Origin of the sequence: Bordetella genomosp. 1, assembly GCF_002261335.1 — a bacterium.
Taxonomy (GTDB): domain Bacteria; phylum Pseudomonadota; class Gammaproteobacteria; order Burkholderiales; family Burkholderiaceae_B; genus Bordetella.
Map to the genome: position 1 here is coordinate 1 of NZ_NEVL01000001.1, position 57,264 is coordinate 57,264.

A 57,264-nucleotide genomic window follows, 5' to 3' on the forward strand; every position below is an offset into this window, starting at 1 on the left:
TCTTGAACAGCACCGCCTTGCCTTCCATCACCGGCTTGGAGGCCAGCGCGCCGATGTTGCCCAGGCCCAGCACCGCGGTGCCGTTGGAGATCACGCCCACCAGGTTGCCGCGCGCGGTGTAGCGGAAGGCATTGAGCGGGTTGTCGACGATTTCTTCGCAGGCGGCGGCCACGCCGGGGGTGTAGGCCAGGCCCAGGTCACGCTGGGTGACGAGCGGCTTGGAGGCCGTGATGGCGATCTTCCCCGGGGTGGGGAACTCGTGATAGTCGAGTGCGGCTTGACGATCGTTTTGTTGGTTTGCCATGTCGGTCCTCCTTGATGAGCCGAAAGCGATGCGTTTGCGACAGTTTAAGGAGCTGTTATAAGGAAACTATTTTGCTTCTTTATCTATCCATAAGTTGATTGATATGAAGGCACACGCTTTCTTTATAGGGACGTTTCCAAGTGGCTGAGACCCGGTTCGATCCGGACGAGGTGATGCGCCGGCTCACCGCCCGGCTGAAGCTGCGGCACCTGAACCTGCTGCTGATGATCCGCAAGCACGGTTCGCTCACCCGGGTGGCCGAGCACATGGCCACCAGCCAGCCGGCCGTGACCAGTGCACTGGCCGAGCTCGAAGGGTTGTTCGGTGCGCCGCTGTTCGTGCGTTCGGTGCGCGGCATGACGCCCACCCCGCTGGGCGAGGTGGCACTGGCGCGCGCCACCGCCATGCTGCAGGACCTGGATCACCTGGTGCGCGACATGGCCGCCACCGCCTCCGGCATGGCCGCGCACCTGCACATCGGGGTGATTCCGTTCGTCTCGGGTCAGCTCATCTCGGGGGCGATCTCCGCCACGCTGCCGCTGGATCGCCGCATCAGCGTCACCCTGGCGGAAGGCACCAGCGGACAGTTGCTGGCGCAACTGCGTGACCACACGCTCGACGCGGTGATCGGCCGGGCCCAGGCCACCACCGGCATGCAGGACCTGCAGTTCGTGCCCTTGTACCGGCAGCGCCCCCGCCTGGTGGCCAGCCGGCGCCTGGCTGCGCGGCTCACGCGCAGCGCCGTGCAATGGCACGACCTGAGCGATCTCGACTGGGTGCTGGGCACGCCGGCCACGCCGATGCGCGAACAGATCGCGGAGTTGTTTCTTCGCGCCGGGCTGACCCCGCCCCAGCCGCTGGTGGAAACCAATTCGGCCAAGCTGACCGGCGAAATCGTGGCGGCGAGCGAGCGCGCGGTGTCCATCGTGCCCGCCGACATCGCGGACGAGCTGGTGCGCATCGCGGGGGTCACCATCGTGCCCTTCAGCTTCGAATGGACCCTGGCGCCCATTGCCCTCTTCACCCGCGCCGACGGCGAGCCCCGGCCGGTGGATCGCCTGTTCGGCGATGCGCTGGCGCGCCTGTGCGCGCAGGTCCACGGGCCGCTGCGCTGACGCGTGCCTGACCGTGATCGCGCCGGCCCGGGACTAGAATCCCGGCATGGCGCGTTTCTTTCGTCTTCGACACTTTCCCTGGGCGGTGGCGCTGCGCACCCGCCTGCTTGCCGACCACCTGCCGGTGACGCTGGTGCTGGCCGCCGTGATGGGCGTGCTCGGCGCGTTGGCCACGGTGGCGTTTCGCGAGGTGCTGGCGCTGCTGCAACGCTGGCTGTCGGGCGATGCCGAGGCGCACGGGCTGGTGTCGCTGGCGCGGGGGCTGGACGCCTGGGAGCGGCTGCTGCTGCCGGCCGCCGGCGGCATCGTGGCCGGCCTGATCCTGCAGTGGGCGCGGCGCCTGCCGGCGCGCGGCGCGGGCGACTACATGGAGGCGATCGCCATCGGCCGCGGCGTGATCGGCCTGCGCCAGACGCTGGCGCGCAGCCTGTCGTCGGTGTTCTCGATCAGCACCGGCGCGTCGATCGGGCGCGAGGGGCCGATGGTGCAGCTCGCGGCCATGCTGGCGTCGCTCTGCGGCCGCCTGCTGGTGCTGCCGCCACGCCATCTGCGGCTGCTGGTGGCGTGCGGTGCCACCGCCGGCATCACGGCGGCCTACAACGCCCCCATTGCGGGTGCGCTCTTCATCTCCGAGATCGTCTACGGCGCGATTGCCTCCGCCACGCTGGTGCCGCTCGTGGTGTCTTCGGTGGTGGCCAACATCGTGACGCGCCAGATCCTGCACTACGACGCGGTGTTCCACATGCCCGCGTTCGACTTCGTGTCGGGATGGGAGGTGATCTACTACCTGGTGCTGGGTGTGCTGGCGGGCCTGCTCGCGCCGCAGTTCCTTCGCATCCTGGACCTGTCGCGTGCCCTCTTCGCCCGCCTGCCCGTGCCGCTGTGGGGCCGCCTGGCGCTCGGCGGCCTGGTCGTCGGCGCCCTGTCGGTGTTCATGCCCGAGGTGTGGGGCAATGGCTACAGCGTGGTCAACGGCCTGCTGCACCAGCCCGTGGCGTGGCAACTGGTGGCGGCGATCCTGGTGATGAAGATTCTCGCCACCGCGGCCAGCGCGGGCTCGGGGGCGGTGGGCGGCGTGTTCACGCCCACGCTCTTCGTCGGCGCGGCGCTGGGCTATCTGTATGGGTCGCTGTTGCAGGCGCTGTTGCCCGCGGGCGACGTCGCGACGGTGACGAGTTATGCGGTGGTCGGCATGGGCGCGATGCTCGCGGCCACCACGTATGCGCCGCTGATGTCGATCCTGATGATCTTCGAAATGACGCTCAGCTACGAGGTCATGCTGCCGTTGATGCTGGCCTGCATCACCGGCTTCGTGATCGCGCAGCAACTGCGGCCGGCCTCGGTGTATGCGCGCTCGCTGGCGAGCAATGCGCGCATGCGCGAGATGCTGGGCGACCGGCGCGCACCGCGTGCAACCCGCAGTGTCACGGCGGGGAAAACGCTGCGCTGAAGCCACTGCGCGGGTGCGATAAGTTGCGCGTGCAACCAGATTGGCAAATCGCCCGCGCGGCCAAGCACAAAAAAATGGCGCCCCCGAGGGGGCGCCATCTTCATGCGGGTTGCGCTGCCTTACGCGATCGCGTCGACGATCTTGTTCAGCGTGGCGCTCGGGCGCATGGCCTGGGCAGCCTTGGCTTCGTTCGGCTGGTAGTAGCCGCCGATGTCCACGGGCTTGCCCTGGGCGGCCTTGAGCTCTTCCAGGATCTTGGCTTCGTTCTCGGCGAACGCCGCGGCGGCCGCCTTGAAGTGGCCTGCCAGTTCGGCGTCTTCGGTCTGCTCGGCCACGGCCTGGGCCCAGTACATGGCCAGGTAGTAGTGGCTGCCGCGGTTGTCGAGGCCGCCGACCTTGCGTTCCGGCGACTTGTTTTCGTCGAGGAACTTGCCGGTGGCCGCGTCCAGCGCCTTGGCCAGCACTTGCGCGCGGGCGTTGTTGTTGGACTTGCCGAAGAAGTCGAGCGACTCGGCCAGGGCCATGAATTCACCCAGCGAGTCCCAGCGCAGGAAACCCTCTTCGACGAACTGCTGCACGTGCTTCGGGGCCGAACCGCCGGCACCGGTTTCGAGCAGTGCGCCGCCCGCCATCAGCGGCACGATCGACAGCATCTTGGCGCTGGTGCCGAGTTCCATGATGGGGAACAGGTCGGTCAGGTAGTCGCGCAGCACGTTGCCGGTGACCGAAATCGTGTCCTTGCCGGCGCGGATGCGCTCGAGCGAGAAGCGGGTGGCTTCGACCGGCGACAGGATGCGCAGGTCCAGGCCGCTGGTGTCGTGGGCCTTGAGGTATTCCTTGACCTTGGCGATCACCTGGGCGTCGTGGGCGCGCTTTTCGTCGAGCCAGAACACCGCCGGGGTGTTGGTGGCGCGGGCGCGGGTGACGGCCAGCTTGACCCAATCCTGGATCGCGGCGTCCTTGGTCTGGCACATGCGCCACAGGTCGCCCTGTTGCACGGCCTGCTCGAGCAGCACGGCGCCCGAGGCGTCGGTCACGCGGACGGTGCCGGCGGCCGGGATGACGAAGGTCTTGTTGTGCGAACCGTATTCTTCGGCAGCCTGGGCCATCAGGCCGACGTTGGGCACGCTGCCCATCGTGACCGGATCGAAGGCGCCGTTTTTCTTGCAGTCTTCGATGACGGCCTGGTAGACGCCGGCGTAGCAGCGATCGGGGATCACGGCCTTGGTGTCTTCGAGCTTGCCGGCGGCGTTCCACATCTTGCCCGAGTCGCGGATCATGGCGGGCATCGAGGCGTCGACGATCACGTCGCTGGGCACGTGCAGGTTGGTGATGCCCTTGTCGGAGTTCACCATGGCCAGGGCCGGACGCTCTTGGTAGAGGGCGTCGATGTCGGCGGTGATGGCGGCCTGCTGGTCGGCCGACAGGCCCTTGATCTTGGCGTAGAGGTCGCCGATGCCGTTGTTGGGATCGAAGCCGACCTGCTTGAGGGCGTCGGCGTGCTTGGCCAGCACGGGGGCGTAGAACACCGACACGACCTGGCCGAAGATGACCGGGTCGGAGACCTTCATCATCGTGGCCTTCAGGTGCACCGAGAACAGCACGCCCTGCTTCTTGGCGTCTTCGATCTGGGTCTGCAGGAAGCCGCGCAGCTTCTCTTGCGACAGCACCGAGGCGTCGATGATCTCGCCGGCCTTGACCGGGGTCTTTTCCTTCAGGACCTTCTTGGTGCCGTCGGGGGTGGTCAGTTCGATCTTGACGTCGCCGGCCTGGGCGATCAGGGCCGACTTCTCGCTGCCGTAGAAATCGCCGTCAGCCATGCTGGAGACGTGCGACTTCGAGTCGGCGGCCCAGGCGCCCATCTTGTGGGGGTGCTTGCGGGCGTAGTTCTTCACCGACAGGGGCGCGCGGCGGTCGGAGTTGCCTTCGCGCAGGACCGGGTTCACGGCGCTGCCCTTGACCTTGTCGTAGCGCGCCTTGACGTCGCGTTCGGCGTCGGTCTTGGGATCGTCGGGGTACTCGGGCAGCTTGTAGCCCTGCTCCTGCAGTTCCTTGATCGCGGCCTTGAGCTGCGGCATCGAGGCGCTGATGTTGGGCAGCTTGATGATGTTGGCTTCCGGCTTGACTGCCAGGGCGCCGAGCTCGGCCAGGGCGTCGCCGATCTTCTGGTCGTCGCTCAGGTAATCGGGGAACACGGCGATGATGCGGCCCGCCAGCGAGATGTCGCGGGTCTCTACCGTGATACCGGCCGGCTTCGCGAAGGCCTGGACGATGGGCAGCAGCGAACGGGTTGCCAGCGCCGGGGCTTCATCGGTAAGGGTGTAGATAATCTTCGGAGTTTGAGACATGGATCTTTGAACCTTGTTCGGGCGCACAACACCGAGCCGCACGAGCTATGCAGGCCAGCGCCGTAGTGTTTCCGTGAGTGGGTTTTGAGTCGACGCGCCGTGGCCAGCGGCCATGCGCAAGAAAGCGGGCGCCGGGTCGTTCGGGCGGGGCCGCGAACGAATGGGCGTACGTCCCCTTGCGGGGGGATTGGAGCGTCTTCCCACCATGCTCGGACGCCCTCCTTTTTATGGTCTAGCCAGGGGAGGTTCGGCCGGCACAGACTTCCGATTGTAATCCCCCGCCCCGCCGGCGTCAGGTTGGCGCCGTCCACAGGGTGATCCAGAGGGGCTTTGGCAGCTTTTCCCCAGCTTTTCCCGGGGTTTTCCACAAGGAAGTTCACAGGGTTGTCCCGCGCCGTGGACCGCCGGCTTCGGGGGACGCGGACACGGCTTTGGCCGCCGCCGGGCCGTCGTGCTAGCCTCGCAGGCGGTGCCGGCCAGCGGGCCGGCGTGACCTCTCAGGCAGGTGCTGCATGGTTGAAGAGCTGTGGATAAACACGGCGTCGGGCCGCTTGTACGCCAAGCGCTGGCGCGGCGACGGGGCGCAGGCCGCGCCCATCGTGCTGTTTCATGATTCGCTGGGGGCGGTGGACCTCTGGCGCGACTTCCCCGAAAGCCTGGCGCGCGCCACCGGGCGCGACGTGGTCGCCTACGACCGGCTGGGCTTCGGCAGATCCGACCCCAACCCGGCGCGGCTGGCGCTGGACTTCATCGAGACCGAGGCCACCGACGGCTTCGCGGCGCTGCGCGAGCAGCTCGGACTGGCGCGCTTCGTGGTGTTCGGCCACAGCGTGGGCGGCGGCATGGCCAGCAATGTCGCGGCCACTTATCCACAGCAGTGCGTGGCCATGGTGACCGAGTCGGCCCAGGCCTTCGTCGAAGACCGCACCCTCAACGGCATCGCCGCCGCCGACATTTCCTTTGCCGAGCCGGGCCAGCTCGAGCGCCTGGCGCGCTACCACGGCGACAAGGCCGAGTGGGTGTTGCGCGCCTGGGTCGACACCTGGCACGACCCCGCCTTCCTGGACTGGAGCCTGACCAAGGTGTTGCCGCGGGTGCAGTGCCCGGTGCTGGCGATCCACGGCGATGACGACGAGTATGGCTCCCTGGATCACCCGCGCCGCTTCGAGAAGCTGGCGCCGCAGGCCGTGCCGGCCGCGATCCTGGACGGCTGCGGCCATGTGCCGCACCGCGAGAAGCCGCAGGTGGTGCTGGACGTGGTGGAGGCGTTCCTGCGCGGCAAGTAGGCGGGTGCCTATTTGCCGATGCAGAAGCTCGAGAAGATTTCGCCCAGCAGGTCGTCGCTGGTGAATTTGCCGGTGATGGCGGTGAGGCTGTCGTGTGCCAGGCGCAGCTCTTCGGCGAGGAGGTCGAGCACGCGGTCGTCCTGCTTGGCATGCGCGCTGGCGAGCTCCAGGTGCGTGGCGGCGTCTTGCAGCGCGTGCAGGTGGCGCTCGCGCGCCAGCCAGGGCGATTCGGCGCCGGGGTTCCAGCCGGCCAGCGCCAGCAGGCGTTCGCGCAACGCGTCCAGGCCCAGGCCGGTCTTGGCCGAGATGCCGATGGCGTCCGCCGGAATGGTTGCGCCTGCAACCAACAGATCTGTCTTGTTGAAAACTTCCAGCACCGGCGTGCGTGCCGGCAGGCGCGCGGTGATCTGCGCGTCGAGCATGTCGTTGGGCGCGGTGGCATCCTGCAGGTGCAGGATCACATCGGCCCGTTCGATTTCTTTCCAGGTGCGGGCGATGCCGATGCTCTCGACGGTGTCTTCGGTGTCGCGCAGGCCGGCGGTATCGACGATGTGCAGCGGCACGCCATCGATATGGATCTCCTGCACCACTTTGTCGCGCGTGGTGCCGGCGATCGGCGTGACGATGGCGATCTCGTCGCCGGCCAGCGCGTTGAGCAGGCTCGACTTGCCGACGTTGGGCTGGCCCGCCAGCACGACGTGCAGGCCCTCGCGCAGGATCATGCCCTGGCGTGCCTGACGGATCAGCGCGTCGAGCTCGGAGGCGATGGCCTCGAGCTGCGGGCGCGCCTGGTATTTCTCGAGGAAGTCGATTTCCTCTTCCGGGAAATCGAGCGTGGCCTCGACCAGCATGCGCAGATGGATGATGCGATCCGACAGCCCCGTGACCTTGTGCGAGAACTCGCCCGACAGCGACGCCATGGCGCCGCGCGCGGCGGCCTCCGACGAGGCGTCGATCAGGTCGGCCACGGCCTCGGCCTGCGCCAGGTCCATGCGGTCGTTCAGGAAGGCGCGCTGCGTGAACTCGCCGGGCTCTGCCGGGCGGATGCCAAGCGGCTGGCCGGCCTCCAGGCAGCGCGCCAGGATACGGCGCAGCACCGCGGGGCCGCCGTGTCCCTGCAGCTCGAGCACGTCTTCGCCGGTGTAGGAATGCGGCGCCGGGAAATGGAGTGCGATGCCTTCGTCGATCAGCTCGCCATCGGCGCTCTTGAAGGGCAGGTAGTGCGCGTGGCGCGGCGTGAGCGCGCGGCCGAAGAGCGCGCGCACCAGGTCGCCGAGCGCGGGGCCGGACACGCGCACGACCCCGATGCCGCCGCGTCCGGGGGCGGTGGCGATGGCAACGATGGGGGCGGCAAGACTCATGACGATGCAGACGGACAGGTGATCAACAAGTAGGGAATATAACTGTTGCGCGCCCCATTGTTTGCTGGTTATGTTCGACTCGCAGCATGAAGACCCCAGCAGTACGACAGACCAAACACTCTTCCGGGGAGAGCGAAATGGCATTTCGTTTTGCGCGTGGGCTGACCTGTGCGTCGGCCGCAGTACTGATGGCGTTCGGCGCCTTGTCGCAGGCTTCGGCGCGCGACCTGGTGGTGGCGCTCAAGACCGAGCCCAGCTCGATGGATCCGCAGTATCACGCGCTCACGCCGAATACGCAGATTTCGCAGACGCTGTTCGAGTCGCTGGTGGGCGTGGATGCCAAGCTGCAACCGGTGCCCGGCCTGGCCGAATCGTGGACGGTCGACGGCAAGGTCTGGACCTTCAAGCTGCGGCCCAACGTCAAGTTCTCCGATGGCTCGCCCTTCTCGGCCGAAGACGTGGTGTTCACCTACGACCGCGTGCCCAAGGTGCCGAACAGCCCCTCCCCCTTCACGCTCTATCTCGGCTCGGTGGCCAAGACCGAGGCGGTCGATGCCCACACCCTGCGCATCACCACCAAAGAGGTCGCGCCCAACCTGCTGATCAATCTCGCGCAGCTGCCGATCCTGTCGAAGAAGGCCGCGTCGGGCCCCGCGGCCGAAGGCAAGACCACCACCGAGCTCAACAGCGGCGACGGCCTGGTCGGCACCGGGCCCTACAAGTTCGTGTCCTGGAAGCGCGGCGCCGAACTCGTGTTCGCGCGCAACGAACACTACTGGGGCAAGCAGCCCGCCTGGGAGAAGGTCACCTATCGTCCCATGACCAATGCCGCGGCGCGCGTGGCCGCGCTGCTGGCCGGCGACGTGGACATGATCGAGGATCCTCCCACCGACGACCTGCCCAAGCTGAAGGAAAACAAGAAGCTGCACGTCGAGGAAACGCCCTCGGTGCGTGTGGTGTACGTGGCGCTCGACCAGCATGCCGAGCCCAGCCCCGGCGTGCAGGGCACCGACAAGAATCCCATGAAGGACAAGCGCGTGCGCGAGGCCCTGTCGCTTGCCATCAATCGCGACGCCATCGTCGAGCGCGTGATGGGCGGCGTGGCCAAGCCCGCGGGCAACCTGCTGCCCTACCCCATGTTCGGCGCGTCCAAGGAGCATTCGCAGGCGCCCAAGCCGGATGTGGAGAAGGCCAAGTCGCTGCTGAAAGACGCCGGCTATCCCGACGGCTTCTCGATCACGCTGGGCTCGCCCTCGGGCCGCTATGTGAACGATGCCAAGGTGGCGCAGGCGATCGCCGCGATGTGGACGCGCATCGGCGTGAAGACCAGCGTCGACGCCATGGCGCCGCCGGTGTTCTTCAAGAACCGCGACAGCTATCAGTTCTCGGCCTATCTGGCGGGCTGGTCGGTGACCAGCGGCGAGATGGCCAACGCGCTGACCTCGCTGCTCATGACGCGCAACCCCGATGCCGGCCAGGGCACGACCAACCGCAGCCGCTATTCCAATCCCAAGATGGATGAGCTGGTGAAGGAAGCGTCGGCGACCATGGACGACACCAAGCGGGCGGCCCTGCTGCAGCAGGCCAGCAACATCGCGATGGACGACTACGCCATGCTGCCGGTGCACTTCGAGCTGTCGGTGTGGGCCATGAAGAACGACATCCGCTATCAGGGCCGTCCGGACCAGACCACGCTGGTGCAGAACGCGACGCTTGCGAAGTAACGGTAGCTGCTTGTGCTGCAGACCATCATTCGCAGGTTGTTGCAATCGGTCGTGGTGATGCTGGTGATGTCGGCGCTCGTGTTTGCCGGCATCTACATGGTGGGCGATCCGGTCTCGATGCTGGCGAGCCCGGAAGCCACCGACGCGCAGCGCGCGGCCATCCGCGCCTCGCTCGGCCTGGACCTGCCTCTCTGGCGGCAGTACCTCATCTTCATGGGCCAGGCTGTGCAGGGCGACTTCGGCAACAGCTTCCTGACCGGCGAGCCGGCCATGCGTTTGATCCTCGAGCGCATGCCGGCCACGCTGGAGCTCGCCACCGTGGCCATGCTGCTGTCCGTGCTGATCGGCGTGCCGCTCGGCATCCGCGCCGGCCTCAAGCCGCGGGCGCCCGCCTCGCGCGCCATCATGACCGGCTCGGTGCTGGGCTTTTCCCTGCCCAATTTCTGGGTCGGGCTGATGCTCATCATGATCTTCGCCGTGACCCTGCAGTGGCTGCCGGCCAGCGGCCGCGGCGCCACGGCCAGCATCGGCGGACTGTCGCTCAGCATCTTCACGCTCAGCGGCTGGGCCGCGCTGATCCTGCCCGCCAGCACCATCGCGCTGGCCAAGTGCGCCATGATCATCCGCGTGACGCGCGCCGCCACGCGCGAGGCGCTGCCGCAGGACTACATCAAGTTTGCGCGTGCCAAGGGCCTGCGCGAGCGGCGCGTGCTGGGCGTGCACCTGCTCAAGAACATCCTGATCCCGATCGTGACCGTGGCGGGGCTGGAGTTCGGCCAGGTGGTGGCCTTCGCCGTGGTCACCGAGACCGTGTTCTCGTGGCCCGGCATGGGCAAGCTGCTGATCGACTCCATCATCAACCTGGACCGGCCGGTCGTGGTGGCCTATCTGCTGTTGATCGTGTTCTTCCTCGTGATGCTCAATCTGGTGGTCGACATCGTGTACACGGTGCTCGATCCTCGCGTTCGACTGGAGGCGCGCCGATGACCATGCCCGCCCCGCTCGACGCCGCGCCGGTGCGCGCTGCGCCCGCGCGTTCGCCGTGGCGCCAGTTCGCCGCCGATTTCTGCGCCAGCAAGCTGGCGCTGTTCGGCCTGCTGCTGTTGCTGGTGACGGTCGGCGCCGCGCTGCTGGCGCCCTGGATCGCGCCGCAGAATCCCTACGATCTCGGCGGGCTCGACATCATGGACGCCAAGCTGCCGCCGGGCGAGCAGAGCGTCGACGGCAGCATGACCTACTGGCTCGGCACCGACGGGCAGGCGCGCGACGTGTTGTCGGCCATTCTGTATGGCATGCGCACCAGCCTGATGGTGGGGGCGGTGTCGGTGCTGGCGGCGTTCGCGATCGGCGCCAGCGTGGGCCTGATCGCCGCGTATTTCGGCGGCCGCATCGATGCGCTGCTGATGCGCATCGTCGACATCCAGCTGTCGTTTCCCGCGATCCTCGTGGCACTCGTATTGCTCGCCATCCTGGGCAAGGGCGTCGACAAGGTCATCATCGCGTTGGTGGTGGTGCAGTGGGCCTACTTCGCCCGCGCCGCGCGCGGTGCGGCGCTGGTGGAACGCGGCAAGGAATACGTGGAGGCGGCCCGCTGCATGTCGCTATCGTGGGGCCGGGTGCTGTTTCGTCACGTGCTGCCCAACTGCATGGCGCCGCTGATCGTGATCGCCACCATCGACCTGGCCCACGCCATCGCGCTCGAAGCCACGCTGTCGTTTCTCGGCGTGGGGGTGCCGGTCACCGAGCCCTCGCTCGGCATGCTGATCGCCAACGGCTTCGAGTACCTGCTGTCGGGCACCTACTGGATTTCGTTTTTCCCCGGCATCGCGCTGGCGCTGCTCATCATCGCCATCAACCTGGTGGGCGACCACCTGCGCGACGTGCTCAACCCGCGCAACAATGCCTGAGGAGGCCCGGATGCAAGCCGTCACGCCCGCCGCGGCCCGCCCGACGCCCCTGCTGGACGTCCGCACGCTCAAGACGCATTTCTACACGCGCGCCGGCGTGGTCAAGGCCGTCGACGGTGTCGACCTGCATCTGGATCGCGGCGAGATACTGGGCCTGGTGGGCGAGTCGGGGTCGGGGAAAAGCATCACCGGCTTTTCGCTGATCGGCCTGCTCGACGAGCCCGGCCGCATCGTGGAGGGCTCGATATTCCTGGGCGGCGAAGACCTGCGCAGCGCCAGCCCGGCGCGCTGGCGCGCGCTGCGCGGCAACGAGATCGCCATGATCTTCCAGGATCCGATGATGACGCTCAACCCGGTGCTGCGCGTCGATACCCAGATGGTGGAAACGGTGCGCGCGCACCAGAACGTGTCGCGCGAGGCTGCCCTGGCGCGTGCGCTGGAAGTGTTGACGATGGTCGGCATTCCCGCCCCGCGCGAACGCCTGCGGGCCTATCCGCATCAGCTGTCGGGCGGTATGCGCCAGCGCGTGGCGATTGCGATCGCGCTGCTCAACAAGCCGCGCATCATCATCGCCGACGAGCCCACCACCGCGCTCGACGTGACCATCCAGGGGCAGATCCTGTATGAAATGCAGAAGCTGTGCCAGGAGACCGGCACGGCCCTGATCTGGATCACGCACGATCTGGCGGTCGTGGCCGGCCTGGCCGATCGCGTGGCGGTGATGTATGCCGGCCGCGTGGTCGAGACCGGCAGCACGCGCGACGTGATCGGCCACGCGCTGCATCCCTATACGCACGGGCTGATCGCGTCGATCCCGTCGCCCGAGACGCGCGGGCACGCGCTGGCGCAGATCCCCGGCATGACGCCGTCGCTGCTGAACCTGCCGCAAGGGTGTGCCTTTCGCACGCGCTGTCCGCGCGCCAGCGAGGCCTGTACGGTCGCGCCCGAGCCGGTCGAGCTGCGGCCGGCGCACTGGGTGCGCTGCTGGCATGCGGGAGAAGCGCAATGAGCGCCCTCCCGCCGAAACCGCCGCTGCTGTCGCTGCGCGACGTGGAAATGCGCTTCGCGCAGCCGGTCGACCTGGCCGGGCGCATCGCCAACCTGTTCGGCGCCGGCCTGAAGGACCAGGTGGTGCACGCGGTCGCGGGCGTCGACTTGGACGTGGCGGCCGGCGAGGTGATCGGCATCGTGGGCGAGTCGGGCTGCGGCAAGTCGACGCTGGGCCGCATGGTGGCCGGCATCCTGAATCCCACGGCGGGCGCGATCCACTATGAAGGCCAGGATGTGGCGCGGCTGCCGGGCGCGCAGCGCCGCGCCTACGAGCTGGGCGTGCAGATGATCTTCCAGGATCCGTATGCTTCGCTCAATCCACGCATGCGCGTGGCCGACATCATCGGCGAGGCGCCCGTGGCGCATGGCCTGGTGCGGCGCGCCGAGCGGCAGGCGTATGTGGCGCAGCTGATGGGCCAGGTCGGCCTCGACCCGGCCTATGCGCAGCGCTATCCGCATCAGTTCTCGGGCGGCCAGCGCCAGCGCATCGGCATTGCACGCGCGCTCGCGCTCAAGCCGCGCGCCATCGTCTGCGACGAGGCCGTGGCGGCGCTGGACGTGTCGATCCAGGCGCAGGTGATCAACCTGTTCGGCCAGTTGCGGCGCGAGCTCGATCTCACCTATCTGTTCATCAGCCACAACCTCGCGGTGGTGAGCCACATCTCCGATCGCGTGGCCATCATGTACCTGGGCCGCGTGGTGGAGCTGGCCTCGACCGAGGCGATTTTCGGGCGGCCGAATCATCCCTACACGCAGGCCCTGCTCAAGGAGCTGCCCACGCTCACGCCGGAGCGGCGCACCTACCGGCCGATCAAGGGCGAGCTGCCTTCGCCGCTGGCGCCGCCCAGCGGTTGCGCGTTCCACCCGCGTTGCCCGCATGCCATGCCGCGTTGCAGCCAGGAGCGGCCGCTGCTGCGCGAGGTGGCGCCGGGACACGTCAGCGCCTGCCATCTCAACGACACCGCCTGAGACCCCCGCTGCGCGCGGCCGGGGCGGATTACCGCCCGGCACGGCGCGGCGTTATGCTATTGAATTCGCTCTCACGATCGACGCCGGACCACCATGAAAACCATCGACGAAATCGAACGCGCCCACGCCGACCTCACGGCGCTGCGACGCGACATCCACGCCCATCCCGAACTCGCGTTCGAAGAGACCCGCACCTCCGCCCTGGTGGCGCAACGGCTGCGTGACTTCGGCCTCGAGGTGCACACGGGCCTCGGCAAGACCGGCGTGGTTGGCGTGCTGCGCGCCGGCAGCGGCGGCAAGACCATCGGCCTGCGCGCCGACATGGACGCGCTGCCGATGCCCGAGCACAACCGCTTCGCGCACGCCTCCACGATCGCCGGGCGCATGCACGGCTGTGGCCATGACGGCCACACCACGATCCTGCTGGGCGCGGCCGAATACCTGGCGAAGCACCGCAACTTCGACGGCACCATCAACTTCATCTTCCAGCCCGCGGAAGAAGGCGGCAACGCCGGCGCGCGCGCGATGATGGAAGACGGACTGTTCGAGCGCTTCCCTTGCGACGCGATCTTCGGCCTGCACAACATGCCCGGCATGCCGGTCAACCAGTTCGGCTTTCGCGCGGGCCCCATGATGGCGTCCAGCAATCGCTGGGACATCGTGATCAAGGGCGTGGGCGGCCATGCGGCGCAGCCGCACGGCGCGGTCGATCCGATCATCGTGGCGGCCGACATGGTGCACGCGCTGCAGACCGTGATCTCGCGCAGCCGCGATCCGCTCGACGCCGCCGTGCTGTCGATCACGCAGATCCATGCCGGCGACGCCTACAACGTGATCCCGGGCGAGGCCGTGCTGCGCGGCACGGTGCGCACCTACACCACCGCCGCGCTCGACAAGATCGAAGCCGACATGCGCCGCATCGCGACCACGCTGCCGCAGGTCTATGGCGGCACCGGCGAGCTGCAGTTCGTGCGCGCCTATCCGCCCCTGGTCAACTGGCCGGAGCAGACCGCGTTCGCCGCCGAGGTGGCGCGCTCGGTGTTCGGCGAGGAACACGTCAACACCAAGATCCCGCAGTTCATGGGCGCCGAAGACTTCTCCTTCTATCTCGAGAAGGTGCCGGGCTGCTATCTGTTCCTGGGCAACGGCGACGGCGACCACCGCGAGCAGAGCTATCACGGCATGGGTCCGTGCCAGCTGCACAATCCCAACTACGACTTCAACGACGCGCTGCTGCCGGTGGCGGCCACCTACTGGGTGAAGCTGGTCGAAGCATATATGCCCAAGGCATAAGCGCGCGCCCCGCACGGCGTGCGTGCGTGGGGCTGGACCGGCGGCAGGCGCCGTGGTCGGAGCCCCGCAGCACGCGGCTCGTGGCGCTAGTGTTCACTTACAGGGCGGCTTCGGCCGCCCTGTCGCATATGACGCCAGGCTTTGTGCAAACGCCGATTAATTCGTTTGCGGCATGCCGGCGCGTTTTCATAATGACTCGCTCCTGAAATCCATTCGGCCCCGTGTCCACACGCGGGCGACGACGGAGCGATACATGCCCCACCGCAATGCCCCGCACCCGGTCCAGACGCGCGAATCCCTGCGCGACCGCCTGACGCGCTATGCCACCTGCGCCGGCCTGGCCGTGCTGATCGGCACGTTGGCGCTGGCCGCGCCCACGCCCGCGCGTGCCGAAGGCCAGATCCGCATCGTCGAGCAGTACGGCATCGTCTACCTGCTGCTGAACGTGACGCGCGAACAGCAGCTGATCGAGAAGCACGGCAAGGCCGCGGGCCAGAACATCAAGGTTGAATGGAAGAAGCTCTCGGGCGGCGCCGCGGTGAACGACGCGCTGCTGTCGGGCGCGGTCGACATCGCCGGCGCCGGCGTGGGCCCGCTCCTGACCATCTGGGATCGCACGCACGGCAAGCAGAACGTGAAGGGCGTGGCCTCGCTGGGCAATTTCCCCTACTACCTCGTCACCAACAATCCCAAGGTCAAGAGCATCGCCGACTTCAGCGATCGCGACCGCATCGCGGTACCCGCGGTCGGCGTGTCGGTGCAGTCGCGCGTGCTGCAACTGGCCTCGTCCAAGGTCTGGGGCAAGGACCAATACAACAAGCTCGACGCGATCTCGGTGGCGGTGCCGCACCCGGACGCGGCGGCCGCCATCATCTCGGGCGGCACCGAGATCACCGGCCACTTCGGCAACCCGCCGTTCCAGGAGCAGGAGCTCGCCGGCAACCCGAACGCGCGCATCGTGCTCAACTCGTACGACGTGCTGGGCGGCCCGAGTTCGTCGACGGTGCTGTTCGCCACGGAGAAATTCCGCAAGGACAATCCCAAGACCTACGCGGCATTCCAGGCCGCGCTGAAGGAGGCGGCCGAATTCGTGCGCGCCAACCCCGAGGCCGCCGCCGACATCTATCTCAAGACCACCGGCGCCAACACCGACCGCAAGCTGCTGCTGGACATCATCAAGAACCCGCAGGTGGAGTTCAAGCTACAGCCGCAGAACACCTACACGCTGGCCGAGTTCATGCACGGGGTGGGCGCGATCAAGAACAAGCCCGCCACCTGGCGCGATTACTTCTTCGACGACGCGCTGACCGCGCAGGGCAGCTGAGATGGGATGGCGTGACGGCGCGAGCCCCGTGGCCGCCGGCCCGGCAGCGCACGGCCCGCTGCTGCGGGTCGACCGCGCCACGCTGGAATACAAGGCGGGCCAACGCCGCATCCGCGCCACGCACGAGGTGAGCTTCGACGTGTGGCCGCAGGATCGCTTCATCCTGCTCGGCCCGTCGGGCTGCGGCAAGTCGACGCTGCTCAAGGCGGCCGCGGGCTTCGTGGCACCCGTCTCGGGCGCGCTGCTGCTCGACGGCGTGCCCGTGCGTGCGCCGGGTCCGGACCGCGTGGTGGTGTTCCAGGAGTTCGACCAGCTGCCGCCCTGGAAAACCGTGAAGCAGAACGTCGCCTTCCCGCTGCGCACGGCACACAGGCTGCCGCGCCGCGAGGCCGAGGAACGCGCCCTGCACTATCTCGACAAGGTGGGCCTTTCGGCCTTCGCCGATGCCTATCCGCACACGCTGTCGGGCGGCATGAAGCAGCGCGTGGCGATCGCGCGTGCGCTCGCGATGCAGCCGCGCATCCTGCTGATGGACGAACCCTTTGCGGCGCTCGACGCGCTCACGCGCCGCCGCATGCAGGAAGAGCTGCTGCGGCTGTGGGAGGACAGCCCCTTCACGTTGCTGTTCGTCACGCACTTCATCGAAGAGGCACTCATCATCGGCAACCGCATCCTGCTGCTGTCGCCGCATCCCGGCCGCGTGCGCGCCGAACTCAACGCCCATCAATACGGGCTGCACAGCCCCGGCTCGAGCGCCTTCCAGGCAGCCGCGCAGCGCATCCACACCCTGTTGTTCGGCGAAGCCGGGACGGCCGACGCGGCCGCGCGGCGCGCCGCCTGAAAGGATCGTCCCGCATGTCGCTATCCGGAACCCTGCCCGACGGCCGTCCCGAGTATGAACGCGAGCTCGAACCCGTGCCGCCGCTCACGCTGGCGGCGCCCCTGCCGTGGCACGAGCGCCTGTGGGGCCACGCCGCGTTGCGCAAGACCCTGATCCTGGTGCTGCTCGCCCTCTTCTGGGAAGGGGCGGCGCGCTGGGCCGACAACGATCTGCTGCTGCCCGGCGCCTGGGCCACGGCGCAGGCGTTCGCGCAGGAACTGGCCAACGGCCAGTTGCCCGCGCGCGCGGCGCTTTCGCTCGCCGTGCTGCTCAAGGGTTATGTGGCCGGCGTGCTGCTCGCGTTCGTGCTCACCACGGCAGCCGTGTCCACGCGCTTCGGCCGCGATCTGCTGTCCACGCTCACCGCCATGTTCAACCCGCTGCCCGCCATCGCGCTGCTGCCGCTGGCGATGCTGTGGTTCGGCCTGGGCGAAGGCAGCCTGGTGTTCGTGCTGATCCACTCGGTGCTGTGGGCCCTGGCCGTGAACATGTACTCCGGCTTCCTGACGGTGTCGGAGACGCTGCGCATGGCGGGCCGCAACTACGGCCTGACCGGGCTGCGCTACGTGCTGGCGATCCTGGTGCCGGCGGCCCTGCCCGCGATCCTGTCCGGCCTGCGCATCGCGTGGGCCTTCGCGTGGCGCACGCTGATCGCGGCCGAGCTGGTGTTCGGCGCGTCCAGCGGCAAGGGCGGACTGGGCTGGTATATCTTCCAGAACCGCAACGAGCTCTACACCGACAAGGTGTTCGCCGGCCTCGCTGCCGTGGTGCTGATCGGCCTGCTTGTGGAAAACCTGGTGTTCGATACGCTGGAGCGATTCACGGTGCGCCGCTGGGGCATGCAGCGATGAAACCCGGCCCGGGTCGCGATCGAGGGAAGGCTGCGGCCTTCCCTTTTTGTTGGATTCTATGAGACTCGCGTGTCGCTATAGCGCACTGCTATTGGACGTATTGCAGCAATCAAATATCTGGTGTCGCGGTCCTCGCGTATAGTCGGTCGCACCGGTAGGGTCCGGCGCCGCGACGATGCTGGCGCAACATGCCGGTCACGACACGAAGGCCTCGCGCGCCGCGCTTCAATCGCCGCGCGTGCCTCGTGATATTGCGCCGAATCAGGCCGATCGATTGCCCACGGACCACCTTCATGCGCCACCTGCGCGCCGGTTCGTCCCGCGGCTGCGTTTTCAGGAGAGAGAGCATGTCTAACGAGGCAAAGTGCCCTTTCAACCATTCCGCCGGTGGCGGGACGACCAACCGTGACTGGTGGCCCAAGCAACTGCGCTTGGACCTGCTCAGTCAGCATTCCAGCAAGTCCGATCCGATGGAAAAGGACTTCGACTACGCCAAGGCCTTCAACAGCCTGGACCTGGCGGCGGTGAAGAAGGATCTCGCCGCGCTCATGACCGATTCGCAGGACTGGTGGCCCGCCGACTTCGGCCACTACGGTCCGCTGTTCGTGCGCATGGCCTGGCACAGCGCCGGCACCTATCGCATCGGTGACGGCCGTGGCGGTGCGGGCCGCGGGCAGCAGCGTTTCGCGCCGCTCAACAGCTGGCCCGACAACGTCAGCCTCGACAAGGCGCGCCGCCTGTTGTGGCCGATCAAGCAGAAATACGGTCGCAAGATTTCCTGGGCCGACCTGCTGATCCTCACCGGCAACGTCGCGCTCGAGACCATGGGCTTCAAGACCTACGGTTTCGCCGGCGGCCGCGCCGACACCTGGGAACCCGACCAGGACGTGTACTGGGGCACCGAAAAGACCTGGCTGGGCGGCGATCACCGCTACGGCAAGGGTGCGGCGGGCCAGAAGGACGGCGAAGGCGTGATCGTGGCCGACGAGGAACTGCACGGTGCCGAGGAAAGCCGCAACGAGCATGGCCGCAACCTCGAGAACCCGCTGGCCGCGGTGCAGATGGGTCTGATCTACGTCAACCCGGAAGGCCCGGAGGGCAACCCGGACCCGCAGGCGTCGGCCCACGACATCCGCGACACCTTCGCCCGCATGGCGATGAACGACGAGGAAACCGTCGCGCTGATCGCCGGCGGCCACACCTTCGGCAAGACCCACGGCGCCGGGCCGGCCGACCACGTCGGCGATGAACCCGAAGCCGCCGGCCTGGAACACCAGGGCCTGGGCTGGAGCAATTCGTTCGGCAGCGGCAAGGGTGCCGACACCATCACCAGCGGCCTCGAAGTCACGTGGACCACCACGCCCACGAAATGGGGCAACGGCTTCTTCGAGAACCTGTTCGGCTACGAATGGGAGCTCACCAAGAGCCCGGCCGGCGCGCATCAATGGGTGGCGAAGAACGCCACGCCCACCATCCCGCACGCGCACGATCCGTCGAAGAAGATCCTGCCGACCATGCTCACGAGCGACCTGGCGTTGCGCGTGGATCCCGCCTACGAAAAGATCTCGCGCCGATTCCTCGAGCATCCCGAGGAGCTGGCCGACGCCTTCGCGCGCGCCTGGTTCAAGCTCACGCACCGAGACATGGGCCCGCGTGCGCGCTACCTCGGTCCGGAAGTGCCGGCGGAAGCGCTCATCTGGCAGGATCCGATTCCCGCGGTCGATCATCCGCTCGTCGACGACAGCGACGTGGCGGCGCTCAAGGAAAAGGTGCTCGCCTCGGGCCTGTCCGTGGCCGAACTCGTGTCGACCGCCTGGGCCTCCGCGTCGACCTTCCGTGGTTCCGACAAGCGCGGTGGCGCCAACGGCGCGCGCATCCGTCTCGCCCCGCAAAAGGACTGGGCGGTGAACCAGCCGGCGCAACTGGCCAAGGTGCTGAAGACGCTGGAGGGCATCCAGGCCGACTTCAACAAGGCGCAGTCGGGCGGCAAGCAGATCTCGCTGGCCGACCTGATCGTGCTGGCGGGCTGTGCCGGCGTGGAGCAGGCCGCGGCCAAGGCCGGCACCAAGGTCGTGGTGCCCTTCTCGCCGGGCCGGGGCGATGCGTCGCAGGAACAGACGGACGTCGAATCGTTCGAGCCGCTCGAGCCCGTGGCCGATGGCTTTCGCAACTATCTCAAGGGCCGCTTCAGCGTGCCGGCCGAGGCGTTGCTGATCGATCGCGCCCAGCTGCTGACCCTGACCGTGCCGGAACTGACGGTACTGATCGGCGGCCTGCGCGTGCTGCAGGTGCAGGACCCGAAGGACGCGAGCGGCGTGCTGACCGATCGGCCGGGCACGCTGAGCGCCGACTTCTTCCGCAACCTGCTCGACATGGGCACGGCGTGGAAGCCCACCAACGACGCGCGTGAATCCTTCGAGGGCCGGGACCGCAAGACGGGCAAGACCAAGTGGCGCGCCAGCCGCATCGACCTGGTGTTCGGCGCGAATTCGCAGCTGCGCGCGCTGAGCGAGGTCTACGCCAGCGACGACGCCCAGGAGAAGTTCGTGCGTGACTTCGTGGCCGCGTGGACCAAGGTGATGAACCTCGACCGCTTCGACCTGAAGTAAGGCGCCGCGCCGGCATCCGCCGGCAGGGTGCGGGCCCCGGACCGCTGGCGCGCAGCCAGCCTCCGGGGCCTTTTCATTGCCGGCCGGGCGCGAGCCGTCATTGCCGTTGCGGGAAGCTGCGCTCGAACACGCCCTCGGCGATGCGGTTCTTCAGGATCTCGATCGAGCCGCCCGCGATCATCCAGCCGCGGCAACGCCGCACGCAGTACTCCACCAGCGATTCGCGGCTGTAGCCCATGCCGCCCATCACCTGCAGCGCGTCGTTGGCCACCTCGAAGCCGATCTGGTTGCAGTAGGCCTTGGCGATGGCGGTCTCGGTGGCGTCCGGGAAGCCGGTGTCGGCGTGCTGCGCGGCGCGGTAGAGCAGCAGTTGGGCGGCGTCGAGCTTGATGCGCATGTCGGCGAATTTCCATTGCAGCCCCTGGAATTCGCACAGCAGCTTGCCGAACTGCTTGCGTTGCAGCGCCCAGCCGCGCGCCTCCTCGAACGCGTAGCGGCCGAGCGCGAGCGAGCGCGCGGTGTTGCCGATGCGTTCCACGTTGAAGCCGGCGATCTGCTTCTTGAAGCCGCCCTCGCCCAGCACGAGCTGCGCGTCGGGGATATAGACGTTGTCGAAGTGGATCTCGGCCCAGGCCTCATCCGACATGAAGGTGGAGCGCTTGCCGAGCCGCACGCCCTGCGCGCGCGTCTCGATCAGCACCGAGCCGATACCCTGGGTGCCGGGGCCAAAGCGCACGTAGGCCAGGATGAGGTCCGCGTGCGGGCCATGCGTGGTGAAGATCTTGGTGCCGTTGATGCGCCAGCCCTCCCCGTCGCGCGTCGCGCGGGTCGTGAGTTCGGTGACGGCGGAGCCCGCATCGGGTTCGGTCATGCCCACCGCGATCAGCATCTCGCCCGCGAGCAGGCGCTTGAGATACGTTTCCTTCTGCTGCGCGGTGCCGTATTCGGCCAGCACGCGGATCGCGCCGAAGTTGCCGGCCTGCACCACGTCGGCGCTGCGCGGACACACCGAGGCCACCGTCTCGATCGCGATGACGGCGTCCATGAGCGATCCGCCCATGCCGCCATCGGCCTCGTTCATCGTGATGCCGAGCAGGCCCTGCGCCGCCATGCCGCGCGCCACGTCCCGGGGATAGTCGTCGGCATGGGCGCGTGCCAGCGCGTCGGGCTTGAGCGTTTTCTCGGCATAGCGGCGCACGGCCGTCTGGAAGTCGCGTTGTTCGGGAGTGAGGTCGAAGTCCATGGGGAGTTCCTTGTGTCGGATGCGGGGTTCAGGACGCCAGGCGCAGCAGGCCATCGACGGCCACCACGCCATCGGCGCAGACGAAGAGCGGATTGATCTCGGCCTCGGCCACGCGTGCATCGGTGCACGCCGCCAGCTGCGATACCGCGACCAGCGCGCGGGCCAGCGCCGCGCAATCGCCTTCGGGCAGGCCACGGAAGCCGCGCACGAGCCGGGTGTGCCGCACCGCGCGGATCATGTCCCAGGCGCCCGCCTCGTCGATGGGGGCGAGGCGCAACGCGATGTCGGGCGCGAGTTCGGCGTGGATGCCGCCGGCACCGAGCAGCACGGTGGGGCCGGCGAGCGGATCGTCGCGATAGCCCACGATGAACTCGGCCAGGCCGCGCCGGAACTCCTGCACCAGGATGCCGTCGCAGCGTGCGCCCGGGGCGTGGCGCGCGACATTGGCCCGGATCTGCGCAACGGCCGCCTGCAGCGCATCCGCGTCGGCGAGATTCACGCGCACCGCGCCGATCTCGGTCTTGTGGGCGATGTCGGGCGAGCTGATCTTGGCCACCACCGGGTAGCGCAGCGCGTGCTGCAGCGCGTCGGGATCCAGCAGCGCGGCGCGGGCCACGGGCACGCCCAGCGCGGCGAACACCTGGCTGGCCTGGTGCTCGGTCAGCATGCCGCTGCGCGGCAGCGGTGCGGGCCAGGCCCAGGGCCGCGCGTCGGCGGGAGCGCGGCCGGGGTCGCCGAGCAGGGCCGCGAGCGCGTCGGCGCAGGCTTCGGGCGTGCGGAACGCGGCGATGCCGGCGGCCTGCAGGCGCGCCAGCGATTCGGGCGCGTCGGGCGCGAGAAATACCGCGAGCGGCTTGTCCACAGGCTTGTCGGCGGCCTCCAGCGGCGCCACCACCAACTGCGGATGGAACTGCGCCGACGAACCCGCGACGCTCAGCACGGCATCGCACCAGTCGGCGCGCAGCAACGCGTCGAGCAGCGCGCGATACTGCGCGCTGGTGGCGGCCAGCGTGAGGTCGATGATGGGCGTTTCGCGCAGCTTCAGGCCCCGCTCGGCCATGGCCGCGATGAACGCGGGCGGCGGCGCCACCGCGTCCAGGCCGCGCAGGCCCAGGTTGTCCACCACGGTGGCCGCGCCGCCGCCGGTGGTGGTGATCACCGCCACGCGCGGCGCCTGCGTGCGGATGCGCCGGCTCGCGTGATAGCGGCGCGCCAGCGGCGCGAGCTCGAACAGGGCCTCGAGCGTGCGCACCCGCATCACGCCATGCGCGCGCAGAAAGGCATCGACCGCCGCGTCATTGCCGGCGAGCGCGCCGGTATGCGTGCTCGCCAGCGCATCGCCCTGCGCCGATTGCCCGAGCTTGTAGGCGATGACCGGCTTGCCGGCGGCGCGCGCGCGTTGCAGGGCACGCGCCAGCGTGGGCGCGTCGCGCAGGGTTTCGAGAAACAGCAGGATCACGCGGGTTTCCGCGTCGTCCACCAGCGCGTCGACCACCTCGCCCACGCTGATGTCGGCCTCGTTGCCGACCGAGACGGAGCGCGCGAAGCCGAAGCCGCGTGCCGCGGCACGCGACAGCAGCGAGCCCATCATCGAGCCGCTCTGCGACACCAGGCTGAGTTCGCCCGGGATCAGGTCTTCTGCCTCGAACGCGGCGTTGACCGACAGGATCGCGCCGCTGTGCAGGTTGGCGCAGCCGATGCTGTTCGGTCCCAGCACGCGCAGGCCCAGTTCGCGCGCCCGCCGCACCAGCGCCTCCTGGCGCGCACGGCCGGCCTCGTCGGTCTCGGCAAAGCCGTCGGAATAGATGGTGACCACGCGGGCCCCGGCCCGTGCGCAGGGTTCGAGCAGGCTTTCGACCTGCGCGCCCGGCACCATGATGAAGGCGTGCTCGATCGGCTCGGGCAAGGCCTGCAACGACGGCCACGCGGGCTCGCCCAGCACGCTGTCGCGTGCCGGATTGATGGGATAGAGGCGACCGGCGTAGCGGTGCTTGCGCATGAAGCGCAGCGGCCGCGCGGTGTTCTTGGCGGGGTCGGCCGACGCGCCCACCAGCGCGATGCTGGCGGGCGCGAGCAGGGCCTGGGCGCACAGCGCGCGCGGGGAATCTTGAGTCATGGCGTAAGTCCCGAAGCGTCAGGCGTGAGCGGGGGCGTCCTGGGCCAGGCGCAGCGCGGCGACCGGCAGGGTATCGAGGCGCCAGACCGCGTCGCGCAGCTCGGCCGCGCGCGCCCCGCCCAGCACCGGTGCGGCCAGCTCCATGAATTTGTCGTTGAGCTCCGCATCGCTGAGCGGCGCTTCCGGATCGCCCTTGCGATAGGGCGCGTCGTGGCGCAGGCGCCGGCCATCGGCCAGCAGGATCTCGACGCGCGCGGCGCGCTGGCGCGGAAAGCCGCGGGTGAGCGCGGCGTCCTCGTGCAGGTCCAGCCGGCGCATCAACGCGCGCAGGTCCGGGGCCTCGAGGCGGTCGGCCTCGAACGCGGCCAGGCGCACCGAGCCGTGGATCAGCGCGTGGCTCACCACGTAGGGCAGGCTGAACTTGGCCTCGAAGGCCGTGGTGGGCGAGGCATTGCCGGTCACGTCGATCGCGGTGCGATAGGTGTGCACGGTGATGCGTTCGATCTGCTCAGGATCGATCCCCTGCGCGCGCAGCGCGAGCGCGGCGTCGATGGCCGCGAAGGTGTGGCCGCAACAGCCGTGATTCTTCTGCGTGATCTGCGTGATGTTGTAGCGTTCGCCCAGGCCCTGCACTGCGCTGTCCCAGTCGGCCTGGCCGGCCAGGGCCGCGCCGAAGCCCACCTCGCCTTCGAGGATGTCGGGCACGCCGGTGATGCCGTGCGCGGCGCCCAGCGCGGCCCGCACGCCCACGTTGGCGGCGTTGCCGGCATGCAGCGCCTTGCTCATGGCGTCGGAGCGGAAGGCCTGCTGCAGGCCCGCTGCCAGCGTCGCGGCGGTGGCGATGGCGTGGCGCATGACGTCTGCCGATCCCGGCGCCAGCAGCGCCGCGCCGGCCGCCGCGGCGCCCAGGCTGCCGACGGTGCCGGTGGTATGGAAGTAGCGGTAATGCGCGGGCTGGACCGCCGCACCGATGCGTGTGGATATCTCGTAGCCCGCGACCACCGCGCGCAGCAGCGCCAGGCCATGACCCGCGCGCGACTCGGCGAGGGCCAGCGCGGCGGCGATGGTGGGGCAGCCGGGGTGATAGACCGCGTCGCGGAAGATGTCGTCGAACTCGACCGCGTGCGACACGCTGCCGTTGATCCATGCCGCCGTGGCCGGCAGCGCGGTGATGCCGCAGCCCGGCAGGCTGCTGGCGCCCAGCCCCAGCTCGTCGCGATGCGCGGCCAGCAGTTGCGCGCACGGCGCGGTGCGGGTGCCGGGATAGAGGGCCGCGAGCCAGTCCAGCACCGCGCGCTTGGCGTGATGCAGCACCTCGGGGGGCAGGTCGGCGCGCGCTTCGCGTGCGCCATAGTCGGCGAGCGTGTCCAGCAACATGATGTCTCCGTGGGCGGTCGACGGGCCGCCTCTGGACATCAAATCTACGCAAGGGCCGCCGGCCCAGGATTGAAAAAAAGGAAAGCCTGCGTTCGCACCCGCGGCGACGCGGGCGCGGCCCTCACATCGGGTCGGGCGCGGTCAGCGTGTCGAGCAGCTCGGCCGTGGCGGCGTTGAGGCTGGCGACCTCGCGCACGCAGGTGTAGAACTGGCGCTCGGCCCAGGCGTCTTTCAGGCGCAGCAGCACCAGGCCCATGCTGCCGAGGTAGTGGGCGGCGATGCGCTCGGGCACCACGCCCACGCCCAGGCCTTCGCGGATCATGCTGCAGCGGGTCTCGAAATTCGCCACCTGCATGCGCACGTTGGGCGGACGCGACAGGGTCTGGCCCGCATAGGCCAGGAACTGGTCGAGGGAATGGCGCGGGAAATAGCCCAGCAGGTCGTAATCCAGCGCGTCTTCGAGAAACAGCTCGCCCCGGTCCGCCAGCGGATGGCCGACCGGCACCACCAGCCCCACCCGATCGCGCCGGAACGGGAACGACGCCACCCCGGGCACGGGATGGACGGCGTGATAGATGCCGATGTCGACGGTGTTTTCCGCCACCAGGCGGGCGATGTCGAAGCTGTGGGCCTCGATCAGGTCGACGCTGACGCGCGGGCGCGCGGCCAGGAAGCGGCCCATGATGGGCGGCAGGAACTGCAGGCTGGTGGAGGGATTGGCGGCGAGCCGGATGCGCGCCTGGCCTTCGGCCGAGTACTGGTCGATGGCCTGTTCGGCGAGCTGGACGCTTTTGAGGATGGCCTTGGCGCGCTGGTAGAGCAGCATGCCGGCGGGGGTGGGTTCGACGCCACGCCCGTGCCGCACCAGCAGGGTGCGGTCGAGGTGGCGTTCGAGTTCGGCGACCCGTTTGCTGGCCGCAGAGGTGACGAGATTTTCGCGTTGCGCGGCGCGGGAGAGGCTTTTTTCCTCGATCGCCGCGACGAAGATCTCGAGGGCGGGCAGGTCCAGCTTTTTCATGAGCCAGCCCTGCCCTTGCGTGCCATCAGCTGTTGGCGGCCGAGGCGGCCTTGCGCTCGAGGCGGCGGGTGATGGTCCACTGCTGCAGGATCGACAGCGTGTTGTTGACGCACCAGTACAGCACCAGACCGGCCGGGAAGAAGAACATCATCCCGCCGAAGACCAGCGGCATCACCATCATGACCTTGGCCTGGACGGGGTCCGGCGGCGTCGGGTTGAGTTTGATCTGCAGGAACATCGTGGCCATCATGATGGCGGGCAGGATGAAGTACGGATCACGCACCGACAGGTCGTGCACCCACAGGATCCACGGCGCGCCGCGCATTTCGACGCTGGCCAGCAGCACCCAGTAGAGGGCGATGAACACCGGGATCTGCACCACCATCGGCAGGCAGCCGCCGAGCGGGTTGATCTTTTCGGTGCGGTACATCTCCATCATGGCCGCATTGAGCTTCTGGCGGTCGTCGCCGTACTTCTCCTTGAGGGCCTGCAGACGCGGCGCCACCTGCTTCATGCGGGCCATCGAGGCGTAGCTCTTGGAGGCCAGCGGGAAGAACAGCGCCTTGATCAGCACCGTCAGGGCGACGATGGTCCAGCCCCAGTTGCCCAGCAGGCTGTGCAGCCAGGTCATCAGGGCGAACAGCGGCTTGGCGATGATGGTCAGCCAGCCGTAGTCGACCACCAGCTCCAGGCCGGGGGCCACGGCTTCCATGGCCTTCTGGTCTTGCGGACCGACCCACAGCTGCGCGTCGACGGAGGCCGAGGCGCCCGGGGCGATCTGGCCGACCGGCTCGATGGCGTGCGCGGCGTACAGGTTGGGGCCCAGCTGCGTCAGGCCGTTGGTGCGCTGCTTGCCCTGCTGGGGCACCCAGGCGGTGGCGAAGTAGTGCTGCACCAGGCCGACCCAGCCGTTGTCGGCCTGTTTGACGTAGCGCGCCTTGTTCTTTTCGATGTCGCCGAAGGTGATCTTCTGGAACTTCTCCTGCTCGGAGTAGACCGCCACGCCGGTGAAGGTGTGGTAGAAGCTCGACGTGCCGGCGGGATCGCTGCCGTCGCGTTCGAGTTGCAGGTAGACCGAGGGCGAGACGGGGGCCTGGCCCACGTTGGCCAGCGCGTGACGCACTTTGACGTCGTAGCTGCCGCGGTTCAGGGTGAAGGTCTTGGTGACGCGCAGGCCACCCGATTCGCCTTCGAAGGTCACGACCAGCGCATCCTGGCCGTCCTTCAGCTCACGCTCGGTGGAGGTGACGCGGAACGGGGTCAGGTGGGTGGGGAACGCCGCGCCTTCGGGCGCACCGACCACGCCCGTCTGGGCGATGTAGGTCAGGGCCGGCGAGCGGTCGAGCAGCACCATCGGCTTGGGATCGTCGGTGCTGGTGGGGTACTTGAGCAGCTCGGCCCGGACCAGCTGGGCGCCGACCGGATCGAAGGTCAGGCGCAGCACGTCGGACGACACCACGACCTGCTCGCCGCGCACGACGGCCGGCGTGTTGGTGCCGGGCACCGAGGTGGGAGCCGCCGCATTGGCGGGCGACGCGGGCACCGAACCGCCTTGGGCGGCGGGCGCGCCAGGCACCGAGGCCGTCGCGTTGTTGCCGGGGGCGGTTTCCGCCGGCTTGGCCTGCTCGCTGGCCGGCGGCGCGCCAAAGAGCGACGCCTTGCCGTTATGGACTTGCCAGTTGTTCCAGAGGAGCAACAGCGAGAAGGAGAAAATCATCCAGAGGACGGTTCGTCGGATATCCATTGGTGCCTGGGTAGTGAATACGGGCCAGCAAAGCCCGCCAGTTTAGCGTCAATCGCGTCCGGTGCGGGGATGGTGCGTACAGCAGGTCTCGCGCTTTTGACCGGGATCGGGCGGTACCGGATCGTATCCGCCCTCGGTCCAGGGGTGGCAGCGCCCGATGCGGCGCGCGGCCAACCATAGACCGCGCCAGGCGCCATGACGTTCAATCGCTTCGATGGCGTAGGCGGAACAGGTGGGCGTGAAACGGCACTGACGACCGATCCAGGGACTCAGGAAAAACCTGTAGAACCGGATGGGTGCGATCAGCAGAGCCCGCATCATCGCCGGATCCGACCGAAGTGAGCGTCTACTTCGGCGCGCGCGGCCAGTTTCAGCTGGGTCAGCGTCGCGGGCCCGACCTTGCTGTGCAGCCGCACCACGTAATCCTGGGGCGGCAGCGCAAGGCGCTGGTGCCGGAACGACTCGCGGATCACGCGCTTGAGCGCGTTGCGGGTGACGGCCAGGGCGGCGAACCGCTTGGCGATCACCAGCCCCAGCCGGGCACAGGGCGCCGGCGCATCTGCCGTTGCCTCGGGGGCGGCGGCGGGCGTGGGGGGAGCGGCGCTCACAATGAACATCGCCCCTCGGGCCAACCGGCGGCCTTTCAAGGCTGCGGCAAACTCGGAGGGGCGATGCAAGCGCGCCTCCGCGGGAAGCGTGGCGCGCGACATGGCAGACAGCTCGACCTGTTGGTGCCGGATGCCTTGGGTTTCGGATACTGCGGGCCTGGCCTGCGAGGGCCGACCAGGCCTTGGATTCCCGGGCAACTCGGCGTAAGTCCGGAAACCGGACTTAGACGGCCAGACGCTTGCGGCCCTTGGCGCGGCGAGCGTTCAGGATGGCGCGGCCAGCACGGGTCTTCATGCGCAGGCGAAAGCCGTGGGTGCGCTTGCGGCGGGTAACGGAAGGTTGGTAGGTGCGTTTCATGGATGATCCACAAAAAGAACAAAAGTCAGAAGGGGGACCCTGCCTGACGGGTTTTTGGAAGACGCACCCGGGCGGGTATCCGGTGTGTCGGGTGCACGCTGCACCTGACCGGACGGGGCCCGGGCTGGACGACCTCACGAAGCTCCCAATACCAAACGGCAGGCTTGAAACCAAGCTGACTTCGGAGTGTGGGGGTCGTGCGGGTCATCCCGCGAGGCGCCATGAATGGATGGCGCCAGATTCCATTGAGACAGACAGAATTCGGAAAAGCCCACCATTTCAGCAAGTTTTCTCTGCCTTGTCAAACAGTTAGGGGTGCTGTTCCGGCCCTGCGGCGCCCTGGCCTGTGGATAACCTGTGCCCAGAAAGGGTAGAATCGAGGTTTGAACAAGAGCGACATGAAAGAATTCTGGCAGACCTGCGTCAGTCGTCTTGAGCAGGAACTCCCCCCCCAACAAATCAGCGCGTGGATACGACCGCTGGTCCCGCTTGCCTATGACGAAGCGCAAGCGGTGCTGCGCGTGGCTGCCCCCAATCGTTTCAAACTCGATTGGGTTCGCAAGAACTTCTCACATCAGATCGAGGCCCTTGCAACCGAATGGTTCAAGCGGCCCGTCCAGGTGCTGTTCGAATTGCCCAGCCACGGCGCCGCTCCACGCATTCCCATCACGCCTCGCGCGCCGGTCGCGCCGCAGGCGCCTGCCGTTGCGCCTGCGCCCAGCGCGGCACCCGTAGCGCCCGCGCCCGCCGCGGCGCCAAACTCGCCGCTGGCGGCCGTGAATGCGCTCGCCGCCGCGGCAGCCGTGGCCGAGGCCGCGCACCAGGCCGCCGCGCCGGCGCCGGCCTCGCCCGCGATGCACATTCCGGCGCAGCAACCGGCCGCGGCCGATGCCGCCAACATCGTGTACGAGCGCTCGCGCCTGAACACCGACCTCACGTTCGAAAACTTCGTGACCGGTAAGGCCAACCAGCTCGCACGCGCCGCCGCGTTGCAGGTCGCCGAGAACCCCGGCATCTCCTACAACCCGCTGTTCCTGTATGGCGGCGTGGGCCTGGGCAAGACTCACCTGATCCATGCGATCGGCAATGCCATGGTGGCCGCCGGCACCGGGGTGCGCGTGCGCTACGTGCACGCCGACCAGTACGTGTCGGATGTGGTGAAGGCCTACCAGCGCAAGGCGTTCGACGATTTCAAGCGTTACTACCACTCGCTCGATCTGCTGCTGATCGACGATATCCAGTTCTTCTCCGGCAAGAACCGCACGCAGGAAGAGTTCTTCTATGCGTTCGAGGCGATGGTGGCCCAGCGCAAGCAGATCATCATCACCAGCGACACCTATCCGAAGGAGCTGTCGGGCATCGACAGCCGCCTGATCTCGCGCTTCGACTCGGGGCTCACGGTGGCCATCGAGCCGCCCGAGCTCGAGATGCGTGTCGCGATCCTGCTGCGCAAGGCCGAGTCCGAGGGCGTGCCCATGCCCGAGGAAGTGGCGTTCTTCATTGCCAAGCATCTGCGCAGCAATGTGCGCGAGCTCGAAGGCGCGTTGCGCAAGGTGCTGGCCTACGCCCGTTTCCACGGCCGCGACGTGCTCAATGTCGACGTCTGCAAGGAAGCCCTGAAAGACCTGCTGTCGGTGTCCAACGGCCAGATCACGGTCGAGAACATCCAGAAGACGGTCGCGGACTTCTACAAGATCAAGGTGGCCGACATGTACTCGAAACGCCGGCCCGCCAATATCGCCCTGCCGCGTCAGGTTGCCATGTACCTGGCCAAGGAGTTGACGCAGAAAAGCCTGCCCGAGATCGGGGACTTGTTCGGGGGCCGGGATCACACCACGGTGCTGCACGCCGTGCGCAAGATCTCGGACGCCCGCGCCAAGCAAGCCGAGCTTAACCATACCCTGCACGTGTTGGAACAAACTCTAAAAGGATGAACATGCAACTCGTACAAACCACACGCGATGCATTGCTGAAACCGCTGTCGACTGTGGCGGGCATCGTCGAACGACGCCATACCCTGCCCATCCTGGCGAACATCCTGATGCGCAAAGAGGGCAACAAGGTCGCGTTCATTGCCACCGACCTGGAAGTCCAGATCACGACGCACGCCGACTTCGGTGTGGGGCAGGACAACGAATCGACGACCGTCGCGGCGCGCAAGCTGCTCGACATCCTCAAGGCGCTGCCCGACACGGGCGAAGTGAAGCTGGCGCTGGCCAGCAACAAATTGTCGGTGCAGTCGGCAAAGAGCCGCTTCGCGCTCCAGACGCTGGCCGCCAGCGAGTTCCCCACCGTGGCCCAGCCCGAGCAATGGGACGTCTCGCTGACGATGCCGCAGCGCACGCTGCGCCACCTGTTCAACATGGTGCACTTCGCCATGGCCCAGCAGGACATCCGCTACTACCTCAACGGCATGCTGCTGGTGTTCGAACCGGGCCGTGTGCGTGCCGTGGCCACCGACGGCCACCGCCTGGCGCACTGCTCGACCGAGGCCGACGGCATCGCCGAGCGCCATGAAGTGATCGTGCCGCGCAAGACCGTGCTGGAGATGCAGCGTCTGCTCGAAGACTCCGACGAGCCCGTCTCGCTCGACGTCGCGCCCGGCCAGATCCGTTTCCGCTTCGGCCACGTGGAGCTCGTCTCCAAGCTGGTCGAAGGCAAGTTCCCCGACTTCTCGCGTGTGATTCCCACGAACTACACGCGCCACTTCAACGTCAACCGCGAGGCGCTGCAAGGCAGCCTGCAACGCGCCGCCATCCTGACCACCGACAAGTTCAAGGGTGTGCGCCTGCAGCTCGGCGAAAACGTCATGAAGATCTCCTCGTCCAACGCCGAGCAGGAAGAGGCGCAGGAAGAGATCGACATCGACTACGGCCACGAGGCACTCGACGTCGGCTTCAACGTCAGCTACCTGCTCGACGTGCTGGCCAACGTCAAGGTTGAGAATGTGCAGTGGTCGGTGATGCCCGACGCCAACGCGTCGGCGCTCATCACCCTGCCCGACGACGACCAGTTCAAGTACGTCGTCATGCCCATGCGGATCTGATCCGCGCATCGATGGGTGAGTGCCGTCGGCGGGCGTTGCGCCCGCCTTCGGTCTGGCCGCGAGGTCGTACTTTATAGCGTTATCGAACACAGACTATGTCAGATCAAAACACCACTGCCGGCAACAGCGGCTACGGCGCCGACTCGATCAAGATGCTCAAGGGGCTTGAAGCCGTACGCAAGCGCCCCGGCATGTACATCGGCGACACCTCCGATGGCACCGGCCTGCATCACATGGTGTTCGAAGTCGTCGACAACGCCATTGACGAAGCCCTCGCCGGCTACTGCGACGACATCGTCGTCACCATCCACACCGACAACTCGATCTCGGTGAGCGACAACGGCCGCGGCATCCCGACCGACATCCACAAGGATGACGAGTTCGGCCGCAGCGCCGCCGAAATCGTGATGACCGAACTCCACGCCGGCGGCAAGTTCGACCAGAACTCGTACAAGGTGTCCGGCGGCCTGCACGGCGTGGGCGTCTCGTGCGTGAACGCGCTGTCCGAATGGCTGCGCCTGACCATCCGCCGCAACGGCGAAGTGCACCAGATGGAATTCCGCCAGGGCGAGCGCGTGGCGCCCCTGGCCGTGACCGGCACGACCGACAAGCGTGGCACCGAAGTGCGCTTCCTGGCCGACCCGATCATCTTCAACAACATCGAGTACCACTACGAGATCCTCTCGAAGCGCCTGCGCGAGCTGTCGTTCCTCAACAACGGCGTGAAGATCCGCCTGATCGACCAGCGCCAGGGCAAGGAAGAAAACTTCGCCTTCTCGGGCGGCGTGCGCGGCTTCGTCGAGTACATCAATCGAGCCAAGACCGTGCTGCACCCGAACGTGTTCGCGGTGGCCACCGAGTCGTCGGCCGGCGGCGTGGCGGTGGGCGTGGAAGTGGCGATGCAATGGAACGATAGCTACAGCGAAAGCGTGCTGTGCTTCACCAACAACATCCCGCAGCGCGACGGCGGCAGCCACCTGACGGGTCTGCGCGCGGCCATGACGCGCGTGGTCAACAAGTACATCGCCGACAACGAGCTGGCCAAGAAGGCCAAGGTCGAGACGACCGGCGACGACATGCGCGAAGGCCTGGCCTGCGTGCTGTCGGTCAAGGTGCCCGAGCCCAAGTTCAGCAGCCAGACCAAGGACAAGCTGGTGTCGTCCGAAGTGCGTCCGGCCGTCGAAGACGCCGTGGCGCGCTCGCTCGAAACCTGGCTGCTCGAGCATCCCAACGACGCCAAGGCGCTGTGCGGCAAGATCGTCGAGGCCGCCCGCGCCCGCGAGGCCGCGCGCAAGGCGCGCGAGATGACGCGTCGCAAGAGCGTGCTCGAAGGCGCCGGCCTGCCCGGCAAGCTGGCCGACTGCCAGGAGAAGGATCCCGCGCTGTGCGAGCTGTACATCGTGGAGGGTGACTCGGCAGGCGGCTCGGCCAAGCAGGGCCGCGATCGCAAGTTCCAGGCCATCCTGCCGCTGCGCGGCAAGGTGCTGAACGTGGAGAAGGCGCGCTTCGACCGCCTGATCGCCAGCGAGCAGATCGCCACGCTGATCACCGCGCTGGGCACCAGCATCGGCCCCGACTTCAACATCGACAAGCTGCGCTATCACCGCCTCATCATCATGACCGACGCGGACGTCGACGGCGCGCACATCCGTACGCTGCTGCTGACGCTGCTGTATCGCCAGATGCCCGAGCTGGTCTCGCGCGGCCACATTTACATCGCCCAGCCGCCGCTCTACAAGGTCAAGGTCGGCCGTGAAGAGCGCTACCTGAAGGACGACGTCGAAGAGGCGCAGTTCATGATGCAGCTGGCGCTGAAAGACGCCGAGCTCATCCCCTCGCAGGGCGCCACGCCGATCAGCGGCGAGGCCCTCAACGAGCTGGCGCGCCAGTACGTGCTGGCCGACGCGGTGATCTCGCGCCTGGCGCGCGTGTTCGACACGGCGGCCCTGTCGGCCATGGCCGAAGGCGTCGAGATCAATCTCGACAACGCCGAGACCACGCAGCAGTCGGCCGATCGCCTGACCGCCGCCATCAACGACAGCGCCGTGAAGGTGGTGGCCAAGTTCGACGAGGCCGCCGAGAAGCATCGCCTGTCGGTGCAGCGCATGCACCACGGCAACGTGCGTGTCAGCGTGATCGACGGTGATTTCGTGGGCGGCGCGGACTACGCCGTGCTGGCCAAGTCGGCCAAGACCTTCCTGGGCCTGATCGGCGCCGGCGCCATCGTCGCACGCGGCGAAGGCGACAAGCGCAAGGAACAGCCCGTGTCCGACTTCCGCGAAGCCATGCAGTGGCTGCGCAGCGAAGCCGAGCGCGGCCTGTCGAAGCAGCGCTACAAGGGCCTGGGCGAAATGAACCCCGAACAGCTCTGGGAAACCACCATGGATCCCAAGGTGCGCCGCCTGCTGCGCGTCCAGATCGAAGACGCGATCGCCGCCGACGAGGTCTTCACGACCCTCATGGGCGACGACGTCGAACCGCGCCGCGCGTTCATCGAAACGCACGCGCTGTCGGCGGGCAACATCGACGCGTGATGCCGGCACGGCCACGGCCGTGTCGCTGTGCTGCGGATCGCACGAGGACGCCCGGCTTAGGCCGGGCGTTTTTCTTTTTGGCGGCCGCAGGGCTGCGGGGGCGAAGTCCTGCCGTCACAATCCGGCGCGCCCGGACGGATGCGTCATCGCGGCGATCGGGGTGGGCCTGGAATGGGCGATTTTGTTTGACTAGCCCAAAATTGGGCTAGTTGAGGAAAATAGCCCAATAATGGGCTAGTATTAGGCATCGGTCAGTCCGACGTGAGCGTCTCCAGCCCCGTCTACACAGCTCCTGCCGACTGCCTCGGAGCTTCCCCGGTTGCCTATGAATCACTATTCCCACGCCGTCGTCATGGGCGACCTCGTGTCCAGCGAAGGCACGGGGTCGGTGCCGCGCCTGCATCACGCGTTCAACGCTGCGATCGACGCCGCCAACCGTACCCATGGCGCGAGCCTGCCTTCCCCGCTCACCATTACCCTCGGCGATGAATTCCAGGGCGTGAGCCGCAGCCTGAGCGAGGGCCTGGAGATCGTTCGGTCGTTGCGCACGCAATTGCTTGCAGACGCGGTCGATTGCCGCTTCGTGCTGGGCGTGGTGCGCCTCGACGTGCCGGTGAATCCCGACCGCGCCTGGAACATGATGGGCCCGGGCTTCGCGGCCAGCCGGGAGCGCCTGGGTGACAAACGCGACCGCAATGCCTACCGCTTCGTCCTGCCGGGTCAGCCGGTGATCGAAACGTTGATGGAGGCCGTTGGCGCGGCGCTCACCGATATCGAAGCCGACTGGACGGACCGACAAAAGGAAGTCGTGCTGGCCTCGCAGCACGAGCGGGGCACGGATGTCGCAGAGCGGCTCGCCATTTCGCCGCCCACGTACTACAAGATTCGACGTGCAGGACGCTTCGACCTGTATGCCCGGGAATGGCAGGCGCTCATGTCGAGCGCACAGGCCCTGGACTCGGCTTATGGACTCGCATGAACATCTCCTGGTGGCTTGACGCAAGATTCGTCGTCTCCGTGGCACTGGCCCTGTTCATGTTGAGCCGGGTCGGCAACTGGCTGTGCGGGAAGATATTGAGCCGCAGCGGGCTGATAGCGGCGATGCAGGCCAAGGCCGACCATGCGGATGCGGTTGCCGCCACCGCTGCGGCCGCGGCCACGGCTGCGAACGCGCCGCCCGCCCCGCCCCTGCGCAAAGACCATCCCAAGGTCGGCAGCCTGATCGGCACCTTCGAGCGGCTGTTGATCGCCGGGGGCGTCCTGACCGGCTCCTGGGAGATCCTGGCCGCCGTCGTCGCGCTCAAGACGGTGGCCCGTTTCAAGGAGCTCGACGAAAAGCTCGATGCCGAGTATTTCCTCGTGGGTTCGCTCTTCAGCATCGTGTGGGCCGTCGTGATCACCTTTGCGTGGATCGGATTCGACCATTTCTGGGGCTATGACCTGCTGGCGACGCTGCGCACCGCGAAGCACTGAGCCGCCGTCTGAACGTGTGGCGCAAGGCAGCTCGATGACGCGCTGGCGCGCGGCGCCGACGTGCCGTCGCTCGGAAAACAAAGGGCTGCCTGACGGCAGCCCTTCGGCATTGTTGGCCGCGGCTCACTCGCCCGGGAAGTGCTCGTTGCGGATGTCGTCGAGCTGGATGCGCATTTCTTCGTAGAGGCCGGGCACGGTGAACGGGGTGCGTTCCTCGACGCGCTTGAGCAGCATCTGGCTGGGGAAGACCAGCAGCGAGGTCTGCTTGTATTGCACGGCCGGGTCGCGGCCGAATTCGTCTTCGACCATGCACCAGTGATAGGCGGGAAACTGCTTGGTGAAGACGCGGCCGAAGGCCACGCCGAGCGATTCCAGCGTGTACTGCGCCTCGGGCTCGATGGTCTTGGTGTCGAGCAGGCGCTGCAGCGCGACGAGGTCTTCGTGCGAGCCGTCGAGCGGTTTGCGGGTGTGGGACTGCACCAGCTCGTCGGCGTGGGCAAACTGGTCATCGAGCAGTTGCTGTTCGGCGGGCGAGAGGGCTTCGATTTTGGGATCCATGGCCCAAGCATAAGCGAGAACGGGTGCGGCGCGATGACATGCCGCCGTGGGGAATGCCGTGCACACACGCTTCGCATTTCCTATCATGGCGTCTGTTTCTCCAGGAGTCCGTCTTGTCCCCCGCCTCTCCCCTGTTGCGCCAGGCCGTGCCTGGCGATGCCGAACGTTGCCACCAGATCGAGATCTCCGCCTATGACGGCGACGAGGCCGCCACGCTGGAGAAGATCCGGCTGCGCATCGCGCAGTATCCGCAGGGCTTTCTCGTGCTGGAGGACGACGGCGGGATCGTGGGCTTCATCAACAGCGGCTGCGCCCACGAGGTCGTGATGTCGGACGAGGATTTCAAGACGCTGGTCGGCCATGATCCCGCCGCGCCCAACGTGGTCATCATGTCGGTCGTGGTGGATACCGCGCGGCAGGGCCAGGGGCATGCGCGCGTGCTGATGGACGGTTTCGTGGCGCGGATGCGCGAGCGCGGCAAGCGCACCATCCACCTGATGTGCAAGGCGCGCCACGTGCCGCTCTACGAACGCTTCGGCTATCGCTACGTGCGGCCCTCTGCCTCCGACCACGGCGGCGTGGCGTGGCACGAGATGGTGATGGACCTCTGAGGGCGCGCGCGGCGCGGGTTCAGGTGCCGGAGATCGCGTACGCGGTCTTGAGCAGCTGCGGCACGATCTCGCGCACGAGTCGCTCCTGCGGGTACTCGTCGGCCGCGGCGGTGACGTTCAGCGCGGCCACCGGCCGGCGCAGGTCGTCGCGCAGCAGCACGGCCGCGCCCACCTGGTTCAGCAGCACCTGATCGCGGGTCAGGGCATAGCCCTGGCTGCGCGCCTGCCGCACCTCGTCGGCCAGCCGCGCCGGATCGGTGTCGGTGCGGGCGGTGTACGCGCTGATGGCGGTGGTGGCGAAGTAATGGTCCAGCGCGATGTCGTCGAGCTGCGACAGCAGCATGCGGCCGGCGCTGTTGCTCCACGCGGGCATGCGGCGCCCGGCCAGCATCTCGGAGAGCGTGAGCTGGCGGCTCGGCAGGCGCAGCAGATAGATCATCTCCGGGCCGTCGAGCACGCTCATGTTCACCGCCAGGCCGCAGCGCTCGCGCAGCGCCACCAGATGCGGCGCCGCCAGCGACACCAGGCGGTCGCTGCGCAGGAAGAAATAGCCGAGCTCCACCACCTGCGGGCCGAGACCATAGCGGCGCGTCTGCGGGTCTTTCACCAGATATCCCAGCTTTTCCCAGGTGTGCGTGAAGCGCTGCACGGCGCTCTTGCCCATGCCGGTGAGCTGCACCAGCTCGGTCAGGCCGAGCGTCTCGCGCGCGCTGCGAAAGGCCTCCAGCACGCGCATGGCCTTGCCCAGCGAGGCCACATAGAGCGGATTCGCGCCGTCGGGGGTGTCGGCGAGGTCGGGATCGAGGGCGGCGGCAGGGGGGCGGGGCATGGCGGCGGGCAGGCCGGCGCGGCCGTGTTAACCCGGATTGTGGGCCACGCTCGCGCCAGCGTATAAATATCTGAATGCAGTACTAAGTATTGTAATGCAATACTTGAGTAAAACACCCGCTTCAAACCGAGGACAAACCATGAGTTGGGAAACCCTGTGCGGCATGACCGCGTTGCAGATGCGCGCCGAGATGGAGGCCGGGCATTTGAGCGCGCGCGAGCTGGTCGACGCGCACCTGGCGGCGATCGCGCACTGGAACCCGGCGGTCAACGCCATCGTCACCCTCGACGCCGATGCGGCGCGTGCACGCGCCCTCGCCTGCGACGAAGCGCAGGCACGCGGCGAGCCGCGCGGGCTGCTGCACGGCCTGCCGGTGGCGCACAAGGATTGCTTCCTCACGGCCGGCATGCGCACCACCTGGGGCTCGCCGGTGTACGAGGATTTCGTGCCGACGCAGTCGAGCCTCGTGGTCACGCGGCAGCAGGACGCCGGCGCGATCACGCTCGGCAAGACCAACATGCCGGAGTTCGGCGCCGGGTCGCAGACCTTCAATCCGCTGTTCGGCGCCACCCGCAATCCCTACGACACCTCGCGCACCGCCGGCGGCAGCAGCGGCGGCGCGGCGGCCGCGCTGGCCTGCCGCATGCTGCCCCTGGCCGACGGCACCGACATGGGCGGTTCGCTGCGCAATCCGGCGAGCTTCTGCAACGTGGTGGGGCTGCGCCCTTCGCCCGGCCGCGTGCCGCAGCTGCCCAATGGCGCGCCCTACAACACCCTGACCGTGGCCGGACCGATGGCGCGCACGGTGGCCGACGCGGCGCTGATGCTGGCCGCGCTGGCCGGCCCCGACGCGCGCGACCCGCTCTCCATCGAGCAGGATCCGCAGCGCTTCCTGGCCGCGCTCGAACACGACTTCAAGGGCACCCGCATCGCTTTCGCGCCGACCTGGGGCGGCCTGCCGACCGAGCCGCGCGTGGCCGCCGCGTTGCACGCGCAACTATCGGTGTTCGATGCGCTGGGCTGCCACGTCACCGAGGCCTGCCCCGATTTCAGCGGCGCCGATGAGTCGTTCCATGTGCTGCGCGGGCTGGCGTTCGCGATCACGCAGGGCCCGACGCTGGCGCGCGAGCGCGCCCGCATGAAGGACACCGTGATCTGGAACACGGAGCTGGGGCTGAACCAGCCGGGCGCGGCGCTGGCGCAGGCCGAGCGCTCGCGTGCGGCGCTGTTCTCGCGCATGCACGCCTTCATGCAGGACCACGACTTCCTGATCGGCGCGGTGAGCCAGGTCGCGCCCTTCCCGGCCGACGAGGAATACGTGCGCGAGATCGACGGCACGCCGATGAACAACTACATCGACTGGATGCGTTCGGGCTACTACCTCTCGCTCACCGGCCATCCCGCGATCTCGGTGCCCTGTGGCTTCACGCCGGAGGGCTTGCCGGTGGGCCTGCAGATCGTGGGCCGCTACCGCGACGAGCTGGGCGTGCTGCGCCTGGCGCATGCCTTCGAGCAGGCCACGGGCTTCTGGCGGCAGGCGCCGGTGAAGCCGGCCTGAGGCCTGCGCCGAGGGTGCCGGGGCGATTGCCCGCCCCGGCGCATCATTCAACCGATCTTTGCATCGACAACGTGGCGCCTTCGCGCGCCGCACACAGGGGAAGCAGTACATGTTGCGCAAATCTCTACACCGCCTGGCCGGCCTCGGCCTGGCCACCCTCCTGACCCTGCCGGGCCTGGCCGCGGCGCAAGCCGCGCCGGCCGCGGGCAACTGGCCGGCCAAGCCGGTGACGCTGGTGGTGCCGTTCCCGCCGGGCGGCTCCACCGACGTGCTGGCGCGCCTGTTCGCCGCCAAGCTGGGCGAGCGCCTGGGCCAGAGCGTGGTGGTGGAAAACCGTCCCGGCGCCAACACGGGCATCGGCGCCGCAGCGGTTGCGCGCGCAACCGCCGACGGCTACACGCTGATGATCACCGGCGCGCCGACCTTCACCACCAATTCGCTGCTCTACCCCAACCTGGGCTACGACCCGATCAAGAGCTACGAGTACGTGGCGATCGCGGGCAGCGCTCCGTTCGTGATCCTGACCAACACGCAGAGCGGGCTGGCCACGGTCAATGATCTGGTCACCAAGTCCAAGGCCGAGCCGCTGAGCTTCGGCTCGTTCGGCACGGCCTCCACGCCGCACCTCGCAGGCGAGTACCTGGCGCAGCGCACCGGCGCCAAGCTGCTGCACGTGCCCTATCGCGGCAGCGCGCCCGCCATGACCGACCTGATCGGCGGCCAGATCCCGCTGTCGATCGATACCCTCGTGGCGGCCCTGCCGCAGATGCGTGCCGGCAAGGTGCGCGCGGTGGCGCTGACCAGCGCCGCGCGTTCGTCGCTGGTGCCGGATGTGCCCACCGTGAACGAATCGGGCGTGGCCGGCTACGACTTCATCACCTGGTACGGCATCGTCGCGCCCAAGGGCACGCCGCAGCCGGTGGTCGACAAGCTCAGCACGCAGGTGCGCGAGATGCTGGCCGAGCCGCAGACGCTGGAGAAGCTCAAGGAGCTGGGTTTCGATCCGTTCTACGCCGATCCGAAGGCGTTTCGCGGCCGCGTCGAGCAGGAGCTCGAGCGCAACGCCGGCGTGATCAAGGCGGCCGGCATCAAGGTGGAGTGATCCACCGCGGGCGGGCCCGGTGCCCGCCCGGCTCAGTGCTGCGCGAAGTGGCGAAAGCGCTTGTCGGTGTCGTCGCGGCGCGACTCGAGCTCGGTGACCACGGCCTCGGGCGGGCCGCGGCGCAGCCATTCCAGCATCTGGTCGACCTGGTCGGGCGTGCCCTGCACCAGCGCTTCGACGGTGCCGTCGAGCATGTTCTGCACCCAGCCGGTGGCGCCGATCATATGAGCCCGGCGCACGGTGGCGTGGCGGTAGCCGACGCCCTGCACCTTGCCCTTGACGACGACGTGGATGGTCTCGATGGGGGCGTCTTGCATGAGTCTGTTTCCTTGGTGATCCAATGGCGCACATGTTGCGCTGCATCCAAATTTTATCGGTTCATTATGACCCGGGCCAGGCGCCCGGCCCGCGAGCGGGGCGTATACTGGCCCCGCCTCGGCACCTGCCGGCGCGCCACGCGGGGCGCACAGACCGCGATTCCTTTCGACCCATCCCATGAGCCAAGATCTCTCCAAGATCACCTGCATCGAAGACCTGCGGGTGATTGCGCAAAAGCGCGTGCCCCGCATGTTCTACGACTACGCCGACTCCGGCGCCTGGACCGAAGGCACCTATCGCGCCAACCAGGAAGACTTCCAGAAGATCAAGCTGCGCCAGCGCGTGGCCGTCGACATGGAAGGCCGGTCGCTGCGCACCACCCTGGTGGGCAGCGATGCCGTGATGCCGCTGGCGATCGCGCCGACCGGCCTCACCGGCATGCAGCACGCCGACGGCGAGATGCTCGCCGCGCGCGCGGCCGCCGACTTCGGCGTGCCCTTCACGCTGTCGACCATGAGCATCTGCTCGATCGAAGACGTGGCCCAGGCCACCGGCAAGCCGTTCTGGTTCCAGCTCTACGTGATGCGCGACCGCGAGTTCTGCGCCAACCTGATCGACCGCGCCAAGGCGGCCGGCTGCTCGGCGCTGGTGCTCACGCTCGACCTGCAGATCCTCGGCCAGCGCCACAAAGACATCAAGAACGGCCTCTCCACGCCGCCCAAGCCCACGCTGCGCAACCTCATCAACCTGGCCACCAAGCCGCGCTGGTGCATGAGCATGCTCGGCACCAAGCGCCGCACCTTCGGCAACATCGTGGGCCACGCCAAGGGCGTGAGCGACCTGTCGTCGCTGTCGGCCTGGACCGCCGAGCAGTTCGACCCGCGCCTGAGCTGGGACGACGTCAAGTGGATCAAGGACCGCTGGGGCGGCAAGCTCATCATCAAGGGCATCCTCGACGTCGAAGACGCCGAGCTGGCCGCGCAGAGCGGCGCCGACGCGCTGATCGTGAGCAACCACGGCGGGCGCCAGCTCGACGGCGCGCAGTCGTCGATCGAAGTGCTGCCCTCGATCGCGCAGGCCGTGGGCTCGCGCATCGAGGTGCTGATCGACGGCGGCATCCGCGGCGGCCAGGACATCCTCAAGTCGGTGGCCCTGGGGGCCCGCGGCGCCATGATCGGCCGCGCCTTCCTGTATGGCCTGGGCGCCTATGGCCAGGCCGGCGTGACGCGCGCGCTCGAGATCCTCTACAAGGAAATGGACGTGACGATGGCCCTGTGCGGCCGCAAGCACGTCTCGCAGATCGACCGCAGCCTGCTGGTGCCAGGCACCTACCCGACCTGATCGCGGCGCGCCTGCCCGCCCTGCACGCCGCCCGTGCGCCCTGATCGGCGCCGGGCGGTTTTTCTTTGCCTGTCGCGCAGCGCCCGAGCCCACGCCCGGCATGGCCCGAGCGCGGCCCTTCATGCCCGCATCGCAGCTTCTCGCACGCGTTCAGCGGCGCCGCCAGGTGCGCGTCGAAACCGCCCGCTTCGCAATTGGTTGCGCGCGCAAGGGTTATCCCTGAATGGGGATAACCCTTGTTTTATGGGGTTTTGGGCAGTGGCTCCTTCAAATCCAAAAAAACTGGAACTATCAGCGGGTCCAGTTTGGATGCAGTATCCGGACTACTTTGTCATCGCCCCGGAGAACGTGATGAGTGGCCGCATCGAAACACTGGAATTTGAACAGATCGAGGAGGCCGTTTCCGGTCTGCGCGATTACATGATCGAGACGCTGCGCGGCATGGTGCAATGCGACAGCCTGCTGGGTCAGGAAATTTCCGCCGCCGAATTCATGGAGAGCGAGCTCGCCAAGCTGGGCCTGCCCTCCGAGCGCATCTACCTGCGCGACGAGCAGCTCAAGGATCTGCCGCTGTACTCGCCCGCGTGCTGCCCGGACGGCGGCCGCTACAACGTGCTGGCGCGCCACGAGCCGCGCAGCGCCGGCGGCCGCTCGGTGCTGTTCAATGGTCACCTCGACGTGGTGCCGACCGGCCCGCATGACATGTGGACCATCCCGCCCTTCTCGGGCGAGGTGCGCGATGGCTGGCTCTACGGCCGCGGCGCGGGCGACATGAAGGCCGGCATCGTGTGCGCGCTGGCCGCGTTCAAGGCGCTGCAGACGCTCGGCCTGCAGCCCGCGGGCGCCGTGGGCTTCAACGGCGTGCTCGAGGAAGAGAACACCGGCAACGGCACGCTCGCCAGCGTGAGCGCGCTGCAGAGCGCGATCGGCGCGGCCAAGCTCACTGCGTTCGACGCGGTGATCATTCCGGAGCCGCTGCAGGAAAAGCTGATGGCCGCGCAGCTCGGCGTGTTCTGGATGTACGTGGACGTGCTGGGCAAGCCCGCGCACGCCGCCTACATGACCACCGGCGTGAACCCGGTCGAGGCGGGCCTGCGCATCGTCGATGCGGTCAAGGCCCTCGAGGCCGAATGGAACCTGCCCGAGAACCGCCACCCGGCCTATCGCGAACACGCCCACCCGATCAACTTCAATCTCGGCCAGATCCATGCCGGTGACTGGAACTCGTCGGTGCCCAGCGTGTGCACGCTCGGCCTGCGCCTGGCCTGCTATCCCGACATGACCATCGAGGAAGCCAAGCGCATCGTCACCGAGCGCATCGACGCCGTGGTGGCGGGCCTGAACGAATCGGACATCAAGGTCGAGATCCGCTTCGAGGGCTTCCACGCGCCCGGCTGCGAATACGACCTCGACAACGCGCCGATGCAGCTGCTGGCCGACGCGCACAAGCGCGTGACCGGCGCGCTGCCCGGCCGCCAGGCCCTCACCGGCACGACCGACGGCCGCCACTTCCGCATGCTGATGGACGTGCCCGTGACCTGCTACGGCCCGATCGCGCAGAGCGTGCACGGCTTCGACGAGCGCGTCTCGCTCGACAGCATGCTGCGCGTCACCACCGCCATGGCGCTGTTCCTCAATGACTGGTGCGGTGTCGAACCCATCGACGCCTGATCACCCGCTGCCGTGCTCGCGGGCGCCGTGCGCGCCCTTCGTAAGACCCCTGTGAGAGATCCGACATGACCTTCGATTCCGTTCGCCGTGCCCTGCTGCAAGGCGCCGTGGCCGCCGCCGCGCTGACCCTGGCCCCTGCCGTGATGGCCGCCGATGAGACGCCGCAATACGGCGGCGTGCTGACCGCCATCCTGAGCCCCGAGCCGCCCAACCTCAACGTGGCCGTGCAGCAGGTGGCCGTGACGCAGCTGGTGGCGGGCAAGATCTACGAGAGCCTGCTGACCTACTCCAGCAAGCTCGAGCCCATGCCCAGCCTGGCGAAGTCGTGGGACGTGTCGGCCGACAAGCTGACCTACACCTTCCATCTGCAGCCCAACGTGCAGTGGCACGACGGCAAGCCGTTCAGCTCCGACGACGTGGTGTTCTCGTACAAGGAAATCCTGTCGAAGACGCCGCGCACGCGCACGCTGATGGGCTTCATCGAAGACATCACCGCGCCGGACAAGGACACGGTGGTGTTCAAGCTCAAGACGCCCTACTCCGCCTTCCTGTATTCGTTCGACATCGGCGGCGGCGCGATCCTGCCCAAGCATCTCTACGCCGGCACCGACCTGGCGCAGAACCCGCACAACAACGCGCCGGTCGGCACCGGCCCGTTCAAGTTCAAGCAATGGCAGCGCGGCTCCTACATCGAGCTGGTGAAGAACGAGCACTACTGGAAGGAAGGCCGGCCCTACCTCGACGGCATCACCTATCGCGTGATTCCCGACGCCGCGTCGCGCCGCCTGGCCATCGAGCAGGGCACCGTGATGCAGGCCTGGCTCAACGACATCGAGCCGTTCGACCTGCCGCGCCTGGCCAAGCTGCCGCACGTCAACGCCATCCAGCGCGGCTACGAATACTGGTCGACCATGAACTGGATCGAGTTGAACCAGGGCCGCAAGCCCTTCGACGACAAGCGCTTCCGCCAGGCGCTGATGTACGGCATCGACCGCCAGTTCATCGTCGACAAGATCACCTTCGGTTCGTCGACGCTGGCCACCGGCCCGATCCACCACAACACGCGCTTCTACGACGCCAACGTCAAGAAGTATCCCTACGATCCGAAGAAGGCGGCCGCGCTGCTCGACGAGATGGGCCTCAAGCCCGACAGCAAGGGCGTGCGCGCCACGGTCGGCCTGATCCCGCTGCCCTACGGCGAGATGCACCGCCGCATGGCCGAGTACATCAAGCAGAACCTGTCGAAGATCGGCATCGCGGTGAACATCGAGAACACCGACGTCGGCGGCTGGACCACGCGCGTGGGCAACTGGGACTACGACATGGGCATGAACGGCGTGTTCCAGTACGGCGACCCCGCCATCGGCGTGGCGCGCACCTACCTGGGCTCGAACATCAAGAAGGGCCTGATGTTCACCAACACCTCGCAATACAACAACCCCAAGGTCGACGAGCTGTTCAACAAGGCGGCCGTCGCGCCGACCGACGAAGAGCGTCAGAAGCTCTACTCGGAAGTGCAGCAGATCCTGGTGGAAGACGTGCCGGTGGTGTGGATCGCCGACACCAACTACACCACCTTCCTCAACAAGCGCGTGCATGACGCCATCACGACCGGTCTGGGCGCGGTGGACACCTACGCCGACGCCTGGCTGTCCAAGCAATGAAGAAGATCGGCGCATTCCTCGGGAGACGCGCCGTCAAGAGCATCCTGGTGCTCCTGGCGATCGCGCTGTTCAACTTTTTCCTGGTACGGGGCGCGCCCGGCACGCCCGCCGAAATCCTGGCGGGCCAGTCGGGCGCGGCCGACGCGCAGTACATCGAGCAGCTCAACAAGGAGTTCGGGCTCGACAAGCCGGTGATCGTGCAGCTCGGCCTGTACCTGAAGAACATCGCGACGCTGGACCTCGGCTATTCGTACCGCCAGCAGGAGTCGGTGTCGTCGCTGATCATGCAGCACCTGCCCGCGACGCTCGCGCTCACGCTCACCGCCTTCGTGTTCGCGGTGCTCACCGGCGTCAGCCTCGGCACGCAGGCGGCGCTGCGGGTCGGCAAGTGGGGCGACACGGCCATCACGGTGCTCTCGATGCTGGCCTACGCCACGCCGCTGTTCTGGGTCGGGCTGATGCTGGTGCTGATCTTCTCGGTGCAGCTCGAATGGCTGCCGGCGTTCGGCTACGAGACGGTGGGCGCCAACCTCAGCGGCTTCGCCCGCTTCCTCGACATCGGCCAGCATCTGCTGCTGCCTGCGCTCACGCTCGGCATGTTCTACATGGCGGTGTACACGCGCCTGACGCGGGCCTCGATCCTGGAGGTGAGCCAGCTCGACTTCGTGAAGACCGCGCGCGCCAAGGGGCTGTCCGAGCGCACCGTCATCACGCGCCACGTGCTGCGCAACGCGCTGCTGCCGGTGATCACGTATGCCGGCATCCAGGCCGGCGGCCTGATCGGCGGCGCGCTGCTGGTGGAGACCGTGTTCGCGTGGCCCGGCATCGGCCGGCTCGCCTTCGATGCCCTGCTGCAACGCGACTACAGCATCCTGCTGGGCGTGTTCTTCGTGGCCTCGCTGCTGGTGGTGATCGTCAACCTGGTGACCGACATGCTGTATTCGGTGGCCGATCCTCGGATTGAGTTGAAATGACGTCGTTCTTCGCATCCTTTTGCCGCAACAAGGGCGGCATCATCGGCCTGGCGGTGCTGGCGGCGGTCTGCCTGCTGGCGCTGGTGGCCGGCTGGGTGTTCCCGGGCAGCCCCTGGGACATCGCCAACGGCCCCTTCATGCCGCCGCTCACCGAGGGCGCGCCGCTGGGCACCGACATGCTGGGCCGCGACATCGCCAGCGGCATCGCCTATGGCGCCCGCGTGACGCTGCTGCTGGCCGGCGTGTCGACCGCGGTGTCGATCATCTTCGGCATCAGCATGGGCGCGGCCGCCGGCTTCTACGGCGGCAAGGTCGACCAGGCCGTGGTGGGCTTCATCGAGCTGTTCCAGACCATCCCCAGCTTCTTCCTGGCGGTGGTGCTGGTGGCGATCCTCACGCCCAGCATGGGCACGGTGATTCTGGCCATCGCGGTCGTGTCGTGGCCGCCGCTGGCGCGGCTGGTGCGCGCCGAGTTCATGAGCCTGAAGAACCGCGAGTTCGTGCAGGCCGCCGTGCTGAGCGGCCAGTCGAACCTGCGCATCATCCTGACCCAGATCCTGCCCAACAGCCTGTCGCCCGTGATCGTGTCGGGCTCGCTGATGATCGCCAGCGCCATCCTGCTGGAGTCGGCGCTGAGCTTCCTGGGCCTGGGCGATCCCAACTCCATGACGTGGGGCTACATCATCGGCGCGTCGCGCTCGGTGCTGCGCGACGCGTGGTGGATGAGCGTGTTCCCCGGCGTGGCCATCCTGGCGACGGTGCTGGCGCTCAACCTGATCGGCGAGGCGCTCAACGACGCGCTCAATCCGAAGCTGGCCCGCAAGAGGAGCACGTGATGGGCGCCATACTCGAAATCAACGGCCTGTGCGTCTCGGTGGCGCATGCCGGCCCGGATGCGCAGGTGGTGCGCGGCGTGAGCTACACCGTCAACAGCAACGAAGTGCTGTGCGTGGTGGGCGAATCGGGCTCGGGCAAGTCGGTCACGGCGCATGCGGTGATGGGGCTGTTGCCGCCGGATCAGCTGCACGTCACCGGCGGCCACATCCGCTACCGCGAGCGCGACCTGGTCGGCCTGCCGCTGTCGGAGTGGTACAAGCTGCGCGGCAAGTCGTTCGGCATGGTGTTCCAGGAGCCCATGACCGCGCTCAATCCCATCATGCGCGTCGGCCGCCAGGTCGACGAGGTGCTCGAACGCCATACCGACATGAACGCGGCCCAGCGCCGCGCGCGCGTGCTGGAGCTGTTCGGCGGCGTGCTGCTGCCCGATCCCGAGGCCATCTACGAGGCCTACCCGTTCCAGCTCTCGGGCGGCCAGCGCCAGCGCGTGGTGATCGCCATGGCGCTCGCGCTCGAGCCCGACGTGCTGATCGCCGACGAGCCGACCACCGCGCTCGACGTGACCACGCAGGCCCAGATCCTCACGCTCATCAAGGACATCCAGCGCCGCATGGGCATCGGCGTGATCTTCATCACGCACGACTTCGGCGTGGTGGCCGAGATCGCCGACCGCATCGTGGTGATGCGCAAGGGCGAGGTGGTGGAATCGGGCAGCGCCGAAGAGATCCTCAACCGGCCGCAGCATCCCTACACGCGCCAGCTGATCGAGGCCGTGCCGCACAAGCCCGAAGGCAAGGCCGACGTGCCCGCCGGCGTGCCCCTGATGGTGGTGGACCGCCTGCGCAAGACCTTCGGCGACGGCAACCGCCGTGTCGACGCCCTGAAGGACATCAGCCTCACCATCCACCAGGGCGAGACCCTGGGCCTGGTGGGCGAGTCGGGCTCGGGCAAGTCCACGCTCGGCCGCACCCTGATCGGGCTGATCCACCCCGATGGCGGCAGCGTGAAGATGGAAGGCACCGAGCTGGTGGGCCTGTCGACGCAGGGCTTCCGCCCCTTCCGGCGCCAGATCCAGATGGTGTTCCAGGATCCGTATGCGTCGCTGAACCCGCGCCATCGCATCGCCGACGCCATCTCGCAGGGGCCCATCGCCTACGGCGTGGACCGGCGCGAGGCCATGAAGCAGGCGCGCGAGCTGCTCGAGCTGGTCGGGCTGGGCGGCGACGCCGGTGATCGCTTCCCGCACCAGTTTTCGGGCGGCCAGCGCCAGCGTATCGGCATCGCGCGCGCGCTCGCGCTCAAGCCGCGCCTGCTGGTGGCCGACGAGGCGGTGTCGGCGCTCGACGTGTCGATCCAGGCCCAGGTGCTGGACCTGCTCGCGCGCATCAGCGACCAGCTGCATCTGTCGGTGCTGTTCATCACGCACGACCTGCGCGTGGCGGCGCAGATCTGCGACCGCATCGCGGTGATGCGGCAGGGCGAGCTGGTCGAGCTCAATCGTGCGCAGGACATCTTCTACCAGCCGCAACACGAATACACCCGCCGCCTGATCGCATCGATCCCGGGCCAGGACTGGTCCAAGCCGGTGTTCGACGACGCGCCAGGCTCCCCGCAATCTCAGGCCGACGCGGCCAGGAGCACGCAGTATGCATAGCAGTGAATATGAGTCGCTCGACGGGCTGGCGCTGGCGCGCCTGCTGCAACAGGGCGAAGTGACGACGCCGGAGCTGTTGGAGTGCGCCATCGAGCTGGCGCAGACGCGCGGCGCCGAGCTCAACGCGATCTGCTACGAACGCTACGACGAGTCGCGCGCGCTGGCGCGCGACTGGAAGCCGCGCGGCGCGTTCCACGGCGTGCCCTTCCTGCTGAAGGACTCGGGGCTGGCCTCGCGCCGCTTCCCCTCGTCGATCGGCTCGCGCCTGTTCAATGACACGACCTACACGGTGGATGCCACGCTGACCGAGCGTTTCGACGCGGCGGGTTTCCTGTCGTTCGCGCGTTCGACCGTGCCCGAGCTGTGCATGGCGCCCACGACCGAGGCGCTGCGCAACGGCGGCCCCACGCTGAACCCGCGCAACCGCGAGCGTTCGGCCGGCGGCAGCAGCGGCGGCGCGGCCGCGGCGGTCGCGGCCGGCATCGTGCCGGTGGCGCACGGCAGCGACGGCGGCGGCTCGATCCGCATCCCGGCCGCCTGCTGCGGCATCTATGGCCTGAAGCCCTCGCGCGGACGCGTGCCCATGGGCCCGCTGCGCGGCGAGGGCTGGGGCGGCATGGCGAGCGATGGCGTGCTCTCGCGCAGCGTGCGCGACACCGCCGCCGCGATGGACGCCATCAGCGGCTACCAGGCCGGCAATCCCTATGCCGCGCCGCCCAAGGACGGCTCGTACCTGGACGCGCTGGCGCAGCCCTTCGACCGGCCGCTGCGCATCGCGGTGTGGCGCGCGGCATGGAGCGACGACATCGCGATCGATCCGGTCAGCCTCGCCGCGGTGGACCACGCCGCGACCTTGTGCCGCGACCTGGGCCACGAGGTCATCGACGCGACGCCGCCCCGGATCGACTACGAGGGCTTCGTGCGCGCGCACGGCACAATCCTCGCCTCCAACATCGTGCTGGCGACCGACACGCGTCTGGGCGTGCTGGGCCGCGCGCTGCGCGACGACGACCTCGAGCCCGCCATCCGCGACGGCTACGAGCTCGGCAAGACGCTGGGCGCGGCGCAGTACGTGGATTCCATCAATCGCCTGCACGCCATCGGCCGCGCGCTGGAAACGGCGTTCGACCCCGGCTACGACCTGATCCTGACGCCGGCGCTCACGCGCCTGCCGGAACGCATCGGCGAGCTGATGCTGGTGGGTTCGTTGATGGACTACCGCCGCAAGATATCGCGCTACGCGACCTTCCTGGCCGCCATCAATGCGTCGGGCCAGCCGGCGGCCACGCTGCCGCTGTCGTGGACCGAGGACAACGTGCCGGTGGCCACGCAGCTGATCGGGCGCTTCGGCCGCGAGGACCTGGTGCTGCGGCTGTCGGCGCAACTCGAAGCGGCCGCGCCCTGGGCCGGCCGCAAGACCATCTTCGCCTGACGGCGGGGGGATCTTTGCGCGCCTCGCCGTCTTGACGCGGCGAGGCGCGTTTTTTTATGTGCGCGCGCTGACCGGCATGTGTTCGGCGATCAGCTGACGCAGCCAGGCGTGGGCCGCGTCGTCCTGGTAGCGCTCGTGCCAGTAGAGCGAGATCGCGATCGTGGGCAGGGCCAGCGGCAGCGGCAGGATCACGGTGCGCGTGGACGACGCGAAGGTGCGCGCGATGCTCTCGGGCACGCTGGCGATCAGGTCGGAGGCGCCGACCAGCGACGGACAGGCCAGGTAGCTCGACAGCGTGGCGACGATGCGGCGGTGCTGGCCGTGGGCCTGCAGCGCGCGGTCGATCGCGCCGCCGAAGTGGCGCGTGTGCGCGGCCAGGTCCACGTGTTCGTGGCGCAGATAGGCCTGCAGGTGCCATGGCGAGGCCAGGCAGGGATGACCCTCGCGCACCAGGCAGACGGCGGGCTCCTCGAACAGCAGGCGCGTGCGCAGGTCCGGCGGCGGATCGGGGAAGTATCCCGCGATCAATTCCACATGATTGGTGTCGAGCATGCTCAGGCCGTGCAGCGGCCTCGCGGGCAGCACGCGCAGGTGGAAGTTCGGCGCGGCGCGGGCCAGCGCCGGCACCACGCGCGGCAACAGCCGGAACTGCACGTAGTCGGTGGCGTAGAGCGCCAGCGTGCGCGCCGACGATCCCGGCGAGAACTCGTGGTGCTCGCGCGTGGCGTGGCGCCAGCGGTCCAGCAGCGGCCGGAATTCGGCGTGCAGCTCACAGGCCCGTTCGGTCGGCGCCCAGCCGCCGCCGTCGCGCTCCAGCAAGGGATCGCCGAACAGCTTGCGCAGCCGGGTGAGCGCCGCGCTCATGGCCGGCTGCGTCACGCCCAGCTGCTCGGCCGCCCGCGTGACGTTGCGGCAGCTCATCAGGGCCTCGAAGTGCAGCAGCAGGTTCAGGTCGGGGTGCTTCAAGACGGGGCTTCCATAAACGCCATTGATGGAAACATAACTCGCATGGCCTGCTGCGCGGCCGGGCGCGCGCCTAGTATGACGCCATGGTTGCAGCGAGCCTTTCGATGGCGCAAGCCATCTCCTTGCAGTTACTACCTACACAAAAATGGGGAAAACAATGGCAGCAAAGGGTATTCGCATTGGCGCGCGAGCGCTATCGGCTGTAGTGCTGATGGCGGCGAGCGCCGCTTCGTGGGCCGCCTGGCCCGACAAGGTGGTGCGCATCGTGGTGCCGTTCGCCGCGGGGGGATCCACCGACCTGATCGCACGCAAGATCGCCGAGGGCGTGTCGCAGGAAACCGGCGGCAACGTCATCGTGGAAAACCGCCCCGGCGCCGGCGGCACGGTGGGCACCGAGTACGTGGCGCGCCAGCCGGCCGACGGCTACACCATCCTGATGGGCTCGGTGAGCACGCACGGCAGCGCCACCTGCATCTACAGCAAGCTGCCCTACGACCCGCGCAAGGACTTCACGCCGCTGGCGGTGGTGGCCACCATTCCGAACGTGCTGGTGGTGAACCGCAACGTGAAGGCGCGCACGCTGCCGGAGTTCGTGGCCCTGCTCAAGCGCGAGCCCGAGGGCCATTCGTATGCGTCCAACGGCCAGGGCACCTCCAACCACCTGGGCGCCGAGCTCTTCAAGGCGACGGCCGGCGTGAACATGGTGCACGTGCCCTATCGCGGCTCGGGCCCGGCGCTGATCGACGTGGTGGGCGGCCAGGTCGACGCCATGATGGACGTGGTCATGACCTCCTATCCCTACATCAAGGACGGCAAGCTCACCGCGCTGGCGGTGACCTCGCCCACGCGCTCGGCCATGCTGCCCGACGTGCCCACGGTGGCCGAATCCGGCTATGCCGGCTACGAGGCCATGGTGTGGTTCGGGCTGTTTGCGCCGGCCAACCTGCCCGCCGACGTGCGCGAGCCGCTCACGCAGGCGCTGCACAAGGTGCTGGCCAAGCCGGCCATGCGCGGCTATCTGGAACAACAGGGCGCGCAGCCGGTGGACATCACCGGCAAGGCCTTCGCCAGCATGATCGACGACGAGATCGACAAGTGGTGCGGCGTGGCCAAACGCGCATCCATCCGCCTGGATTGACACCGGGCAGCTCACAACGGGGACAGCTTCATGTATCGCATCGGTATCGATGTCGGGGGCACTTTCACCGACTTCACCATGATCGACGAGGACAACGGCCAGGTGCACTTCCACAAGGTGCCCTCCACGCCGCACGATCCGTCGCAGGCCATCCAGGAAGGCATCGCCAACCTGCTCGAGACCCACGCGGTGCGCGCCGACCAGGTGGCGCACGTGGGCCACGGCACCACGGTGGCCACCAACCTCATCATCGAGCGCAAGGGCGCGCAGGTGGGCCTGCTCACCACGCGCGGCTTTCGCGACGTGCTGGAGATCGCGCGCCAGACCCGCCCGCATCTGTACGACTACAGCGTGGGCAAGCCGCCGGTGGCGGTGCCGCGCGAGTGGCGCATCGAGATCGACGAGCGCGTCAACGCGGCGGGCGAGGTGCTGGTGGCGCTCGACGAAGACCAGGTGCGGCGCGCCGCCGAGCAGTTGCGCGATGCCGGCCTGCAGGCGGTGACCGTGTGCTTCCTGCATTCGTACCGCAACGACGCGCACGAGCGCCGCGCCGCGGAGATCCTGCGCGAGATCATGCCCGAGGCCTACATCAGCCTGTCCTCCGAGGTGTTGCCCGAGTTCCGCGAGTACGAGCGGCTCTCCACCACCGTGCTCAACGCCACCGTGGGCCCGCGCATGGAGCGCTATCTGGAGCGCTTCCTGGCGCGTACCCGCGAGCTGGGCATCGTGCACGAGCCGCACACCATCCACTCCAACGGCGGCCTGATGTCGATCGCCAGCGTGCGCCAGTATCCGGTGCGCACCTGCCTGTCGGGGCCGGCCGCCGGCGTGGTGGGCGCGGCCGCGGTGGGCCGCGTGATCGGCAGCCTCAACCTCGTCACGTTCGACGTGGGCGGCACCAGCACCGACGTGTCGCTGATCTGCGACGGCCGGCCGCTGTTCACCTCGCATCGCCAGGTGGCGGGCTATCCGGTCAAGACGCCGATGGTGGACATCCACGTGATCGGCGCGGGCGGCGGCAGCATCGCGTGGCTCGACGACGCCGGCGGCCTGAAGGTGGGCCCGCACAGCGCGGGTGCGGTGCCGGGGCCGGTGGGATACGGCCGCGGCGGCGAGGAGCCCACCATCACCGACGCGGAGATCGCGCTGCAGCGCCTGAACCCGGTCACGCTGCTCAAGGGCCGCATGCCGGTGTATGCCGAGGCCGCGCGCGAGGTGATCGAACGGCGCGTGGCCGAACCGCTCGGCCTGTCGCTGGAGGCGGCGGCCGAGGGCATCCTGCGCATCGCCGCCGCCAACATGAGCCGCGCGATCCGCGCGGTATCCACCGAGCGCGGCCACGATCTGTCGGGCTTCGCGCTTTATGCCTACGGCGGCGCGGGGCCGCTGCACGCCGTCGAGGTGGCCGAGGAATGCGGCATTCCGTGCGTGATCGTGCCGCAGGAGCCGGGCACGATGTGCGCGCGCGGGATCCTGCTGTCCGACATCTCGTTCGACTTCGTGCGCAGCGAGATCGCGGTGGCGAGCGCGGCGGGCTGGCCTGAGATCGGCCGGCTCTTCGGCGAGCTCGAGCAGCAGGCGCAGGCCTGGCTCGACGAGGAGCGGGTTGAGGCGGGCCTGCGGGTCACGCATGCCGCCATCGACGCGCGCTACGAAGGGCAGAACTTCGAGGTCAAGGTGCCGCTGGCGCCGGGCGACGACTTCGCCGCGTTCATGACGCGCTTCGCCGCCGAGCACCAGCGCGAGTACGGCTATGTGGTCGACGATCGCCGCGTGCAGATCATCAATTGCCGCCTGCAGGCCGTGGGCCAGGTCATCAAGGCGCCGCTGGCACCGCGCACGGTCGGCGGCACCCTGGCCGCCGCGCAGCTCGGCACGCGGCGCGCCTATTTCGGCGAGCAGCATGGCTGGTGCGAAGCGCCCGTGTACGACCGCGACCTGCTGCCCACCGGCGCCGCGCTGCGCGGGCCGGCGCTGATCGAGGAAATGAGTTCAACCACGGTGGTTGCGCCGCGCAACCATGTCACGGTGGATGCCTACGGCAATCTGGTGATCCGCCTGCAAGGAGACACGAATGACTGACGTCCAGCCCGAACGGATCGCCGATCCCGTCGGCATGGAGGTGTTCTGCAACCGCTTGTTGTCGATCACCGAAGACATGAACAACACGCTGGTGCGGGCCTCGTTCTCGACCAACATCAAGGAGCGCAAGGACTGCTCCGTGGCGCTGTTCGACGCGGCCGGCCGGCTGGTGGCGCAGGGCACCCAGATCCCGCTGCACCTGGGCTCGCTCGACGGCGCCATGCAGGCGATCCTCGATACCTACGGCGCCGATGGCATTCGCGACGGCGACATCTTCATCTGCAACGACCCCTATCTCGCCAACGGCAGCCACCTGCCCGACATCAACATCGTCACGCCGGTGTTCTGGGAGGGCGTGCTGCGCTTCTTCGCCGCCAACATCGCGCACCACTCCGACGTGGGCGGCGCGGTGCCCGGCTCGATCGCGGGCGGCCTGCGCTCGATCTTCGAGGAAGGCATCCGCATTCCCGCCTGCCGCATCGCGCGCGCCGGCGAACTCGACGAAGACCTGCTGCGGCTGGTCTGCTCCAACACCCGCGACCCCGAGGAGCGCGTGCTCGATCTGCGGGTGCAGATGGCCACCAACGAGCGCGGCGCCGCCGCCGTGCGCGGCCTGATCCGCCAGATGGGGCTGGCCGCGGTGCTGCAGTCGGTGGACGACGTGATCGCGTACACCCGGCGCCGGCTGTCGAACCGCATCGCCGAGCTGCGCGAAGGCAGCTATGCGTTCCGCAGCGATCTCGACGACGACGGCATGGGCGGCGATCCGGTGCCGATCCAGGTCACGCTGACCGTGGCCGGCGGCCGGCTGGCGTTCGACTTCACCGGCTCGGGCAAGCAGGCGCGCGGCGCCATGAACCTGCCGTTCAACGCCCTGCGCGCCTGCGTCTACTACGCGGTCAAGGCACTGCTCGATCCGGACCTCGCGCCCAACGCCGGGCTGTTCGATCCGATCAGCGTGAGCGCGCCGCTGGGCACCATCACCAATCCGGAACATCCCGCCGCGGTGGGCGCGCGCTCGATCACGGCGCAGAAGGTGGCCGGCGCGATCTTCGGTGCGTTCCGCGGCCTGCTGCCGCCCGAGCGCATCATGGCCTCGGGCAACGACTGCTGCCCGGCCATCGTGTTCTCGGGCCGCTGGCCCGGCCGCGAGGGCCACTTCGTGTATCTCGAGACGCTCGGCGGCGGCGCCGGCGCGCGTCTCGACATCGACGGCATGGACGGCGTGCACGTGCACATGACCAACACCTCCAACCTGCCGGTCGAGGCGCTGGAGAACGAGTATCCGCTGCTGATGCAGGAGTACGCGCTGGTGCCGGACTCGGGCGGCGCGGGTCGCACGCGCGGCGGCATGGCGATCGCCAAGCAGATCAGCGCCGTCGGGCCCGGCATCGTGTTCTCGGCGCGCTCGGACAGCCATGTGGTGGGGGTGGCGAGCGGCGTGGCGGGCGGCGGCGACGGCCGGCGCGCGCGCCTGGTGCGCAACTTCGGCCAGGCGAACGAGGAGGAGCTCTTCTCCAAGACCGCCAACATCGCGCTCGCGCCAGGCGACAGCGTGCGCATCGAAACGCCGGGCGGCGGCGGCTACGGCGACCCGCGCGAGCGGCCGGCCGCGCTGCTGGCGCGCGACGTGCGCGACGGCAAGGTCAGCACGGCGGCCGCCCGCGACGTCTATGGCCAGGCCGCGTAGGCGCGCGGCGCGGCGGCGCGCCCGGCAGGCGCCGGCCGCGGCCCGCTCACTCGTGCCAGTCGAGCTTGAGCGACATCGAGTACTTCATCTTGGTGTGCGGGAAGGTGGTGACGGTGGCCAGCATCAGCGTGCCCTGTTCGCCGTAGTAGCGGCGCGCGATCACCAGCCCGGCGGTCTGCGGCGCCACCTTGAGGTTGTCGGCCATCTCGCCCTCGATGGGCGTGGCCGAGAACTCCTGGCTCACCTCATGGATGCGCTGGCTGTAGCGCTCTTCGATCAGGCGCGACAGCGGCACCTTCACGCGGCCGATGTCGGGCTGGATCGCGGCGTAGTCGGGATGCACGTAGCCATGCACATAGGCCACCGGCTCGTTCTGCGCGCCGAGCGACTTGATGGCGCGCACGCGCAGCCAGACCTGCCCCGGCTGGCAGCCCAGCACGCCGGCCACGCTGTCGTCGGCCTCGAGCAGCTGGCTGTCGAGCACGCGCAGGTTGGCGTTCTTGATGTACTGGAACAAATCGGACATCGCCGAGATGCGCTGCGTGTAGCGGGTGGTGGCGCGCGCCGTCTCGACACGGGTGCCCACCCCGGGCCGGCGCGACACCATGCCGGCCTCGGTCAGCAGCCGGATCGCCTCGCGCACCGTGTGGCGGCTCGCGTCGTAGCGCTCGCACAGCTCGTGCTCGGTCGGCAACAGCGTCATCACGGGGTACTGGCCGGTGCGGATGCCGCGCGCCAGTTCTTCGTAGATGGCCTTGTAGCGCGGCGCGCGCGTGCCGCTGGCGAGGTCGTCGCTGCGGGCAATCGGGCGTGCGGCGGTCGAGGCGGTACGGGGCATGAGGTCTCCTGTG

At 68.2% G+C, this 57,264-nt stretch carries 46 protein-coding genes and 1 pseudogene; 31 read left to right on the forward strand and 16 right to left on the reverse strand.

The window, feature by feature from the left end; genetic code table 11:
* Window positions 1–304: pseudogene (locus CEG14_RS00005) on the reverse strand (NADP-dependent malic enzyme); the annotation flags it as partial.
* 173 nt (window positions 305–477) lie between these two features.
* Between CEG14_RS00005 and CEG14_RS00010 the strand changes: the two are divergent.
* Complete coding sequence (locus CEG14_RS00010) at window positions 478–1,419, forward strand: LysR substrate-binding domain-containing protein (protein WP_094824310.1); 942 nt, start codon at window positions 478–480, stop codon at window positions 1,417–1,419.
* A gap of 46 nt (window positions 1,420–1,465) precedes the next feature.
* The gene (locus CEG14_RS00015; protein WP_094824311.1) at window positions 1,466–2,869 is read left to right on the forward strand and encodes a ClcB-like voltage-gated chloride channel protein; all 1,404 of its coding nucleotides are present in this window, start codon (window positions 1,466–1,468) and stop codon (window positions 2,867–2,869) included.
* Between the two features lie 119 nt (window positions 2,870–2,988).
* Here CEG14_RS00015 and CEG14_RS00020 read toward each other — a convergent pair whose 3' ends face one another.
* Window positions 2,989–5,217, reverse strand: a complete 2,229-nt coding sequence (locus CEG14_RS00020) for an NADP-dependent isocitrate dehydrogenase (RefSeq protein ID WP_094824312.1) — start codon at window positions 5,215–5,217, stop codon at window positions 2,989–2,991.
* A gap of 512 nt (window positions 5,218–5,729) precedes the next feature.
* Between CEG14_RS00020 and CEG14_RS00025 the strand changes: the two genes are divergently transcribed.
* The gene (locus tag CEG14_RS00025) at window positions 5,730–6,503 is read left to right on the forward strand and encodes an alpha/beta fold hydrolase (RefSeq protein WP_094824313.1); all 774 of its coding nucleotides are present in this window, start codon (window positions 5,730–5,732) and stop codon (window positions 6,501–6,503) included.
* A gap of 8 nt (window positions 6,504–6,511) precedes the next feature.
* Here CEG14_RS00025 and mnmE read toward each other — a convergent pair whose 3' ends face one another.
* Window positions 6,512–7,864, reverse strand: a complete 1,353-nt coding sequence (gene mnmE, locus CEG14_RS00030) for a tRNA uridine-5-carboxymethylaminomethyl(34) synthesis GTPase MnmE (protein ID WP_094824314.1) — start codon at window positions 7,862–7,864, stop codon at window positions 6,512–6,514.
* Window positions 7,865–8,001: 137 nt separating this feature from the next.
* Here mnmE and CEG14_RS00035 point away from each other — a divergent pair, with 137 nt between their 5' ends.
* From CEG14_RS00035 to katG, 10 genes are all read left to right on the forward strand, one after another.
* Window positions 8,002–9,588 (forward strand): ABC transporter substrate-binding protein, encoded by a 1,587-nt coding sequence (locus tag CEG14_RS00035; protein ID WP_094824315.1) that lies wholly within the window; start codon window positions 8,002–8,004, stop codon window positions 9,586–9,588.
* A gap of 12 nt (window positions 9,589–9,600) precedes the next feature.
* Window positions 9,601–10,575, forward strand: coding sequence for an ABC transporter permease (locus CEG14_RS00040; protein WP_094824316.1), 975 nt, complete (start codon window positions 9,601–9,603; stop codon window positions 10,573–10,575).
* On the forward strand, window positions 10,572–11,495 hold the full coding sequence (locus CEG14_RS00045) for an ABC transporter permease (protein WP_373454155.1): 924 nt from the start codon (window positions 10,572–10,574) through the stop codon (window positions 11,493–11,495). Before CEG14_RS00040 ends, CEG14_RS00045 begins: the two co-directional genes overlap by 4 nt.
* Window positions 11,496–11,505: 10 nt before the next feature.
* Window positions 11,506–12,504: an ABC transporter ATP-binding protein gene (locus tag CEG14_RS00050; RefSeq protein WP_094824317.1), complete on the forward strand. Its 999-nt coding sequence runs from the start codon at window positions 11,506–11,508 to the stop codon at window positions 12,502–12,504.
* Window positions 12,501–13,514 carry an ABC transporter ATP-binding protein gene (locus CEG14_RS00055; RefSeq protein WP_094824318.1) on the forward strand — a complete coding sequence of 338 codons (1,014 nt, stop codon included), beginning with the start codon at window positions 12,501–12,503 and terminating at the stop codon, window positions 13,512–13,514. The genes CEG14_RS00050 and CEG14_RS00055 overlap by 4 nt, the downstream gene beginning before the upstream one ends.
* A 93-nt stretch (window positions 13,515–13,607) precedes the next feature.
* Entirely contained in the window at window positions 13,608–14,807 is a 1,200-nt protein-coding gene (locus CEG14_RS00060; RefSeq protein WP_094824319.1) for a M20 aminoacylase family protein, read from the forward strand.
* A gap of 253 nt (window positions 14,808–15,060) precedes the next feature.
* Window positions 15,061–16,131, forward strand: coding sequence for an ABC transporter substrate-binding protein (locus CEG14_RS00065; protein WP_094824320.1), 1,071 nt, complete (start codon window positions 15,061–15,063; stop codon window positions 16,129–16,131).
* A gap of 1 nt (window position 16,132) precedes the next feature.
* Complete coding sequence (locus tag CEG14_RS00070; RefSeq protein WP_094824321.1) at window positions 16,133–16,972, forward strand: ABC transporter ATP-binding protein; 840 nt, start codon at window positions 16,133–16,135, stop codon at window positions 16,970–16,972.
* A gap of 14 nt (window positions 16,973–16,986) precedes the next feature.
* The gene (locus tag CEG14_RS00075) at window positions 16,987–17,862 is read left to right on the forward strand and encodes an ABC transporter permease (protein ID WP_094824322.1); all 876 of its coding nucleotides are present in this window, start codon (window positions 16,987–16,989) and stop codon (window positions 17,860–17,862) included.
* Between the two features lie 347 nt (window positions 17,863–18,209).
* Window positions 18,210–20,471, forward strand: coding sequence for a catalase/peroxidase HPI (gene katG, locus CEG14_RS00080; protein WP_094824323.1), 2,262 nt, complete (start codon window positions 18,210–18,212; stop codon window positions 20,469–20,471).
* Window positions 20,472–20,568: 97 nt separating this feature from the next.
* Here the strand turns inward: katG and CEG14_RS00085 are convergent, their stop codons facing one another.
* The 8 genes from CEG14_RS00085 to rpmH form a co-directional block, all read right to left on the reverse strand.
* Window positions 20,569–21,714, reverse strand: coding sequence for an acyl-CoA dehydrogenase family protein (locus CEG14_RS00085; protein ID WP_094824324.1), 1,146 nt, complete (start codon window positions 21,712–21,714; stop codon window positions 20,569–20,571).
* A 28-nt stretch (window positions 21,715–21,742) separates the two neighbouring features.
* Window positions 21,743–23,830 carry an acetate--CoA ligase family protein gene (locus tag CEG14_RS00090; protein WP_094824325.1) on the reverse strand — a complete coding sequence of 696 codons (2,088 nt, stop codon included), beginning with the start codon at window positions 23,828–23,830 and terminating at the stop codon, window positions 21,743–21,745.
* A gap of 18 nt (window positions 23,831–23,848) precedes the next feature.
* Window positions 23,849–25,207 carry an MmgE/PrpD family protein gene (locus CEG14_RS00095; protein ID WP_094824326.1) on the reverse strand — a complete coding sequence of 453 codons (1,359 nt, stop codon included), beginning with the start codon at window positions 25,205–25,207 and terminating at the stop codon, window positions 23,849–23,851.
* 121 nt (window positions 25,208–25,328) lie between these two features.
* Window positions 25,329–26,225 (reverse strand): LysR family transcriptional regulator, encoded by an 897-nt coding sequence (locus CEG14_RS00100; RefSeq protein ID WP_094824327.1) that lies wholly within the window; start codon window positions 26,223–26,225, stop codon window positions 25,329–25,331.
* Between the two features lie 25 nt (window positions 26,226–26,250).
* On the reverse strand, window positions 26,251–27,969 hold the full coding sequence (yidC, locus tag CEG14_RS00105) for a membrane protein insertase YidC (protein ID WP_094824328.1): 1,719 nt from the start codon (window positions 27,967–27,969) through the stop codon (window positions 26,251–26,253).
* Between the two features lie 48 nt (window positions 27,970–28,017).
* Window positions 28,018–28,290 carry a membrane protein insertion efficiency factor YidD gene (yidD, locus tag CEG14_RS00110; RefSeq protein ID WP_094824329.1) on the reverse strand — a complete coding sequence of 91 codons (273 nt, stop codon included), beginning with the start codon at window positions 28,288–28,290 and terminating at the stop codon, window positions 28,018–28,020.
* Window positions 28,287–28,679, reverse strand: coding sequence for a ribonuclease P protein component (locus CEG14_RS00115; protein WP_094824330.1), 393 nt, complete (start codon window positions 28,677–28,679; stop codon window positions 28,287–28,289). Before CEG14_RS00115 ends, yidD begins: the two co-directional genes overlap by 4 nt.
* A gap of 121 nt (window positions 28,680–28,800) precedes the next feature.
* Window positions 28,801–28,935: a 50S ribosomal protein L34 gene (rpmH, locus tag CEG14_RS00120; protein WP_005017166.1), complete on the reverse strand. Its 135-nt coding sequence runs from the start codon at window positions 28,933–28,935 to the stop codon at window positions 28,801–28,803.
* A gap of 398 nt (window positions 28,936–29,333) precedes the next feature.
* On the opposite strand from rpmH, the gene dnaA reads away from it, so the two are divergent.
* The 5 genes from dnaA (at window position 29,334) to CEG14_RS00145 (ending at window position 35,988) form a co-directional block, all read left to right on the forward strand.
* Window positions 29,334–30,869 (forward strand): chromosomal replication initiator protein DnaA, encoded by a 1,536-nt coding sequence (gene dnaA, locus CEG14_RS00125; protein ID WP_094825229.1) that lies wholly within the window; start codon window positions 29,334–29,336, stop codon window positions 30,867–30,869.
* A gap of 2 nt (window positions 30,870–30,871) precedes the next feature.
* On the forward strand, window positions 30,872–31,981 hold the full coding sequence (gene dnaN / locus CEG14_RS00130) for a DNA polymerase III subunit beta (protein WP_176461338.1): 1,110 nt from the start codon (window positions 30,872–30,874) through the stop codon (window positions 31,979–31,981).
* A gap of 95 nt (window positions 31,982–32,076) precedes the next feature.
* A complete protein-coding gene (gene gyrB, locus CEG14_RS00135; RefSeq protein ID WP_094824332.1) occupies window positions 32,077–34,515 on the forward strand; it encodes a DNA topoisomerase (ATP-hydrolyzing) subunit B in 2,439 nt (812 codons plus the stop codon).
* A gap of 325 nt (window positions 34,516–34,840) precedes the next feature.
* Window positions 34,841–35,494 carry a SatD family protein gene (locus CEG14_RS00140; RefSeq protein ID WP_094824333.1) on the forward strand — a complete coding sequence of 218 codons (654 nt, stop codon included), beginning with the start codon at window positions 34,841–34,843 and terminating at the stop codon, window positions 35,492–35,494.
* Entirely contained in the window at window positions 35,491–35,988 is a 498-nt protein-coding gene (locus CEG14_RS00145; protein ID WP_143277155.1) for a hypothetical protein, read from the forward strand. The genes CEG14_RS00140 and CEG14_RS00145 overlap by 4 nt, the downstream gene beginning before the upstream one ends.
* 123 nt (window positions 35,989–36,111) lie before the next feature.
* On the opposite strand, the gene CEG14_RS00150 is transcribed toward CEG14_RS00145, so the two are convergent.
* A complete protein-coding gene (locus CEG14_RS00150) occupies window positions 36,112–36,546 on the reverse strand; it encodes a DUF3806 domain-containing protein (RefSeq protein ID WP_094824335.1) in 435 nt (144 codons plus the stop codon).
* Between the two features lie 113 nt (window positions 36,547–36,659).
* Between CEG14_RS00150 and CEG14_RS00155 the strand changes: the two genes are divergently transcribed.
* A complete protein-coding gene (locus tag CEG14_RS00155; RefSeq protein WP_094824336.1) occupies window positions 36,660–37,157 on the forward strand; it encodes a GNAT family N-acetyltransferase in 498 nt (165 codons plus the stop codon).
* 19 nt (window positions 37,158–37,176) lie between these two features.
* On the opposite strand, the gene CEG14_RS00160 is transcribed toward CEG14_RS00155, so the two are convergent.
* Window positions 37,177–37,986, reverse strand: coding sequence for an IclR family transcriptional regulator (locus tag CEG14_RS00160; RefSeq protein ID WP_094824337.1), 810 nt, complete (start codon window positions 37,984–37,986; stop codon window positions 37,177–37,179).
* 139 nt (window positions 37,987–38,125) lie between these two features.
* On the opposite strand from CEG14_RS00160, the gene CEG14_RS00165 reads away from it, so the two are divergent.
* Complete coding sequence (locus tag CEG14_RS00165) at window positions 38,126–39,544, forward strand: amidase (RefSeq protein WP_094824338.1); 1,419 nt, start codon at window positions 38,126–38,128, stop codon at window positions 39,542–39,544.
* 109 nt (window positions 39,545–39,653) lie between these two features.
* Window positions 39,654–40,646, forward strand: a complete 993-nt coding sequence (locus CEG14_RS00170) for a Bug family tripartite tricarboxylate transporter substrate binding protein (RefSeq protein WP_094824339.1) — start codon at window positions 39,654–39,656, stop codon at window positions 40,644–40,646.
* A gap of 32 nt (window positions 40,647–40,678) precedes the next feature.
* On the opposite strand, the gene CEG14_RS00175 is transcribed toward CEG14_RS00170, so the two are convergent.
* Window positions 40,679–40,963, reverse strand: coding sequence for an acylphosphatase (locus tag CEG14_RS00175; RefSeq protein WP_094824340.1), 285 nt, complete (start codon window positions 40,961–40,963; stop codon window positions 40,679–40,681).
* A 178-nt stretch (window positions 40,964–41,141) separates the two neighbouring features.
* On the opposite strand from CEG14_RS00175, the gene CEG14_RS00180 reads away from it, so the two are divergent.
* From CEG14_RS00180 to CEG14_RS00210, 7 genes are all read left to right on the forward strand, one after another.
* Window positions 41,142–42,305: an alpha-hydroxy acid oxidase gene (locus CEG14_RS00180; protein ID WP_094824341.1), complete on the forward strand. Its 1,164-nt coding sequence runs from the start codon at window positions 41,142–41,144 to the stop codon at window positions 42,303–42,305.
* A gap of 351 nt (window positions 42,306–42,656) precedes the next feature.
* Window positions 42,657–43,976 carry an ArgE/DapE family deacylase gene (locus tag CEG14_RS00185; protein WP_094825230.1) on the forward strand — a complete coding sequence of 440 codons (1,320 nt, stop codon included), beginning with the start codon at window positions 42,657–42,659 and terminating at the stop codon, window positions 43,974–43,976.
* Window positions 43,977–44,041: 65 nt separating this feature from the next.
* Complete coding sequence (locus CEG14_RS00190) at window positions 44,042–45,640, forward strand: ABC transporter substrate-binding protein (protein WP_094824342.1); 1,599 nt, start codon at window positions 44,042–44,044, stop codon at window positions 45,638–45,640.
* Complete coding sequence (locus tag CEG14_RS00195; RefSeq protein WP_094824343.1) at window positions 45,637–46,614, forward strand: ABC transporter permease; 978 nt, start codon at window positions 45,637–45,639, stop codon at window positions 46,612–46,614. The genes CEG14_RS00190 and CEG14_RS00195 overlap by 4 nt, the downstream gene beginning before the upstream one ends.
* A complete protein-coding gene (locus CEG14_RS00200) occupies window positions 46,611–47,450 on the forward strand; it encodes an ABC transporter permease (RefSeq protein WP_094824344.1) in 840 nt (279 codons plus the stop codon). Before CEG14_RS00195 ends, CEG14_RS00200 begins: the two co-directional genes overlap by 4 nt.
* Window positions 47,450–49,105, forward strand: a complete 1,656-nt coding sequence (locus CEG14_RS00205) for an ABC transporter ATP-binding protein (protein ID WP_094824345.1) — start codon at window positions 47,450–47,452, stop codon at window positions 49,103–49,105. The genes CEG14_RS00200 and CEG14_RS00205 overlap by 1 nt, the downstream gene beginning before the upstream one ends.
* Entirely contained in the window at window positions 49,098–50,537 is a 1,440-nt protein-coding gene (locus CEG14_RS00210) for an amidase (protein ID WP_094824346.1), read from the forward strand. The genes CEG14_RS00205 and CEG14_RS00210 overlap by 8 nt, the downstream gene beginning before the upstream one ends.
* Window positions 50,538–50,591: 54 nt before the next feature.
* On the opposite strand, the gene CEG14_RS00215 is transcribed toward CEG14_RS00210, so the two are convergent.
* A complete protein-coding gene (locus tag CEG14_RS00215; protein ID WP_256985540.1) occupies window positions 50,592–51,503 on the reverse strand; it encodes a LysR family transcriptional regulator in 912 nt (303 codons plus the stop codon).
* Window positions 51,504–51,714: 211 nt separating this feature from the next.
* On the opposite strand from CEG14_RS00215, the gene CEG14_RS00220 reads away from it, so the two are divergent.
* From CEG14_RS00220 to CEG14_RS00230, 3 genes are read left to right on the forward strand one after another with little or no spacing between them, the layout of a single operon-like run.
* Window positions 51,715–52,641, forward strand: a complete 927-nt coding sequence (locus CEG14_RS00220; RefSeq protein WP_255032060.1) for a Bug family tripartite tricarboxylate transporter substrate binding protein — start codon at window positions 51,715–51,717, stop codon at window positions 52,639–52,641.
* Between the two features lie 30 nt (window positions 52,642–52,671).
* On the forward strand, window positions 52,672–54,723 hold the full coding sequence (locus CEG14_RS00225) for a hydantoinase/oxoprolinase family protein (protein ID WP_094824348.1): 2,052 nt from the start codon (window positions 52,672–52,674) through the stop codon (window positions 54,721–54,723).
* A complete protein-coding gene (locus CEG14_RS00230) occupies window positions 54,716–56,413 on the forward strand; it encodes a hydantoinase B/oxoprolinase family protein (RefSeq protein WP_094824349.1) in 1,698 nt (565 codons plus the stop codon). The genes CEG14_RS00225 and CEG14_RS00230 overlap by 8 nt, the downstream gene beginning before the upstream one ends.
* A gap of 46 nt (window positions 56,414–56,459) precedes the next feature.
* On the opposite strand, the gene CEG14_RS00235 is transcribed toward CEG14_RS00230, so the two are convergent.
* Window positions 56,460–57,251, reverse strand: a complete 792-nt coding sequence (locus CEG14_RS00235) for a GntR family transcriptional regulator (RefSeq protein WP_094824350.1) — start codon at window positions 57,249–57,251, stop codon at window positions 56,460–56,462.
* Between the last annotated feature and the right edge of the window lie 13 nt (window positions 57,252–57,264).

Excerpts from the sequence above, each read along its gene's own strand:
- CEG14_RS00185 (WP_094825230.1), top strand. The coding sequence starts at position 42,657 with ATGAGTGGCCGCATCGAAACACTGGAATTTGAACAGATCGAGGAGGCC.
- CEG14_RS00220 (WP_255032060.1), top strand. The coding sequence starts at position 51,715 with ATGGCGGCGAGCGCCGCTTCGTGGGCCGCCTGGCCCGACAAGGTGGTG.
- CEG14_RS00160 (WP_094824337.1), bottom strand. The coding sequence starts at position 37,986 with ATGCCCCGCCCCCCTGCCGCCGCCCTCGATCCCGACCTCGCCGACACC.
- rpmH (WP_005017166.1), bottom strand. The coding sequence starts at position 28,935 with ATGAAACGCACCTACCAACCTTCCGTTACCCGCCGCAAGCGCACCCAC.
- CEG14_RS00145 (WP_143277155.1), top strand. The coding sequence starts at position 35,491 with ATGAACATCTCCTGGTGGCTTGACGCAAGATTCGTCGTCTCCGTGGCA.
- CEG14_RS00035 (WP_094824315.1), top strand. The coding sequence starts at position 8,002 with ATGGCATTTCGTTTTGCGCGTGGGCTGACCTGTGCGTCGGCCGCAGTA.
- yidC (WP_094824328.1), bottom strand. The coding sequence starts at position 27,969 with ATGGATATCCGACGAACCGTCCTCTGGATGATTTTCTCCTTCTCGCTG.
- CEG14_RS00205 (WP_094824345.1), top strand. The coding sequence starts at position 47,450 with ATGGGCGCCATACTCGAAATCAACGGCCTGTGCGTCTCGGTGGCGCAT.
- CEG14_RS00140 (WP_094824333.1), top strand. The coding sequence starts at position 34,841 with ATGAATCACTATTCCCACGCCGTCGTCATGGGCGACCTCGTGTCCAGC.
- CEG14_RS00070 (WP_094824321.1), top strand. The coding sequence starts at position 16,133 with ATGGGATGGCGTGACGGCGCGAGCCCCGTGGCCGCCGGCCCGGCAGCG.
- CEG14_RS00045 (WP_373454155.1), top strand. The coding sequence starts at position 10,572 with ATGACCATGCCCGCCCCGCTCGACGCCGCGCCGGTGCGCGCTGCGCCC.
- katG (WP_094824323.1), top strand. The coding sequence starts at position 18,210 with ATGTCTAACGAGGCAAAGTGCCCTTTCAACCATTCCGCCGGTGGCGGG.
- CEG14_RS00210 (WP_094824346.1), top strand. The coding sequence starts at position 49,098 with ATGCATAGCAGTGAATATGAGTCGCTCGACGGGCTGGCGCTGGCGCGC.
- dnaN (WP_176461338.1), top strand. The coding sequence starts at position 30,872 with ATGCAACTCGTACAAACCACACGCGATGCATTGCTGAAACCGCTGTCG.
- CEG14_RS00055 (WP_094824318.1), top strand. The coding sequence starts at position 12,501 with ATGAGCGCCCTCCCGCCGAAACCGCCGCTGCTGTCGCTGCGCGACGTG.
- CEG14_RS00015 (WP_094824311.1), top strand. The coding sequence starts at position 1,466 with ATGGCGCGTTTCTTTCGTCTTCGACACTTTCCCTGGGCGGTGGCGCTG.
- CEG14_RS00065 (WP_094824320.1), top strand. The coding sequence starts at position 15,061 with ATGCCCCACCGCAATGCCCCGCACCCGGTCCAGACGCGCGAATCCCTG.
- CEG14_RS00180 (WP_094824341.1), top strand. The coding sequence starts at position 41,142 with ATGAGCCAAGATCTCTCCAAGATCACCTGCATCGAAGACCTGCGGGTG.
- CEG14_RS00115 (WP_094824330.1), bottom strand. The coding sequence starts at position 28,679 with ATGTCGCGCGCCACGCTTCCCGCGGAGGCGCGCTTGCATCGCCCCTCC.
- CEG14_RS00235 (WP_094824350.1), bottom strand. The coding sequence starts at position 57,251 with ATGCCCCGTACCGCCTCGACCGCCGCACGCCCGATTGCCCGCAGCGAC.
- gyrB (WP_094824332.1), top strand. The coding sequence starts at position 32,077 with ATGTCAGATCAAAACACCACTGCCGGCAACAGCGGCTACGGCGCCGAC.
- CEG14_RS00090 (WP_094824325.1), bottom strand. The coding sequence starts at position 23,830 with ATGACTCAAGATTCCCCGCGCGCGCTGTGCGCCCAGGCCCTGCTCGCG.
- dnaA (WP_094825229.1), top strand. The coding sequence starts at position 29,334 with ATGAAAGAATTCTGGCAGACCTGCGTCAGTCGTCTTGAGCAGGAACTC.
- CEG14_RS00225 (WP_094824348.1), top strand. The coding sequence starts at position 52,672 with ATGTATCGCATCGGTATCGATGTCGGGGGCACTTTCACCGACTTCACC.
- CEG14_RS00175 (WP_094824340.1), bottom strand. The coding sequence starts at position 40,963 with ATGCAAGACGCCCCCATCGAGACCATCCACGTCGTCGTCAAGGGCAAG.
- CEG14_RS00025 (WP_094824313.1), top strand. The coding sequence starts at position 5,730 with ATGGTTGAAGAGCTGTGGATAAACACGGCGTCGGGCCGCTTGTACGCC.
- CEG14_RS00150 (WP_094824335.1), bottom strand. The coding sequence starts at position 36,546 with ATGGATCCCAAAATCGAAGCCCTCTCGCCCGCCGAACAGCAACTGCTC.
- CEG14_RS00085 (WP_094824324.1), bottom strand. The coding sequence starts at position 21,714 with ATGGACTTCGACCTCACTCCCGAACAACGCGACTTCCAGACGGCCGTG.
- CEG14_RS00100 (WP_094824327.1), bottom strand. The coding sequence starts at position 26,225 with ATGAAAAAGCTGGACCTGCCCGCCCTCGAGATCTTCGTCGCGGCGATC.
- CEG14_RS00165 (WP_094824338.1), top strand. The coding sequence starts at position 38,126 with ATGAGTTGGGAAACCCTGTGCGGCATGACCGCGTTGCAGATGCGCGCC.
- CEG14_RS00200 (WP_094824344.1), top strand. The coding sequence starts at position 46,611 with ATGACGTCGTTCTTCGCATCCTTTTGCCGCAACAAGGGCGGCATCATC.
- CEG14_RS00170 (WP_094824339.1), top strand. The coding sequence starts at position 39,654 with ATGTTGCGCAAATCTCTACACCGCCTGGCCGGCCTCGGCCTGGCCACC.
- CEG14_RS00230 (WP_094824349.1), top strand. The coding sequence starts at position 54,716 with ATGACTGACGTCCAGCCCGAACGGATCGCCGATCCCGTCGGCATGGAG.
- CEG14_RS00060 (WP_094824319.1), top strand. The coding sequence starts at position 13,608 with ATGAAAACCATCGACGAAATCGAACGCGCCCACGCCGACCTCACGGCG.
- yidD (WP_094824329.1), bottom strand. The coding sequence starts at position 28,290 with ATGATGCGGGCTCTGCTGATCGCACCCATCCGGTTCTACAGGTTTTTC.
- CEG14_RS00075 (WP_094824322.1), top strand. The coding sequence starts at position 16,987 with ATGTCGCTATCCGGAACCCTGCCCGACGGCCGTCCCGAGTATGAACGC.
- CEG14_RS00095 (WP_094824326.1), bottom strand. The coding sequence starts at position 25,207 with ATGTTGCTGGACACGCTCGCCGACTATGGCGCACGCGAAGCGCGCGCC.
- CEG14_RS00050 (WP_094824317.1), top strand. The coding sequence starts at position 11,506 with ATGCAAGCCGTCACGCCCGCCGCGGCCCGCCCGACGCCCCTGCTGGAC.
- CEG14_RS00195 (WP_094824343.1), top strand. The coding sequence starts at position 45,637 with ATGAAGAAGATCGGCGCATTCCTCGGGAGACGCGCCGTCAAGAGCATC.
- CEG14_RS00190 (WP_094824342.1), top strand. The coding sequence starts at position 44,042 with ATGACCTTCGATTCCGTTCGCCGTGCCCTGCTGCAAGGCGCCGTGGCC.
- CEG14_RS00020 (WP_094824312.1), bottom strand. The coding sequence starts at position 5,217 with ATGTCTCAAACTCCGAAGATTATCTACACCCTTACCGATGAAGCCCCG.
- CEG14_RS00010 (WP_094824310.1), top strand. The coding sequence starts at position 478 with ATGCGCCGGCTCACCGCCCGGCTGAAGCTGCGGCACCTGAACCTGCTG.
- mnmE (WP_094824314.1), bottom strand. The coding sequence starts at position 7,864 with ATGAGTCTTGCCGCCCCCATCGTTGCCATCGCCACCGCCCCCGGACGC.